The 56,049-nt window shown below is 69.2% G+C and carries 54 protein-coding genes and 3 pseudogenes; 19 read left to right on the top strand and 38 right to left on the bottom strand.

Translation table 11 applies throughout. The annotated features are described in order from the left end of the window. The first annotated feature begins 76 nt into the window (after positions 1-76). Positions 77-310, top strand: coding sequence for a hypothetical protein (locus J7E88_RS28565; RefSeq protein ID WP_215186132.1), 234 nt, complete (start codon positions 77-79; stop codon positions 308-310). 414 nt (positions 311-724) lie between these two features. Here J7E88_RS28565 and J7E88_RS28560 read toward each other — a convergent pair whose 3' ends face one another. The 3 genes from J7E88_RS28560 to J7E88_RS36340 all read right to left on the bottom strand — a co-directional run bounded on the left by J7E88_RS28560 (position 725) and on the right by J7E88_RS36340 (position 2,224). Continuing rightward, the gene (locus J7E88_RS28560; protein WP_215186130.1) at positions 725-1,201 is read right to left on the bottom strand and encodes a hypothetical protein; all 477 of its coding nucleotides are present in this window, start codon (positions 1,199-1,201) and stop codon (positions 725-727) included. 129 nt (positions 1,202-1,330) lie between these two features. Continuing rightward, positions 1,331-1,564 carry a hypothetical protein gene (locus J7E88_RS28555; RefSeq protein WP_215186128.1) on the bottom strand — a complete coding sequence of 78 codons (234 nt, stop codon included), beginning with the start codon at positions 1,562-1,564 and terminating at the stop codon, positions 1,331-1,333. Between the two features lie 333 nt (positions 1,565-1,897). Further along, complete coding sequence (locus tag J7E88_RS36340) at positions 1,898-2,224, bottom strand: hypothetical protein (protein ID WP_251023351.1); 327 nt, start codon at positions 2,222-2,224, stop codon at positions 1,898-1,900. A gap of 79 nt (positions 2,225-2,303) precedes the next feature. On the opposite strand from J7E88_RS36340, the gene J7E88_RS36855 reads away from it, so the two are divergent. After that, positions 2,304-2,426 (top strand): hypothetical protein, encoded by a 123-nt coding sequence (locus J7E88_RS36855; RefSeq protein ID WP_285427615.1) that lies wholly within the window; start codon positions 2,304-2,306, stop codon positions 2,424-2,426. Between the two features lie 111 nt (positions 2,427-2,537). Further along, on the top strand, positions 2,538-2,804 hold the full coding sequence (locus J7E88_RS28545) for a hypothetical protein (RefSeq protein WP_215186126.1): 267 nt from the start codon (positions 2,538-2,540) through the stop codon (positions 2,802-2,804). Positions 2,805-2,872: 68 nt separating this feature from the next. On the opposite strand, the pseudogene J7E88_RS36335 reads toward J7E88_RS28545, so the two are convergent. The 4 genes and pseudogenes from J7E88_RS36335 to J7E88_RS28530 all read right to left on the bottom strand — a co-directional run. Further along, positions 2,873-3,162 (bottom strand): annotated as a pseudogene (locus J7E88_RS36335) (transposase); the annotation flags it as partial. Between the two features lie 455 nt (positions 3,163-3,617). After that, positions 3,618-4,034, bottom strand: coding sequence for a DUF4259 domain-containing protein (locus J7E88_RS28540; RefSeq protein WP_215186125.1), 417 nt, complete (start codon positions 4,032-4,034; stop codon positions 3,618-3,620). Between the two features lie 61 nt (positions 4,035-4,095). Next, positions 4,096-5,622: an ISL3 family transposase gene (locus J7E88_RS28535; protein WP_374196332.1), complete on the bottom strand. Its 1,527-nt coding sequence runs from the start codon at positions 5,620-5,622 to the stop codon at positions 4,096-4,098. Between the two features lie 518 nt (positions 5,623-6,140). Then, the gene (locus J7E88_RS28530; RefSeq protein WP_251023350.1) at positions 6,141-7,268 is read right to left on the bottom strand and encodes a PP2C family protein-serine/threonine phosphatase; all 1,128 of its coding nucleotides are present in this window, start codon (positions 7,266-7,268) and stop codon (positions 6,141-6,143) included. A gap of 310 nt (positions 7,269-7,578) precedes the next feature. Between J7E88_RS28530 and J7E88_RS28525 the strand changes: the two genes are divergently transcribed. Continuing rightward, the gene (locus tag J7E88_RS28525; protein WP_215186120.1) at positions 7,579-8,598 is read left to right on the top strand and encodes a hypothetical protein; all 1,020 of its coding nucleotides are present in this window, start codon (positions 7,579-7,581) and stop codon (positions 8,596-8,598) included. Positions 8,599-8,613: 15 nt separating this feature from the next. Here J7E88_RS28525 and J7E88_RS36330 read toward each other — a convergent pair whose 3' ends face one another. Both J7E88_RS36330 and J7E88_RS28515 read right to left on the bottom strand, forming a co-directional pair. Continuing rightward, the gene (locus J7E88_RS36330; protein WP_251023349.1) at positions 8,614-9,159 is read right to left on the bottom strand and encodes a DUF6292 family protein; all 546 of its coding nucleotides are present in this window, start codon (positions 9,157-9,159) and stop codon (positions 8,614-8,616) included. A 42-nt stretch (positions 9,160-9,201) separates the two neighbouring features. Then, positions 9,202-9,516 (bottom strand): hypothetical protein, encoded by a 315-nt coding sequence (locus J7E88_RS28515; RefSeq protein WP_215186118.1) that lies wholly within the window; start codon positions 9,514-9,516, stop codon positions 9,202-9,204. A gap of 129 nt (positions 9,517-9,645) precedes the next feature. On the opposite strand from J7E88_RS28515, the gene J7E88_RS28510 reads away from it, so the two are divergent. The 3 genes from J7E88_RS28510 (at position 9,646) to J7E88_RS28500 (ending at position 11,011) form a co-directional block, all read left to right on the top strand. Continuing rightward, on the top strand, positions 9,646-10,152 hold the full coding sequence (locus J7E88_RS28510) for a hypothetical protein (protein ID WP_215186116.1): 507 nt from the start codon (positions 9,646-9,648) through the stop codon (positions 10,150-10,152). 72 nt (positions 10,153-10,224) lie between these two features. After that, entirely contained in the window at positions 10,225-10,476 is a 252-nt protein-coding gene (locus J7E88_RS28505; RefSeq protein WP_215186114.1) for a hypothetical protein, read from the top strand. Next, positions 10,469-11,011 carry an SMI1/KNR4 family protein gene (locus tag J7E88_RS28500; protein ID WP_215186112.1) on the top strand — a complete coding sequence of 181 codons (543 nt, stop codon included), beginning with the start codon at positions 10,469-10,471 and terminating at the stop codon, positions 11,009-11,011. Before J7E88_RS28505 ends, J7E88_RS28500 begins: the two co-directional genes overlap by 8 nt. Positions 11,012-11,548: 537 nt before the next feature. Here the strand turns inward: J7E88_RS28500 and J7E88_RS28495 are convergent. Next, positions 11,549-11,887, bottom strand: a complete 339-nt coding sequence (locus tag J7E88_RS28495) for a MerR family transcriptional regulator (protein WP_215186110.1) — start codon at positions 11,885-11,887, stop codon at positions 11,549-11,551. Between the two features lie 681 nt (positions 11,888-12,568). Here J7E88_RS28495 and J7E88_RS28490 point away from each other — a divergent pair. Beyond that, entirely contained in the window at positions 12,569-12,943 is a 375-nt protein-coding gene (locus J7E88_RS28490) for a hypothetical protein (protein WP_215186108.1), read from the top strand. Positions 12,944-13,081: 138 nt separating this feature from the next. Here the strand turns inward: J7E88_RS28490 and J7E88_RS28485 are convergent, their stop codons facing one another. The 10 genes from J7E88_RS28485 to J7E88_RS28440 all read right to left on the bottom strand — a co-directional run bounded on the left by J7E88_RS28485 (position 13,082) and on the right by J7E88_RS28440 (position 22,354). Continuing rightward, entirely contained in the window at positions 13,082-13,390 is a 309-nt protein-coding gene (locus J7E88_RS28485) for an SCO5918 family protein (RefSeq protein WP_215186106.1), read from the bottom strand. A 50-nt stretch (positions 13,391-13,440) separates the two neighbouring features. Continuing rightward, entirely contained in the window at positions 13,441-13,839 is a 399-nt protein-coding gene (locus J7E88_RS28480; RefSeq protein WP_215186104.1) for a CBS domain-containing protein, read from the bottom strand. A 44-nt stretch (positions 13,840-13,883) separates the two neighbouring features. Beyond that, positions 13,884-15,401, bottom strand: a complete 1,518-nt coding sequence (locus J7E88_RS28475) for a DEAD/DEAH box helicase (RefSeq protein ID WP_215186102.1) — start codon at positions 15,399-15,401, stop codon at positions 13,884-13,886. Positions 15,402-15,770: 369 nt separating this feature from the next. Beyond that, complete coding sequence (locus J7E88_RS28470) at positions 15,771-15,974, bottom strand: cold-shock protein (protein ID WP_004986771.1); 204 nt, start codon at positions 15,972-15,974, stop codon at positions 15,771-15,773. A gap of 430 nt (positions 15,975-16,404) precedes the next feature. After that, complete coding sequence (locus tag J7E88_RS28465) at positions 16,405-17,034, bottom strand: hypothetical protein (RefSeq protein ID WP_215186100.1); 630 nt, start codon at positions 17,032-17,034, stop codon at positions 16,405-16,407. 95 nt (positions 17,035-17,129) lie between these two features. Further along, the gene (locus J7E88_RS28460; RefSeq protein ID WP_215186098.1) at positions 17,130-17,549 is read right to left on the bottom strand and encodes an ATP-binding protein; all 420 of its coding nucleotides are present in this window, start codon (positions 17,547-17,549) and stop codon (positions 17,130-17,132) included. A 98-nt stretch (positions 17,550-17,647) separates the two neighbouring features. Next, on the bottom strand, positions 17,648-18,328 hold the full coding sequence (locus J7E88_RS28455) for an LUD domain-containing protein (protein ID WP_215186096.1): 681 nt from the start codon (positions 18,326-18,328) through the stop codon (positions 17,648-17,650). Further along, entirely contained in the window at positions 18,325-19,743 is a 1,419-nt protein-coding gene (locus tag J7E88_RS28450; protein ID WP_215186179.1) for a LutB/LldF family L-lactate oxidation iron-sulfur protein, read from the bottom strand. Before J7E88_RS28450 ends, J7E88_RS28455 begins: the two co-directional genes overlap by 4 nt. A gap of 20 nt (positions 19,744-19,763) precedes the next feature. Continuing rightward, positions 19,764-20,567 (bottom strand): (Fe-S)-binding protein, encoded by an 804-nt coding sequence (locus tag J7E88_RS28445; RefSeq protein WP_215186095.1) that lies wholly within the window; start codon positions 20,565-20,567, stop codon positions 19,764-19,766. Between the two features lie 35 nt (positions 20,568-20,602). Next, positions 20,603-22,354 carry an L-lactate permease gene (locus J7E88_RS28440; RefSeq protein WP_215186093.1) on the bottom strand — a complete coding sequence of 584 codons (1,752 nt, stop codon included), beginning with the start codon at positions 22,352-22,354 and terminating at the stop codon, positions 20,603-20,605. A gap of 207 nt (positions 22,355-22,561) precedes the next feature. Between J7E88_RS28440 and J7E88_RS28435 the strand changes: the two genes are divergently transcribed. Both J7E88_RS28435 and J7E88_RS28430 read left to right on the top strand, forming a co-directional pair. Then, a complete protein-coding gene (locus J7E88_RS28435; protein ID WP_215186091.1) occupies positions 22,562-23,320 on the top strand; it encodes a FadR/GntR family transcriptional regulator in 759 nt (252 codons plus the stop codon). 136 nt (positions 23,321-23,456) lie between these two features. Then, a pseudogene (locus tag J7E88_RS28430) lies at positions 23,457-23,593 on the top strand (ATP-binding protein); the annotation flags it as partial. Positions 23,594-23,712: 119 nt separating this feature from the next. Here the strand turns inward: J7E88_RS28430 and J7E88_RS28425 are convergent. The 3 genes from J7E88_RS28425 to J7E88_RS28415 all read right to left on the bottom strand — a co-directional run bounded on the left by J7E88_RS28425 (position 23,713) and on the right by J7E88_RS28415 (position 26,422). After that, a complete protein-coding gene (locus J7E88_RS28425; protein WP_215186089.1) occupies positions 23,713-24,252 on the bottom strand; it encodes a hypothetical protein in 540 nt (179 codons plus the stop codon). Between the two features lie 72 nt (positions 24,253-24,324). Next, positions 24,325-25,290, bottom strand: coding sequence for a hypothetical protein (locus tag J7E88_RS28420; RefSeq protein ID WP_215186085.1), 966 nt, complete (start codon positions 25,288-25,290; stop codon positions 24,325-24,327). A gap of 517 nt (positions 25,291-25,807) precedes the next feature. After that, entirely contained in the window at positions 25,808-26,422 is a 615-nt protein-coding gene (locus J7E88_RS28415; RefSeq protein ID WP_215186083.1) for a TetR/AcrR family transcriptional regulator, read from the bottom strand. Between the two features lie 181 nt (positions 26,423-26,603). Between J7E88_RS28415 and J7E88_RS28410 the strand changes: the two genes are divergently transcribed. Next, positions 26,604-29,390, top strand: a complete 2,787-nt coding sequence (locus J7E88_RS28410; protein ID WP_215186081.1) for a LuxR family transcriptional regulator — start codon at positions 26,604-26,606, stop codon at positions 29,388-29,390. Between the two features lie 101 nt (positions 29,391-29,491). Here the strand turns inward: J7E88_RS28410 and J7E88_RS28405 are convergent, their stop codons facing one another. From J7E88_RS28405 to J7E88_RS28395, 3 genes are all read right to left on the bottom strand, one after another. Beyond that, positions 29,492-31,084, bottom strand: a complete 1,593-nt coding sequence (locus J7E88_RS28405) for a cation acetate symporter (protein WP_308307641.1) — start codon at positions 31,082-31,084, stop codon at positions 29,492-29,494. After that, complete coding sequence (locus tag J7E88_RS28400; protein ID WP_215186079.1) at positions 31,081-31,368, bottom strand: DUF485 domain-containing protein; 288 nt, start codon at positions 31,366-31,368, stop codon at positions 31,081-31,083. The genes J7E88_RS28405 and J7E88_RS28400 overlap by 4 nt, the downstream gene beginning before the upstream one ends. Before the next feature lie 345 nt (positions 31,369-31,713). Continuing rightward, positions 31,714-32,379 carry a TetR/AcrR family transcriptional regulator gene (locus tag J7E88_RS28395; RefSeq protein WP_215186077.1) on the bottom strand — a complete coding sequence of 222 codons (666 nt, stop codon included), beginning with the start codon at positions 32,377-32,379 and terminating at the stop codon, positions 31,714-31,716. Positions 32,380-32,556: 177 nt separating this feature from the next. Here J7E88_RS28395 and J7E88_RS28390 point away from each other — a divergent pair, with 177 nt between their 5' ends. Then, positions 32,557-33,162 (top strand): carboxymuconolactone decarboxylase family protein, encoded by a 606-nt coding sequence (locus tag J7E88_RS28390; protein ID WP_215186076.1) that lies wholly within the window; start codon positions 32,557-32,559, stop codon positions 33,160-33,162. Then, on the top strand, positions 33,155-33,958 hold the full coding sequence (locus tag J7E88_RS28385; RefSeq protein ID WP_215186074.1) for an SDR family NAD(P)-dependent oxidoreductase: 804 nt from the start codon (positions 33,155-33,157) through the stop codon (positions 33,956-33,958). Before J7E88_RS28390 ends, J7E88_RS28385 begins: the two co-directional genes overlap by 8 nt. 102 nt (positions 33,959-34,060) lie before the next feature. On the opposite strand, the gene J7E88_RS28380 is transcribed toward J7E88_RS28385, so the two are convergent. From J7E88_RS28380 to J7E88_RS28340, 9 genes are all read right to left on the bottom strand, one after another. Continuing rightward, a complete protein-coding gene (locus J7E88_RS28380) occupies positions 34,061-34,672 on the bottom strand; it encodes a DUF4253 domain-containing protein (protein WP_251023347.1) in 612 nt (203 codons plus the stop codon). 335 nt (positions 34,673-35,007) lie between these two features. Next, positions 35,008-35,166 (bottom strand): hypothetical protein, encoded by a 159-nt coding sequence (locus tag J7E88_RS28375; RefSeq protein ID WP_215186190.1) that lies wholly within the window; start codon positions 35,164-35,166, stop codon positions 35,008-35,010. Positions 35,167-35,288: 122 nt separating this feature from the next. Then, the gene (locus J7E88_RS28370) at positions 35,289-35,813 is read right to left on the bottom strand and encodes a hypothetical protein (RefSeq protein ID WP_251023346.1); all 525 of its coding nucleotides are present in this window, start codon (positions 35,811-35,813) and stop codon (positions 35,289-35,291) included. 30 nt (positions 35,814-35,843) lie between these two features. Then, positions 35,844-36,503, bottom strand: coding sequence for a TetR/AcrR family transcriptional regulator (locus J7E88_RS28365; protein WP_215186072.1), 660 nt, complete (start codon positions 36,501-36,503; stop codon positions 35,844-35,846). Between the two features lie 921 nt (positions 36,504-37,424). Then, complete coding sequence (locus tag J7E88_RS28360; protein ID WP_215186070.1) at positions 37,425-38,702, bottom strand: ABC transporter substrate-binding protein; 1,278 nt, start codon at positions 38,700-38,702, stop codon at positions 37,425-37,427. A gap of 5 nt (positions 38,703-38,707) precedes the next feature. Beyond that, entirely contained in the window at positions 38,708-39,886 is a 1,179-nt protein-coding gene (locus tag J7E88_RS28355) for a branched-chain amino acid ABC transporter permease (protein ID WP_215186068.1), read from the bottom strand. Continuing rightward, the gene (locus J7E88_RS28350) at positions 39,883-40,773 is read right to left on the bottom strand and encodes a branched-chain amino acid ABC transporter permease (protein WP_308307640.1); all 891 of its coding nucleotides are present in this window, start codon (positions 40,771-40,773) and stop codon (positions 39,883-39,885) included. Before J7E88_RS28350 ends, J7E88_RS28355 begins: the two co-directional genes overlap by 4 nt. Then, positions 40,770-41,561 (bottom strand): ABC transporter ATP-binding protein, encoded by a 792-nt coding sequence (locus J7E88_RS28345; RefSeq protein WP_215186067.1) that lies wholly within the window; start codon positions 41,559-41,561, stop codon positions 40,770-40,772. The genes J7E88_RS28350 and J7E88_RS28345 overlap by 4 nt, the downstream gene beginning before the upstream one ends. Next, positions 41,558-42,316, bottom strand: coding sequence for an ABC transporter ATP-binding protein (locus J7E88_RS28340; protein WP_215186065.1), 759 nt, complete (start codon positions 42,314-42,316; stop codon positions 41,558-41,560). The genes J7E88_RS28345 and J7E88_RS28340 overlap by 4 nt, the downstream gene beginning before the upstream one ends. A 189-nt stretch (positions 42,317-42,505) precedes the next feature. On the opposite strand from J7E88_RS28340, the gene J7E88_RS28335 reads away from it, so the two are divergent. The 4 genes from J7E88_RS28335 (at position 42,506) to J7E88_RS28320 (ending at position 49,364) form a co-directional block, all read left to right on the top strand. After that, positions 42,506-43,801 carry a CdaR family transcriptional regulator gene (locus J7E88_RS28335; protein ID WP_215186063.1) on the top strand — a complete coding sequence of 432 codons (1,296 nt, stop codon included), beginning with the start codon at positions 42,506-42,508 and terminating at the stop codon, positions 43,799-43,801. Next, positions 43,798-44,463, top strand: a complete 666-nt coding sequence (locus J7E88_RS28330) for a TetR/AcrR family transcriptional regulator (RefSeq protein WP_215186061.1) — start codon at positions 43,798-43,800, stop codon at positions 44,461-44,463. Before J7E88_RS28335 ends, J7E88_RS28330 begins: the two co-directional genes overlap by 4 nt. A gap of 648 nt (positions 44,464-45,111) precedes the next feature. Then, positions 45,112-47,223, top strand: coding sequence for an NACHT domain-containing NTPase (locus J7E88_RS28325; protein ID WP_215186059.1), 2,112 nt, complete (start codon positions 45,112-45,114; stop codon positions 47,221-47,223). A gap of 857 nt (positions 47,224-48,080) precedes the next feature. Beyond that, positions 48,081-49,364, top strand: a complete 1,284-nt coding sequence (locus tag J7E88_RS28320; protein WP_251023354.1) for a phosphatase PAP2 family protein — start codon at positions 48,081-48,083, stop codon at positions 49,362-49,364. Between the two features lie 324 nt (positions 49,365-49,688). Here the strand turns inward: J7E88_RS28320 and J7E88_RS28315 are convergent, their stop codons facing one another. Beyond that, positions 49,689-50,594 carry a MerR family transcriptional regulator gene (locus J7E88_RS28315; protein ID WP_215186166.1) on the bottom strand — a complete coding sequence of 302 codons (906 nt, stop codon included), beginning with the start codon at positions 50,592-50,594 and terminating at the stop codon, positions 49,689-49,691. 126 nt (positions 50,595-50,720) lie between these two features. Between J7E88_RS28315 and J7E88_RS28310 the strand changes: the two genes are divergently transcribed. Beyond that, positions 50,721-52,226, top strand: coding sequence for an alpha/beta fold hydrolase (locus J7E88_RS28310; protein WP_215186057.1), 1,506 nt, complete (start codon positions 50,721-50,723; stop codon positions 52,224-52,226). Positions 52,227-52,280: 54 nt separating this feature from the next. On the opposite strand, the gene J7E88_RS28305 is transcribed toward J7E88_RS28310, so the two are convergent. Further along, positions 52,281-52,538, bottom strand: coding sequence for a hypothetical protein (locus J7E88_RS28305; RefSeq protein ID WP_215186055.1), 258 nt, complete (start codon positions 52,536-52,538; stop codon positions 52,281-52,283). After that, positions 52,514-53,599 (bottom strand): hypothetical protein, encoded by a 1,086-nt coding sequence (locus J7E88_RS28300; RefSeq protein WP_215186053.1) that lies wholly within the window; start codon positions 53,597-53,599, stop codon positions 52,514-52,516. Before J7E88_RS28300 ends, J7E88_RS28305 begins: the two co-directional genes overlap by 25 nt. Positions 53,600-53,729: 130 nt before the next feature. Here J7E88_RS28300 and J7E88_RS28295 point away from each other — a divergent pair. Continuing rightward, positions 53,730-54,041 (top strand): annotated as a pseudogene (locus tag J7E88_RS28295) (transposase); the annotation flags it as partial. Positions 54,042-56,049: the final 2,008 nt, after the last annotated feature.

The raw sequence follows: 56,049 nt of genomic DNA, 5'->3' as shown, positions 1-56,049 counted from the left end.
GCCCCGCACGGCCTGGGGGAGGGCTGGATTGCGCGTAACGTCTCTGAGCGTTCAGCGCTCGGAGACGGGCAAGCACGTGGTCAAGAAGTGGGAGGAGGGAGAACACGGCTGGGCCGGAGTCCGCGTGTCCTCCAAGGGGCTGGAGTCGGCGGTCGGCGAGCTGGTCAACGTGCAGTTTTCGCCAAATGGGCTTGAAGAGATGGGCCCGTACTTAGAACTCCGGTTTGAGGCGGAAATCGACGGGGTGAGCATCGGCGAAGCCTCCCAGCTCTTTCTGGTAGCAGGCACCAAACTCTTACCCGCCTGCTGACAGCGATGCTGCCCGTACAGCCAGGCGTGATGACGGGCCCCCGATCGGGCTCGGGTCCCCTCCCCCGCTCCCCTGCCTGGCTGTCCGCCCCCGCCTGCCCACCAGCGGGTGGCGTCGAGTGCGGGTCTGGTTTCCGACACAACCTCCTGCTCAGGCATGAAGGCCCCCCGCCGGTTCCGCGGGGGCCTTCGTATGAGATCAAGCAACCTGCAGTTTGGCCGGCCGGCCTCGGTGGGTGGTGCCGCTGCGTACTTCGCCAGCTTCAGGTTCGGTAGGCCTCCGGCTTGATGCTCTGGATCGTGTGCCGGAAGGCCGATTCCATCCCTGCGTGGCTCGCATACTTCGCCACCCGCACTATGCGATCAATCACCGTCGCGTCGATCCGGCTCCGGTTGCGCACCTGACGCCTCTCTCCTACTCCAGCATGCGTTCCGCGTCATCCGGGACCCAGGGAAAGGGGACGTCGGGCCACCGCGCGGCGGCCCACGTGTCGAGGTCGACAGCGAGAACGGCGTCGATGAAGACCTGAGGCGGTCGGTAAAGGTGGGCGGTGACGTAGTGCGTGATCAGGAATGGAGCGGCGTAGGCGATCCCGGGCGGGCTGGGGATCCGGACCTCCCCGTTCCCTTCCGGTGCTTCCTCCTCGGGGCACAGGTCGCACTCGTGCTGCCCGAGACACACGTTCATCCACTGGACCTTCTGGACAGCCTTCAGCTTCTCCACGAAGGCCACCGAGACCTCGCCTCTGGGGTATGGCCGGCCTGCCTCCAGCCACCCGATGTTCAGGCGGGTGTACGCAGGGCGATACCAGAGAACGCAGAACCCGGACGCCCTGTCCGTGAACGCATCCTCGTCCTGGTAGTCGTACTCGCTGAGATCTTCATAGAACACCCGCACATCATCGCCGCAGCCCCTTCGAAGCCCGCATGATGCCGCAACCATCGGCCACGCCCTGGAACCAATGCTGGTGACTCAGGCGGTTTCATGAACGAAAAAGCAGCCCAGGCGGCCTGAAGTCGGTCAGCGTTCGCGCTGGGTGGCGGCGCCGGTCCGGCCGGGGAAGTCGACGTCCGCTTCCGCTGGCGGTAGTGGCCGGTGCCCCTCGGACCAGTGGTTCACCCAGCCGCACACCCCGCACGCGTACCGGCCGTCGATTCCCGCGACCCGAGTCCCGCATCGGTCGCAGTCGGTCCGGGTGATCTTCGGACCGTCGTCTGCGGCGGCCGGCTGGGGTGCTTCCTGTGGCGCGCTCATTCTGTGGAGGGTAGTGCGCTCGCGGCTGCGGCGGGCGTACTGCCGCTGATGGGCCCACAGTTCGGACAAGACCACGACCCGTTCGGACCCTGCTGGGCTGTTCCTCCGCACCTCGGGCAGTTCACAGGCTGCTCCCTCCGCCGAGCCAGGCTTTCGTCAGGATCCCGCCCGATCAGCCGGCCTCGTAACCCCCGGGACTGGTCGTTCTGCCTTTCCGTACAGGTGCCTCGCCGCGGGCGTCCTCCTGCGCCGCCACCGCCGACCCGGGCTTCGGCCGGCGCTCCTCGCCCGCCGGAGAGCAGGCGGCCTTCAAATCGTTCAGTCTCATCTCCATCAGCCGACAGGCGACGGTCGGTTCGCCGGTTCCTGCTCGCCCTGACCGGGTGGCCTTCTAGGATCCCGTGCATGGATCCCGAGCTGCTGGAACGGATCACCGCGCGGCGCGCGGAACTGGACGAATTCGAAGAACAGCTGGCCAAGCAGCTGGCGGAGGCGCGGGCCGAGCGGGACGAACTCGCCGCCGCCGAACGGGACCTTGAGCGGATGGGCTTGCGAGCAGCTCGCCGACGAGAGCGCTTCGGCTGTGCCAGCGCCTGGGCAGGTGGGCGGGCGGGCGGTGATGCTGATCCCGCACGGCTCGTCAGTCGTGGAGGAGCCCACGCTATCGCCGGACTACCAGCGCATCATCGCCGCCGTGCGGCAGGCCGCGGGACCGGTCATGGCCCGCCAGGTCGGCTAAGTGCTGGAGGTGGACGTCAGCGCGCGGGCCAAGCTGGAGCCTCTGGGCGGGAAGCTGGTCAGACTGGTCGACCGTAGCTGGCTGCGCAAACTGCCCGACGGCCGGTTCACCACCCGCCTGTGAGCAAGGGCGCTGCCGCCCGCAGCAGTGCAGCACGGGCGTAACCAGGGTTCCTCCGGTAGCCGTTGGAAATGTGTGACCAAACCACAGAGCACGCCGAGGACACCGGCCCGCTTGTCTACCAGCCGCCTGTCGCTGTCCACGAGCACCGTCAACCACCTCGCCGGCCTGCTGCGGCGCCAACCGAAGGCGATACGGTACTGGTGGCGGATCCTCCCGCCCGGCCGGATCGCGGTGATCGTCCTGGCCGTGCTGCGCCACGACCAGCGTCTGGCCGACATGGCCGGCGGCAACAACGTGTCCGAGTCCACCGTCCGCCGGTGGCGCGACGAGCTGACCCCGCCTGAACCACCCAACTCCTGTGCGCCCTGCCCGTCTTGACGAACCTCGAAGTCGACCGCTGACGGATACTCGCCGCAGCCGGGGTGAGCATGACGATACTCATAGCTGATGGGCAGCGGCCCGTCGTGGTCGAGCCAGGCCGCCCGACGGGTCAATCTCGGGTGAAGGCGGTCCCATGCCTGGGCGGTGGCCTTGCCCTAGAGCCGGGTCTCGGTAGTGGTCACGGCCTGTTCCGTGCCCCAGCTCATCGGGTCGCCGAAGATGAACGCGCCGCCGTGCTTGGGCGGCCGCCCTTGGGGTCGTAGACCCGAGGCGGTGTCGGCCGTCGCATTACGCGGTCGGAGCGGAGCCGACCGAGGATCTCAACGGGCAGGCCGTCCAGGAGGTGGGCGATGCGCGACATCCGCGTGACTGACGGATGGAGGTCAGCGGATTGACTGCTAGAGCTTGTCCGATTGGGTCAAGAGACCCCACCCGCGTTCGCTCGCTCTGCTTGGCGCGGGAAGGAGCGATCGGTGTGACCGAGAGTGCTCCCGTGAGATGGACACTTGCCGAGGCCGGCCCGGCCGGACTGCCGCCCGAACACGGCGTGTCGAGTTCTGTCTCGTGGATAGGTCGATTGACCGATGCCACCCCGGCGGGCTCTCGCGATCATTGGTGCCGGCGGCGGCCCCATCCATGCCACAGTGTCGTGGAGCAGGCGCGAGCGGGTCACCGGCTGCGGGGTCGTCGGGATCCGGTCGCCGACGATGAGGAACAGCGATACAGCAGGTAGAGGTAGCCGCCGCGAACGGTGTGCTGGCTTCGTTCACGTGAAGTGGTTCTGGCACGACTTCCGTGAAGCGGTCACGATTAGTGATCAGCGGGTGTTTCGAGTGCTTGGAGAATCTGTTGCACTTCCTGGCGCCACTGAGCGGCGTCGGCGCTGTCCACCCAGCCGGTTGCCATTTCTGATCCGTCCCGGAGAACCCGGTCCAGTGCGAGTCTCGCCGACGCGCGAAGCGAGGCCGGCAGTTCGGGCAGCGGTTCCCTGGGGCCGTCATCGGGGTCAATCACGATGGGGCTGTCCGGGAGGGTGCTGGCGACGAGAGCGCCGGCGGCAACGGCTTCGGCCCCGTCTCCGCCATCGACGCGCTCTCCCGAGTCGGTGACTCGCTGGAATGCCCGCCCCAGCACGTCGATGACCTGGTGGTGGGTGAGTCCCTCAAGTTCATCGACGAAGTCTGCGGCGAGGTCGCTGTCGAACGGACCGGTTCCCCACGTTCCCATGCATGGCTCCTGATACAGCTGTCTCTGACGAAGGCATGGTTCCAGGAGCCACTGACATCGGTCACGGGGCGAGGAGGACCCGCTTGCGGAGCAGTGCGAAGCTGGCGCGTCCGAACATCTGGCGCTTGAGCATCTTGATCCGGTTGACGTGTCCTTCAACGACACCGGAGTTCCAGGGCAGGGTCAGGCCGGCGATGACCGCGTCGCGGTCTCGGTCGATACCGGCCGCGAGAGTGTGGAGGCTGGGAAGGTCGTCCTGGCGGACGGCGTCGAGCCACTGCGGGAGCCGTTCGCCCTGGCGCTCGGTGAGCATGTGGGCGAAGGACCGGACGTGACCGGTCAGGGCATCGAGTTCGGGGCAGTTGGCCAGGACGGCCTTGAGCCGGAGCTGTTCGGTCTCGGTCAGCGTCTCGGGTCGGCTGAGGATCCATCTCGTCACCACACGGGGTGCCGGCGGCTGCGCGGTGACCGGCCGTGGCGAGGTCCGCTTCTCCCGCAGGTAGGCGCTGACCCGGCCGTAGCTGCCTCGATACCCCAAGGGAAGGATCTCCTCCCAGAGCTTCCAGGCGTTGGTGCAGCCGTCGTCCCAACGTTCGTCCAGGTAGGGCTTGTACTCGTCGAGGAGGGAGGTCCTGTTGTGCTGCCACTGGCCGCGAAAGAGGTCTTCCGGCTTCGCAGCGTCGGCCAGGCTCTTGACCGTGCGGTGGGTCATCTGGAGCTGACGCCCGATGGAACGACGGCTGTGGCCCGCTTCCAGGAGCGCGTGAACCGTGGCGTGCCTGGCTCGGACGCGGTTGGCGAACCGCTCGCTCCGCCATGGAGAGTCCGCCTTCTCCTCGGGCGGCGCCGGTGGTTCGGCCTTCCCCTCGCGATCGGGGACCAGGACGCGAAGGCACTGGCGGTGGCGGGCGACAGCCCGCTCAGCGGCCTCCCCGAGGTTGTTCCACAAATGCCAGCGGTCGGCGACCTGTGTCGCCTGGGGTGCCCCGGCTGTGGCGCCTTCCGCGAAGAACGGCGCGCGGTCCCGGCAGACAATCTCGATCCCGGGTCGCTTCGCCAGCCATGCGGCCAGGCTGGACGCCTCCCGGTCAGGCAGCAGATCCACTGGCCGACGGGTCTCGACGTCGACGAGGACCGTGCCGTAGACCCGTCCTTTGCGTGTGGCGTACTCATCAACACCAACCACCCTTGGGGCTGGGACTTCGGGTTCGGGCAATGCATCGAGCAGTCGCAACACGGCACTGCGGCTGATGGACACCCCGAAGGCCCGGGCCATCCGGGCGCCAGCCCGGCCGGCGAGGGCGAGACCCACCGCGGCGAGAGTCGAACGCAACCGCTCCGTCCACCTGCTGTGCCGCCGGGTCAGTCCCGGCATCTGCTCAGCGAACGTCCGCCGAGCACACGAAGACTCCGGACAGAAGAACCGCCGAACTCGCAGTCGGAGGACCACCCGACGCCCCCCACTCGGCACGTCCGCAGGAAACCGCAGGTAAGAGCTGTGCACCCGGGTCGACTCGCTCCCACAGTCCGGGCATGCCGCCCCGGCCGCCGTACTGCACACGTCGATGCGTATCGCCTCGCGGCTCACGTCCAGCGACAGCACCGACACGTCCGCGATGGACGGTAACAGCAGGCCCGCCAGGGGATGCAACGTCTCTTCCACGACGCCGCACTGTCGACCACACAAGGTCGACCCTGGTTGTTTTCAGGCAACTTCCCGAAGCCTGATCGGAGTAGCAGCCGTCACTCAGCGTGCGCGCATCACGGAAAGCGAGCCAGAACCAGGACTCGTGATTAAAGCCAGGTGTGCGGAGTTCCGGCATGCCGGGCAGCAGGGATGCGAGCGCCCGATGATGGTGGTCCAGTGCGGTGTGCGAAGGGTCCCGGGGACACGAAGGGTCCGTACCTCCGCGTCATGGTCCTCGGCCCCCGGGACTGGTGAGCTCGAGTGTTCAGGAGTCGCGTAATCGCGCAGCACTTCGGTTGGCGGGTTCGCCAAGTACCGCGCTCACGTCGTGGTGACAGCTCAGCAAACCGCTGCCTCTGGGGGACGGCAGGCCACCCGACCGGAGCGGCATGAGCCCCTCACCGAGTCACGGGAGGCAGTCAACGCGTTCCGTCACTTGAGAAGGCAGCAGCCGCGTCGACTTGTGTGCCTGCTTCCTCGTCGAGCCGGTCCACAAGGAGCATCGCGGCATCGTCCGCAAGGCAACCCTGGGTGGTGTGGCGGATCAACGCCTGGTGCAGCTGCTCCAGGAACTCCGGCGGGGTGCGGGAGTGCACCGCTTCCATGGCCTGCGGCAGGGCGAAGAAGTCGTTGTCCCGATTGCGGGCTTCGATCACGCCGTCGGTGTGCAGCAGACGGTCGCCGGGTGCGAAGGTGTAGCTCTCCGGCTGAGCGGGAGGGCCGGTGATGAAGTCTTCCAGGCCGAGCGGTGGTAGTGGTGAGGTGGGCATCAGCACCTGGACCTTGCCCTGGCGCAACAACAGTGGGGGCGGATGGCCACGGTTGACCACCTGGACGACGAATGTGTCGGGTACCTGAGCCACGACCGCAGTGACGAAGTCCTCCGCTTGGTCTCCCCCCTCGTCCTGGCCGATCGCGCCCGGCACGGCGCACTCCCGCCTCAGCGCAGCCGCACAGTGATTCATCACCTCGACCAGGTCGTCCTCGTAGTGCACGGCCTCCCGGAACGCGCCCAGCACGGCTGCGGCCAAGCGCACGGCAGGAAGCCCCTTGCCGCGGACATCCCCCACGATCATCCGGACCCCGTACCGTGTTTGCAACGCCTCGTACAGGTCACCGCCGATCTGAGCTTCCGTCTCAGCCGCGAGGTACATGCTGGCCACCCCCACCGGGCCCAGCCGGGCGGGTACAGGCCGCAGGAGGACTTGTTGGGCTGCCACGGCGACCCGGCGAACCTGGTCGAGCTCGCTCTGCCTGCGTGTACGCACGGCTTTACTCATGGTGACGCTGGCTATTGACACCATGATGGCGGCCAGGAGGTTGCTGTAGACCTGGCCACCCCAGCTCTGGTGCAGGGTGGCCGTGATCACGGTGACGGCCACAGCTCCAGTCGCTGTCGAAATGATGCCCTTCGGGCCCATCGTCAGAGAAGCCAATGCCGGCATCGCGGCGAGGATAGGGCCGGTATACAGAAAGTGTGCGGGCGAGAGCTCGATCCCCAGCGCGACCAATACGATCACGAACGGCACACACTGCGCGAGTCTCATCAGGGCCCGGCTATGACCGCCCGCTACTGAGGGGCCAGATGAGCGGAAGAGCGACCGCATGGGTCCAGCCTGCCTCGCTTGAGTTGAGTGTTCCACTCATCGCTCTCGGAGCCTCCCCAATGCCGGTGACCCGTGGCCGACAGAGTCCCGGCGCTACTGCCCCCGCCGGGTGGAGCACTCAGACCGCCGTCAGCCGCTGATCCGCCAACCGAAGCGCTAAGGCACAGGGGAGCAAGCCCTGTACATGCCGTCCCGGACGATATGCGTTCGATTTATGTTCGAGTACGGTGGAATGGTGGGAGGTGTCGCCATGGACGGGGAGCACGACCAGGCCGTGGGGGCTGGTTCGACGATCCTTCATCTGCGGTGCCCGTCGGATGTCGATCCCGAGCTGTACCGTCTGCTGCTCGGCCTGGTGGCGGATGTGACGCCGGTGCTGCAGGCCTTGCCGCCATCTGCTGCTGTGGCGGACGTCTCCGGCAGCGTCCAGTTCTTCGACCACGATCCGGCCGGGCTGGCCCGGATGATCCGGGCGCGGGCCCTGGCCCTGTACGGCTTGCAGGTGGCGATCGGCGTGGGGCCGAACTGGACGGTGGCGGCGATGGCGTCCCGGGAACCAGGGCAAGACGGTGTGCGTGCGGTCGGCTCCAGCCCGGAAGCGGTGGCTGCGTTCCTGCGCCCGCGGCCGGTCGGTGAGCTCGACGGCATCGGTCGTGCCCAGGAGCGGACGCTGACGACGTACGGGGTACACACGATCAGGCTGCTGGCGGAGCTGCCGGAGGCGACGGTGCAGCGGGTGCTGGGCGGCCAGGCGGGTCGCCTGTTGCGTGAGCGGGCCCGAGGTGTCGACCGGCGCCGGGTGGTGCCGGCCGAGCTGCCGCACGGCGCGGACGCGCAGCGCCGCTTCCCGACTGACACGCTGGCGCCGGACCTGGTGCGGTCCGCGCTGTTGTCGTTGGCCGTCGAGCTCGGCGAGCGGCTGCGCGGTCGCCGGCAGGCGGCGAAGGCCGTCACGCTGACGGTGACGTTCGCCGACCGCACGCAGTTGCACCGCAGCCGCCGGCTGTCCGGCGGCCCGTCCGCGCATACCGACGATCTGCGCGACGCCGCGTACGAGATGTACCGGGCCCTGGGGTTGCAGCGGGCCCGGGTGCGGGCGGTCGCCCTGCGCTGCGAGGAGCTGGTGGACGCGGCTGCGGCCTTCGAGCAGCTCTCCTTCGACGCTAACCGGGAGCACCGGCTGCGCGCCGAGCGGGCCGTCGATGTGCTCAACGCCCGTTTCGGCTCCGGCACTGTGGGCCCTGCGGCGACCTACCGGCATGCCGGTTGAACCTCCAGCGCGGCGTCATGCCTTGGGCCGCTTGGAGCCCTTGCGGCCGTCGGCATACTGCTCAAGCAGCTCGTCCGGCTCCGGCCGGGTGCCGCTGCCGAGGTAGCGGATGCCCTCCCCGTCCGGAGCCGTGCCGGTCTCCTTGCCGATCGGGTGGCGTCGGCTGGTCGCGGTGCGCCATCCGTACCGCTCGTCCCACACCAGCGCCGGCGAGCTCTGGCCGGCGGTGAGCGGGACGGCGGCCGCCAGGTGCTCGCCGAGCCGGCGCACCTCGACCTGGACCGGCTCGGCGACGCCGGCCTCGGCAAGGGCGTCGGCGACCTGCTGCAGGTACCGGCGGGCGCGCAGCTCGGCCTCGGCGATCGCTGCGGCGCCGCGGTGGGTGACGGTCGGGTAGCGGGACCCTCGGCGGCCTCGATCGGAGTGAGCTCGGGGCTGGCCTCGACCAGGTCGGCGATGCGCCGCCCGCGGAGCTGCGCGAGGCCGGCCAGGGCGGTGGGGAACTCGGCGATGCCCAGAGTGTCGGCGACCTCGGTGAGGGTGATGGCCGGGTGTTGTCATCGAGGAGTTCCGCGATGCGGGGCAGGAGCTCGCCGCGGGGGATCATGTCGCCGCTGCCGGTGCGGCGGCCGGGCCGGCCTTGAACTCGCGGATGACACGGCACGGCCAGTGCTCCGTGCCGCCGTTGCCGGCCGGGACGAGGACGACGTGCTCGGCCAGCTTGCGGTTCGCTCCTGTACTTGTGCCAGCTGGCCGGCGAGAGGCCGAGCTCGGCGGTGGCCTCGTGGCGGTCCAGCAGATCCTCGTCGTCGTCGACCTCCGCAGGGCCACGGGCCGGCCGGCGTGGAAGGCCTTCGTCTGCTCGCTGTCCCGCAGCGGCGCCCTGGAGGTGGGCGTGCTGATCGGGGCGGGTGCCATGCCTGGGTGTGGGGCGCAGCTGCATGTCGCCGCATGCAGTCCGGTCCGGACGCCAGCTGCGGCCGAGCGCCGCGCGTGCACCTTGGTCGACCAGGGGGCGCTCAGCGGTACTGTGCGACAGTACGGCTCGTGGCGACGAAGACAGAGGCCAGAGCACTCCTGAATGAGGTCGATCGGACAACGGGCCCCGACCACTTGGAGTTTCCCCACAGCTTCGACCACCACCGGGCTCTGGCCCGCGTCGGCACCCTGATCGAGCGGCTGAACACCGGCTTCGACTGCCGCTGCTGGGCCGACACGGGAGTCCAGGACGCCAGCTTCCACGCGGACATCACCGTCCCGGCCGAGGCGACTGCCGCAATGCAGCAGATCGTGATCCGGCTGAGCAACTTCGGAGACCTGGCCGTCGTCGCCGCGGAGAACCTGGGCTGCTACGAGGACCTTGACGAGGCAGTGGCAGAAGGCGCCCTGACCCCGGCCGACCGCCTCACAGCCGAGACCGCGACCACCGCCCTCGGCTACCTCCTCGTCCCGGAATCCGCCCTGCACCGCTCCTATGACGGAGTGACGTGCCTCGCCGAGTACAGCGCCCCTCACGCCGCCACCTGGTGGATTCGGTTCTTCGACTACCTGTGATCTGCTCTCCGCCTCCCCGCCTCAACTGTGGGGCGGGAAACTCAAGTTGGACGAGACCTGTCCCGTCTCATCATGTACACCGTGTCGCCACGCTACGAGGGCAACAGAACGGTGCCGACCGGCTACGACATGTCGGCGTACGGCATCAGTCCCGACGGCTCTGTCGGGATTGACCTCCAGGTGTTCATACCGAACGAACTGAGCACGGGAGACGATCTCGGCACACAGACGGACATCGGCGGTGCGCCGACACCCACGGGGAGCACCCCCATGACGCGGACCGACGAGGATCGAATGGACACAGAGCGAGGTACCGATGAGTGAGCCGACCGACCTGGACGCCCTGCGACGGCTCATGCCGCCGCCGACGGGCGGGGGCACGACGGTCAACTGGGCCGCCCTCACGGCGTCGTGGGACAAGCCGTTCCCGCTCGACTACCGGCGCTTCATGGAAATCTACGGCGCCGGCGCGGTGCAGAACTACCTGTCGATCGGCAGGCCGGAGCCCAAGGTGCCGCTGGAGCAGGCACCGCGAAACGGCATGGTGATCGAGACGGCGAACGCCAAGGCCGACTGGGAGACGGAGGAGAAGGCACCCGAGCTGGAGGGCACTTCTCCGGTGCTGATCACCTGGGGGGTCGACGCCACCGCGGACATGTTGTGCTGGGACGCGTCGGAGGACGATCCCGCCAAGTGGCCGGTGGTGGTTTATCAGCGCAACGGCTCGCTGTGGAGCCGCTACGACTGCGGGATGGTGGAGTTTCTCGTCCGGAACTTCCGTGCCGAATGGCCGGAGAACCCGCTGGGCGGCGAGTTCCTCTGGGGCGTGAGTGAGGTGACGTTCCAGGCACGGGGCTGACGCCCGTTGATCAGGTCAATGACGTTCGTCCTACGGGCGGCTCCGGGCGAGCAAAACGGCGCAAGCAACAACAAGTCACTCGACACAGTGGCCTTCACTGGCACAGCCGCGGCGCACAGGGGCAGGGTTCCAGGGTTCCCGATCGATCCGGCGGGTCGGAGAAAGGCGGGTCCGGTGACGAGGTGCCGCGTTCGTCGGCGATCGGGCGGCCGATGGTCACGGTCATGATGGGACCCGTTTCGGGCTGTCTTCGGCATCCCGGCGCAGCTGTTCACAGAGAACGAGGCCGACACGAGAGCCGACGTGCGAGATGTTCTCCGTGGCTTCAGCCCACTCCGCTGGGCGGCCACCCAGCGCGTGCGCAGCCGACCCGACTCGGGCGCGGGATCCGGAGCCACCGCTGCCCTCGGCGCGGCCGGTGGCACCCGGGGGCACGGACAGGGCGCGACCCGACAGTGCTGTCCCCCGTCCTGGCCCTACTCGTCCCTGGGAGCGACGACCTCGTGCCTCAGCTGGGCCTCCGGAGCCCGGAACGGCTCACTGGGACTCGTCGCGTTCTGCGGCCGCGGCTCGGCGGAACTCCGCGTTGATGCGCTGGGCCTCCTCGAGTTGGTCCTCGAGGATGACGATGCGGCAGGCGGCATCGACCGGCATGCCTTCGTCGACGAGTTCGCGGGCGCGGGCGGCGATCCGAAGCTGGTAGCGGGAGTAGCGGCGGTGTCCACCCTCCGAGCGGAGGGGGGTGATGAGCCGGGCCTCACCGATGGCGCGGAGAAAGCCGGGAGTCGTGCCGAGCATCTCGGCGGCACGTCCCATGGTGTACGCGGGGTAGTCGTCATCGTCCAGGCGACCACTGAGCGGAGTGTCTGCTGTCATTCCCACCTCGTTGTGCAACGCGTCGAGGGGCCCTGGTGCCATACGGCACCAGGGCCCCGAAGGAAATTCAACACCATCGTCGGCTCTACTGCTGTCGCCGACCTGCTGTGTCCGCCACCTCGCCCTGGAGAGGGCGAGAGTGCGGGGATCGCGGATGCGTGACCGGGGACCACCTTCCGTTCCGGGGTCTTGCGGTACCCGGGCGGATTCCTCCTTGCCCGGGCGATCCTGATGGCGTCTGCTTCCTCCATTCCTCCGTCGAACCGATGACTGGCAATTGACTGGTGGTGCGAACTGCTGGTGTTGCTGTCGGCAGCCCCTCAGCCTGCGGGCCGCCCGGTGCGCCTGCCAGTCCCGTCGCCGTCCTGCGAACAACGTGGCTTCGGAACTCCGCAGTCGCACCGTCCTGCGAACTTCTGTGCTGCTACCCGCCAGTTCGTCTCTGCCGGGTCTCATTTGACTCCGTCTACGAGAGAAACGTTAGCCGGGTGGCCGCCCCATGTCTACTGTGACGAACATAGATTTTGGGTGCTCGTGGTCGAGGTAATCTGCGCGCGGCTACGGCCGATTCCCCCGGTCGCCCGGTCCGGTCCATCGCACGTGGCGGGAACCGCCACCGCGTCTGCTGCGGCCGGTGGGGGCCCCGCACGACGGGCCTGCCGATGAATAGAATCAGCTCTCATGTCGAACGCTGACGAACTCCTCGTTGACATCGCCGCCATGGTGGAGTCCGAACAGAGCAATCAGATGTCCCTGACCGTGGTCATCGGCGGTGCCGTCATCACCGGACGGCTGGCACCCGAAGCCGTGTGGCGGGAGCGTGTGTCGGAGGTCCTGAGGGACTCGGAACGCCTCCGCCCGTTCTCCGGCGTCTTCTCCGCCGAGCAGACCCAAGGTCGGCCCGAGCGCGGCGAGCCGCCCACTCATCTGCACTTCCACGTCGCCCGGATCCTCCAGGGCAGCGTCGGGATTCCCGAGACGGGCGGGATGTACCGAGTTGCGATCAAGGACGTCAGCGGCTGGACCGTCGGCGACTTCAGTTACTCCGACCACTGAGCCACGGCCACCGGCCCCCCGGGACCGGCCGGTCGGCGCTGTCATCCGACCGGACGCCGAACGCGACAAGGGCTCGACCGGCGTGTGCCGGTCGAGCCCTTGTCGCGTCCTGGTTTCGGCTTTCGCCTCTTCCGCCTGCTACACGGCTGAGGAGTTGCCGAGCAGGGCCGCCGCTTCCTCGAACGGAGTGAGGTCACGCGCGGGCGTGGCGACGGGCTGGGCCCGGCACGTGAAGCCTAGGCGGGTCACGGCCCTGGTGACCTCCCCGGCGGTGAAGTCACGACGGTCCTGCCGGGTGATGACCTCGCCCACTTGCATCACGGGATAGTGGCGGCGGCCGATGATCACGGAGTCCCCCGTGATCGGCTCGGGTCTGACGCCCTTCATCGACGCCAGCACCCCGCTCTTGGACAGGTCGAACGGGAAACGGGCGATGACGCAGCGCATGGTGCCTCACAGTTGGGGGAGAAGGGTCCGGACAGGGGAACGCCGGCAGATCAGCGCGGGAGGGTGAGAACGCCCACGGCGCGACCGTGCTCGTCGACGACGGGCAAGGATCCGAGCCGCCGGTACCGCATCGCACGCTCCGCCTCGACCATCGTGGTCACGGGCGAGGGGAACGGTCCTGCGTCGCCGAGGATGTCCCGCAGACGCACCCGGTCCGTGTAGGCGGAGCTGTCGCGGACGCCGGTGAGCTGGGCCTGAGTGATCAGGCCCGTGCACCGGCCGTCCTCGTCGCTGACGAGCAGGTGCTGCGCATGGGCACCGGCCATGACGGACAGGGCCACCTCCACCGTCATGTCGTCCCAGACCTGCGGTCCGGGCGCGCCCATGGCGTCGACCACAGTCCTGGTGGCGGAACCCGCCGGGCGCGGCTTCATCTGGACCAGCGTCAAAAGTGCCTCCTGCGGAAGTGGGTCAGGGGTCTGTCGCGGAAGTTCTAGGCAGCCGCGTCGAAGACTGACTGCCGCTGAGTCGTGCGGTGCGCCGCCTGACCGGTCCGGCCGTTCCTGGCGGTACGGCCGCGGCGACCACGCGAGGCGGAAGCGCTGCGTCCGGGGCGCTCGGTCACCGGTGCCGTGATGACGACCGGGACGCCCGACGGCGTCCGCGCGCCGGTGATGCGGCTCAGTTCGGCCTCGCCCGAGCGGACCTGGGTGGTGTGCGGGCGGATCCCGGCATCGGACATGAGACGGTTCATGCCGCGGCGCTGATCGGGCGTCACCAGGGTGACGACGAGACCGGACTCGCCGGCGCGCGCCGTGCGGCCCCCGCGGTGGATGTAGTCCTTGTGGTCGCTGGGCGGGTCCACGTTGACCACGAGGTCGAGGTTGTCGACGTGGATGCCGCGTGCCGCGACATTCGTCGCCACCAGAACCGTCACATGCCCCGTCTTGAACTGGGCCAGGGTCCGGTTGCGCTGCGGCTGCGACTTTCCGCCGTGGAGGGCGGCGGCCCGTACTCCGCTGTTCAGCAGATGGCCGGTGAGCTTGTCGACGGCATGCTTGGTGTCCAGGAACATGATCACCCGGCCCTCTCGGGCCGCGATCTCCGTCGTCGCCCGATGCTTGTCCGCACCGTGCACATGGAGCACGTGGTGCTCCATCGTGGTGACCGCACCCGCGGACGGGTCGACGGAGTGGACCACCGGGTCAGTCAGATACCGACGGACCAGAAGGTCGACGTTACGGTCCAGGGTGGCCGAGAACAGCATCCGCTGTCCCCCGGGACGCACCTGGTCCAGCAGCGCCGTGACCTGCGGCATGAAGCCCATGTCCGCCATCTGGTCGGCCTCGTCCAGGACCGTGATGTCGACCTGGCCCAGGCGGCAGTCGCCCCGCTCGATGAGGTCCTTCAGCCTGCCCGGCGTCGCGATGACGACCTCCGCCCCACCTCGCAGCGCACCGGCCTGCTTGCCGATTGACATCCCGCCGACCACCGTGGCCAGCCGCAACCGCACAGAGCGGGCGTAAGGGGTGAGCGCATCGGTGACCTGCTGCGCCAGCTCCCGGGTAGGTACCAGCACCAGGGCCAGCGGCTGCCGGGGCTCGGCCCGCCGGCCGGCCGTACGGGCCAGCAGCGCCAAGCCGAAGGCGAGGGTCTTGCCGGATCCGGTGCGCCCGCGGCCGAGTACGTCACGAACCGCGAGGGAGTTCGGCAGGGTGGCCGCCTGGATCGGGAACGGGACGGTCACGCCTTCGGCGACGAGCGCGGCCAGCAACGGCCGGGGCATGTCGAGATCAGCGAACGCCTCGACGGCGGGCAGCGCCGGGGTGACCGTCACCGGTAGGGCGAACTCGCCCTGGGGAGCAGCGGGACGGCGCACGTAGCCACCGGAACGGCCCGGAGTACGGGAGCGGTTGGAGGCCATGGCACCCGAGCGGCTGCCGCCCTTTCCGGAGTAGGAACCGGCGGTACGGGTGCGGGTGGAACGGTCGTTCGTACGTGTGCGGTTCATGCAGAACCTTCCTCGAAGCGGCACGTACCAAGGAATTTCTGCGGAATGAACGGCGCAGAGAATCGCAAGAACGGGCCAACATGCGAAAGCAGACCGACCGGCGAGGGAATTCTCGGGGTCGAGGCGCTGAAAATTTGGTGGCGCCATCCGGTGCGGAGGGACCGGGCGCCGAGTACGGGGAGCTCTGGACGGACTCGAGGCCCGGAGCCTCGAGTGGAGCATCCGCCGTACGAAGAGGCTGCGGAGCTCTCGAAATCATGCCGCCGGTGAAATCGCCACGGCGTGACAAAGGGGCTGTGCCCTGAAGTGGAACGAGCTGGGGCCCGCACCCAAGGTGCGGGCCCCAGCTACGAACTGTGCGCGTAAGCGTCAGGCGGGAACGATGTTCTCCGCCGTCGGGCCCTTCTGGCCCTGCGCGATGTCGAAGCTTACCTTCTGGCCTTCGAGCAGCTCACGGAAGCCCTGGGCGGCGATGTTCGAGTAGTGGGCGAACACGTCAGCGCCGCCACCGTCCTGCTCGATGAAGCCGAAACCCTTTTCCGCGTTGAACCACTTCACGGTGCCAGTAGCCATTTTTGAATCTCCTTCGGGGCAGTGCATCGGATTCCGCACTGTGCGGAGTCCGCGTCGCCGCGATGATTACCCTGCCCGGGAAATGACCGGAAATACAAAAGCGCACTCGTTGGCGTGTGAAGCCGGTGAGGGCGCTTGAAGTTCTGGGAACCACAACTGCAACTGTTGTCGACAGTAGCACGCCGCGATCGACTGTGCGCGGCGAATGATTTCGCTCCGCCTGTTGTGTCAGAAAACCTCATCAGGTGTTGCGTCGATTTCTCATTTCGCGGGCACAGATATTGGTTGGTCCGGAACACAGCGTCGGCTCGAGGGACGGCGCCTCAGCAGTGCGGTGAGACTCGTCCGGCAGGACCTGGACCCCCTGCCGAGGGCGGGGCAGGGCGGGGCGCCGGGCCCACAGGTCCACTGTCGACCAGGCACAAGCTCGTCAGGGAAGGCCACCCAACCAGCCGGGGGGCCGTGCCGGGAGGGAGGCGGCCGTTTGAGGGGGTTGGGGTGGCTCCTGGGCGGGCGGGGGCTGGGTGGCCTGTGGCGGTCGGGACGGGTGCAGGCCGAACAGCGAACCGGCGGCGGCCGCCAGGCCCGAGGCGCAGCGCACCGATATCCCCTCCGGGACGGCGATCCTGCGCAGCGCCCCGGCGAACGCGTCCTCCACCAGGTCAAGGCGCCAGGACAGGTGGCCCGGCCGAACCGGTGCGCCGCGTGGGCGGCTTGCCAGGGCGGTGAGCACCTCCTGCGCCTTGATCTGCACGAGAGTGCACCTCTCCCACTCCCTCGGCTGTCCAACTGGCCGGATGCTCTCGATCGCGGCGACCGGATTGCCGAAGGCGCCGCTAATCTCGTCGCGGACCCCGGCGTGCCATCCGCTCAACTGGCCCGTCAGCTCCGCATACAGCCCGTCGAGGATCGCCAGCAGACCCGCTGTGCCCGCCGAGAGGTCCGGGGCATCATGGGTACGCCTTCCGCTCGGATGGCTGGTTTCCACAAAGGCCCTGGCCGGGTCAAGGCTCTGCGCGGCGAGTGCGATGGCGGCCTGGCAGGCGTAGTCGGTGGGCATGGGCTTCGTCCCCCCTGTGTTGTGTGGAACCGCTCGTGGGCGGGGGCGGCCTCCGCTGACATGACGAGGAATGAGTCTCCTGGCCGGCGAACTGTTCAACGAGCGGGCGCTGTAGGGGACGAGGCGGAGGTCCCGGATCCGCCGGACGGGGACGAATCCGGGAGAAGTGCCCAGGCACAGGTCCCGGACGGCGTGCTGTGTACTCCACAACGCTGGGCCACTGCGTCCACCAGGTCGAATCCCCGGCCGCCCTCCGCCATGTCGCCCTCCTGGGGCGGAGGCGCGGGGGGCCGCCATCGTCCGCTGTCGAAGACCTCTATCCGCACCTGCGAACGAGAACGGGCCAGCCGCAGTCTCACCTCTGCGGAGCCGCTGTGCCGCACGGTGTTGGTGACGAGCTCGGAGACGACGAGCCGCGCCGCGTCCGCCACCTCGTCACCGATGCGCCAGGCCGCCATGTGCCCCTGCGTGAAGCTTCTGGCACGCGGGACCGCCCACTCCTCGGCAGGCAGCATGCAGAACGCGACGGTGGCGTAGGACCTCTCCGGTCGCTGAACCGGACAGGCCGGCGCCGCTGTCCGGAGACAGCCTGTCCGGCGGTGAAGGGCGGGCATCACGACTCCATGGATCGATCGGGGGGAACAAGGGGATCGCAGATGACGAGCGCCTCCAGCGTGCGCGGTCCGTGCACTCCTTCGACCCGGTCGAGTTCGATGTCACTGGTCGCCGAGGGGCCGGAGACGAAGGTCAGCGGCCGGAGAGGATCCAGCCGGGCCAGGGCCTCCGGCACGGATGCCACGATCTGGTCGGCGCGCACCACACACAGGTGGAAGTCGGGCACCAGCGTCAGGACCCGCCGCCCCTGCCCCGGACCGCCGTCGAGGACGAGCGTGCCGGTGTCGGCGATGGCGGTGGCGACGGTGGTGACCGCGCCGCCGACACGGTCGAGCTCCTCCACGGGCAGCCGCGGTTCGTCGCTCAGCACCCGCTCAGCAGCCAGCCCGGCCTGCCACTGCGGAGGAAACCCCCGAGGCACCACCACAGACCGGGCATCGCGCGCGGAGACGGCTCGCGCGACAGCGGCGGCAACCTGACCGGCCGTCACCAGGCGGACCGACGCTCCGTAGTCGGCCAGTCGTTCCACCAGAAGCCGCACCACGTCCGCGGACCCGGCGGGCGGCGTGCCGCCCGCCGAGTAGCGCCGGTCCACCGGCACGTCCTCGGGGCGTTCACCGTCCGGCACGTCCGCAAGGGCATGGCGGACGCGGGCCAGTACGTCGTCGCGTGCGTTCATCGGTTCCTCCTCCACCAGGCCCGGAAGGTCTCCGCCGGCGGGACAGGGGCGTCGCGGGCTTCGGTCCAGGCGGACAACGGACCGGGCAGGCGGCTGATGCGTCCCCGCCGGCCCGCCAGCCGACCGGCGGCGGAGCCCGCGCGCTGTGCCGCCGCCAGCCGCGACGGGTCGGACAGCATCCAGCGCGCGGCAGCCATGGCCAGCCTCTCCGGTTTCGGCACCCGTCGTCGGCGGCTCTCGTCCACCACCCTGGCGCGCAAATGCACGAGCACTTCCGGGATATTGATCTTGACGGGGCAGACCTCGTAGCAGGCTCCGCACAGCGTCGAGGCGTACGGCAGGGAGCGGTCCACCGCCGATGCAGTGCCACGCAACTGGGGGGTGAGGATGGCGCCGATCGGCCCGGGGTAGACCGATCCGTAGGCATGGCCGCCCGCTCGCTCGTAGACCGGGCAGACATTCAGGCACGCCGAGCAGCGGATGCAGTTCAGCGCCTGACGGCCGATCGGATCAGCGAGGGTGTCGGTTCGTCCGGCGTCCAGGAGCACCAGGTGAAAGGTGCTCGGTCCGTCGTCGCCGGCGGTGCCGGTCCATGTCGAGGTGTACGGGTTCATCCGCTCGCCCGTGGACGACCGCGGCAGGAGCTGCAGGAACACCTCCAGGTCCCGCCAGGTGGGTACCACCTTCTCGATGCCCACCACGGAGATGAGAGTCTCCGGAATCGTGAGGCACATTCGTCCGTTGCCCTCGGACTCCACCACCACCGCGGTGCCGGTGTCGGCGACCAGGAAGTTCGCTCCTGAGACGGCGACTTTCGCCCGCAGGAACTTCTCCCGCAGGTGCCGCCGGGCCGCTTCCGCCAGTTCGTGCGGATCGTCGCTCAGACCGGCGGGCGCCGCCGTGCCGTAGTCGGCCATCGCGCGCAGGAAGATGTCCCTGATCTCGGCCCGGTTGCGGTGGATGGCGGGCACCAGGATGTGAGAGGGGTGGTCCTGGCCGAGCTGGACGATCAGCTCGGCCAGGTCGGTTTCGTACGCGGAGATCCCGGCGTCGGCCAGGGCCTCGTTCAGGCCGATCTCCTGGGTGACCATCGACTTGACCTTGAGCACCTCCCGCTCGCCGGTTGCCCGGACGAGGTCGACGACGATACGGCCCGCCTCCTGGGCGTCGCGGGCCCAGTGCACCTGCCCGCCCGCCGCGGTGACCTGCTCTTCGACCTGCATCAGATAGCGGTCCAGGTGGCGCAGGGTGCGTTCCTTGATGGCGCGCCCTGCTTCGCGCAACTCCTCCCACTCGTCCAGCTCCCCCACGGCGGCAGCCCGCTTCCCTCGGATGGTGCCGGTGGCGTGCGCGAGGTTTCGGCGCAGCTGGGCGTCGGCCAGAGCGCTCTTCGCCGCGTTCGGGAACGTCGGCATGCCGAGGAACGTGGTGTCATTCACAGGGACTTCACCCCTTCCGCGGGGGTCGTGGTGTGCCGGGACGAGGACGACGACGGCGCGTCCGTCGCCGGGTCTTCCTCGGTCGCGGCGAGGATCTCGGCCAGGTGCAGGGTCCGGACGCCGGCGCGCAGCCGGGACAGCACCCCGCCGATGTGCATCAGGCAGGAGTTGTCACCCGCGCACAGCACCTCGGCACCGGTGTGGAGCACGTGTGCGACCTTGTCCGCGCACATCGCCACCGAGGTGTCGGCGTTCTTCAGGGCGAAGGTGCCGCCGAAGCCGCAGCACTGGTCGGCCGCGGTCAGTTCCACCAGGTCGATGCCGCGCACGGCCCGCAGCAGGGCCAGCGGCCTCTCCCCCACGCCGAGCATGCGCAGCGAATGGCATGTCGGGTGGTAGGTGACCCGGTGCGGGAAGTAGGCCCCGACGTCGGTGACGCCGAGTACGTCGACGAGGAACTCGGAGAGTTCGTACACTCTCGGTGCTGACTGAACGGCCGCTGACAGCCCCGCGTCGCCGGACAGTCGGGCCACCCGGCCGTGGTACTCGCGCACCATCGCGGCACACGATCCCGATGGCGTCACCACCGCGTCGTAACCGGCGAAGACCTCGGTGAAGCGGCGCACGAGCGGTACGCACTCACGCTGGTATCCGGTGTTGAAGTGCATCTGGCCGCAACAGCTCTGCTGTTGTGGGAATTCCACCTCGCAGCCGAGCCGCTCCAGCAGCCGCACCGTCGCCCGGCCGGTCGCCGGGAACAGGGTGTCATTGAAGCAGGTGATGAACAGAGCGATCCGCATGGTTCCTCCCGTGCGCGAGAGCGGGGCGGCGGCGGTCACGGGAGCATCCAGGCAAGGACGTTGGACTGAAGGTAGACCAGCACGCACATGACCAGCAGAAGCAGCAGGCTCCACTTGATCGCCCCTCGGAACAGCACCGACTCCCGCCCGACGAGGCCGACCGCGGTGGCGGCGATCGTGAGGTTCTGCGGGCTGATCATCTTGCCGACGACGCCGCCGGAGGTGTTGGCCGCGACGAGAAGTGTCGGGTCCAGGCCGGCCTTGGTCGCGGCGGCCTGCTGAAGGGTCGCGAACAGGGCGTTGGCCGAGGTGTCGGATCCCGTGACCGCGGTGCCCAGCCAGCCCAGGATCGGCGAGAGGAAGGCGAACGCGGCGCCCGTCCCGGCGATCCACGTGCCGATGGTGATGGTCTGGCCCGACAGGTTCATCACGTAGGCGAGCGCGAGGACGGAGGCGACGGTGAGCAGGGCCCAGCGCAGCTTGTACACCGTCGCCGCGAACTCGCGGGCCGCTGCGGCCGGACTCAGCCGGTAGACGGCGGCGACCACCAGCCCGGACAGCAGGAGAAGCGTGCCGGGGGAGGACAGCCACGGGAAGGTGTACACGGTGGTGGCCGAGACCTTGCCCGCCGCCGTGAGCACCTGCCCGTCGAGCCCCGGCCAGCTGATCTTGAGATCGGTAGCCGCGAGGAACTCCTTGAAGGGCGTCCACAGTTTCGCCGCCGAGAACACCGCGATCACGATGAGGTAGGGCAGGAACGCCATGACCACGCGGCCGCCGTTGCCCCCCTTTTCCGTTCCTGCGCGCGGGGCCGGCCGGGTCGCCGTACGCCTGCCGGCACGGCCGGATGCGCCCGAGGGCCTGCCGCTGTCCGCTGCCGCGTCCGATCCGTTGCTCCGCCCCGACCCGCCCTCACTCGACGGTCCCTGCGACTCTCTCTCGGCTCCCAAATCGGCCCTGGCCTGCTCACCACCCCGCGGCTGCCACACGCGGAGGAAGAGGACCACAGCGGCGAGGCCCGCCAGCGAGGCGATGATGTCGGTGAGCTCCACCGAGATGTAGTTGGCGCTCACGAACTGAGCGAGCGCGAACACCACACCGCAGACCAGTGCGACGGGCCAGGTCTGCCGCACGCCGCGGCGACCGTCGACGAGCGCCACCAGCAGAAGCGGCACGAAGAGGGCGAGCAGCGGGGTCTGGCGCCCCACATAGGCGCCGATCTCGGTGTACGGGATCTTGGTGAGATTGCCGGCCGTGATGATCGGGATCGCGATGGCGCCGAAGGCCACGGGTGCGGTGTTGGCGACCAGCACGGTGATCGCGGCTCGCACGGGTGCGAAGCCCAGCGCCATGAGCATGACGCCGGTGATCGCCACCGGGGCGCCGAAACCGGCCAGTGCCTCGAGCAGGCCGCCGAAACAGAAGGCGATGATCACCGCTTGGACGCGCGGGTCGTCGCTGATCAGGCCGAAGGCCCGGCGGAGATCCTCGAATCGGCCGCTGACGACCGTCAGCTGGTAGAGCCAGATGGCCGTGACAACGATCCACATGATCGGGAAGAGGCCGAATGCCGCGCCTTGGCTCGCGGACAGCAGGGCCAGGTCAGCGGGCATCGCGTAGACCGCCACAGCGACGACGATCGCCACGGCAAGGGATGCGAGGCCGGCCCAGTGGGCCTTCAGTCGCAGCCCACCGAGAAGGACGAAGAGAGTGAGCAGGGGTAGAGCGGCGACGAGCGAGGAGAGCGCGAGGCTGTCGGCGAGGGGAGAGAGATCGGGGAGATACATGCGACCCTCACATTCGGAGTTTGGTCAGACCATGCTTTGGATATCTCAAACGTTAGGCACCCCACTGGACGTCTGTCCAGGGGTACGCCGACAGAAATTGGCTTGGTCCGACCAAACGTCGGACTCCTCAAGCTATGATCGGAAAGGCAAAGCACGGGGAATCACCCCACGCAGTAATGCGACCGACACAGGGTGAGAGGGCCTTCCATGGCTGAGACGACCGCGGCCTGGGAGCCGGTGCCCCGCTCCCGGACCTTCGAGCTGGTACTCGCCCGGATCGAGGAGCAGATCCTCGCCGGCAACCTGGGCGTGGGAGACCGGCTGCCGCCCGAGCGCGAGCTGGTCGAACTCCTCGGCGTGAGCCGGGCCGCCGTCCGGGAAGCCCTGCGCGTGCTGGAAGCCCAGGGAGTCCTCAGGGCCCGCGTGGGCACCGGACCGGCATCGGGCAGCGTGATCGCCGCCATGCCCAGCGAGGGACTCACCCAGTTGCTTCGGCTGCACATGGCGCTGGCCAACTTCCCGCTCGCGGACGTCGTCGAGGCCCGAGCCACGCTGGAGCGGTCGAGCGCCCGCCTCGCGGCCGAACGCGCCACCGAAGACGATCTCGCACGGATACACGCTCCGCTCGCCCGCATGGACGAGGCAGGACTGCCCCGCGAGGAGTTCAACGACTGCGACACCGATTTCCACGTCGCCATCGCCGAGGCCGGAGGCAACCGGCTGATGGCCGACATGACCATCGCCGTCCGCAATGCCGTCCGGCACACCCTCCTCACCGCGTTCCACAAGATCTCCGACTGGGAAGCGGTCGCCGCCCGCCTGCGGGCGGAGCACCACGCCATCCACGACGCCATAGTCGAACGCGATGCCGAGCGAGCAGGCAACCTCGTGGAGGCGCACATCCGCGGCTTCCACCGCGACATCGTTCGCGCGGTCCTCGAGACCGAAGAAGCCGGGAGGCCATAGACCTGGAAGGTGTCGACGACTCCAGGCGCGAGGCTCGCCTCGTGTGCTCCACCGTGGCCGGCACGGTGGTGGTGGCGGTGACGAAGACCGCGCCGAGCGGCAGGTAACAGTCGGCTCTCGCCGTGCGGTCCCGGACCCGCTGCTCGGGGATCCAGGCACCGGCAAGTCCCACGTGCTGATCGCCTTGGGCACCGGGGCCGCGATGCAGGGCTACCGCGTCCGCTGCACACTCGCCACGAGCTGGTCAACGAGGTGGTCGAGGCAGTCGGCGAGAGCAGCTGAACAAGAACCGCATCATGCGCAGTTCGCCCCGTCGACGATGGCTCGTAGTTGCTGATCGCCGACGGGACGGTTTCGCCAGTGGTCAGAAGCGCCGATCAACCCCCGCGTCCTCACGACTGGCTGTTGAGGAATCCGATCCCCACCGCTCCCCACCACCCCAACTGCGAGAGGACGGCTGAGATCCCGAGGCGCACCAGCAGTCGCCGCGTCGCCCCCTCGTCTCCCTGCTCCTGCAGAGTCCGGTGCAGCGCCTGCGCATGCACCCCGTTGATCGCGATCAGCAGGACCAGTGCCAGTTTGACCCGAATGAGCGCGGCGGCTGGATCGGGGCCGAGGACGACGCCGCTCAGCACCATGCCGGCCAGACCCGTCCAGACGAGCAGATGCAACGGTGCGGCGAAGTCCAGTACCTGGCTCAGGGTCCGCTTGCCGCACAGCCACAACAGGCCGTAGTAGTCGATGGTCAGCACCGAGCCCATTCCCAGGACGAGTGCCCCCAGGTGCACGAAGAGCGCCGCCGTCCGCAGGCCGGGGCCGGCCTCCACCCGCGTGGCGACCCACACACTGGCCGCCCAGACCAGGAAGACCAGGACGTCGGCGGGCCAGAGCAGCCGCCGGGGAACCGAGCCGCGTGATCGACCGAGGCTCATGAGATCACCTCTTGTGGTGGCGGCGCGGTGGGGCGGGCATCAAGGCCCATCCCACCGCGCCGCGCGGCCTGTTCAGTCCTTGGCCACCCAGCCGACCATGATCCCCATGACGTCGTCGTGCACGTGCCCTTCGATCTCGTACCTGCTGGTGATCTTCAAGAGGTCACCCCGTTCGATCCTGCCGAGCGCGTTCCCGCTGCACGGTGGCATGTCGGAGATCTCGGTGTGCCCGTGGGGATCGATGAACTCGGGACTGCCGCCCTCCTCGGCCACGATCTTGCACAGGAGTTTGCCGGTCGTCAGGTTCTGGGTCCACACGGAGTGGCCTCCGTGGTGGAGGTGCCCACGCATGTGCACCAGCTTTCCGGAAATGGTGGACCGCCACTGCCGGGTTTTCTCACTGACGCCCTCGGGGGCGTCGTACACGCTGCCGAGGCAGCCGCCTGCATCCATCCAGATCGGTGTGACCGGCTTGAGTCCGGAACCCGTCGCGGACTCATGGGTGAAGGTGACGGAAATGTAGACCTCCTTGCTCTGCGGCGCGTGGTTCATGAGGTCGTACAGCATGTTCCACCGTTCACCCTTCCCGACCTTGACGCCGTAGCCAGACGGCAGGACGCTTTCCACCCGCTCGTTGCCGGTGGCGAATATCCGCTGTGGACCGTTGCATACGACGTCGCGTTTCCAGTGGTTGCCGAACACCGCGTGGTGCAGCATCGGTCCGGTGTTCACGTTGGCGTTTGATCCGTCCGCGTAGACGAGATTGGGCTTGAAACCCGTGATGAAGCAGTCGTCGCACGGCTTTGGGACGTTCAGCATGAGCCGGTTCCCGGTCTCTCCGTGGTCGTGTCCGTCCGTAGCCGGGATGGTGAACGGCCCGTACCGTACGGTCGTCGTCTGTACGCCGGTGGCTTGCTGCTGGGCCGGTGCGGCTTGCCGGGCGGCTGCGGTGGTCGTGGGGAGCGCGGTAACGGCCAGCACTGCGCCGGCTGTTAAAGCGGTGGTGACGGCTGTAAGGGCCGGCCTTGACTGAGACACGATGTCCTCCTTGTGAGGGGCCAGTCGGCGAATTTCGGCGGCGCGCGTCCGAGGACCGAAGCCGCGGCTTGCCAGGAAAAGGATCTGCAAATCGATCCGCTGTGCGATGGGAGGTCATTGCGATGGCAGCAGGACCAAGGTGGAGCTGTTGCAGAGCCTGCACCCGCTGCTTTCCGCGTTCCGGTCCGCAGACGATGGGGCGGTAGGAACGGTTTCCGGTATCACCCTCTGCGACTTGAACCGAAGAGTGATGGGCGGCCTTTCCCCTGTCAACAGGCCGGAAGAGCACCGGAAATCGGGAATTCTCCTGCCGTGTCACTGACCAGCATGTTCGGGGAGCTCTCGGCCGGTCTCACCAGTGCGACACCGGCGACTTCGCCGATTCACCCGGCGGCCCGCCGGTGACGTCCGACCTCTGCCCTGGTGCGGCCGACAGCCGTGGGCTACAGGCCCGCCGTCGTACATGAGTTGTGCCGGGGCGGGGCGCCTTCCCCCGAGAGGTGATCAGAGGAGGTGATCAGCCGGTGGGGCCGGTCGCCAGTCCGGCGAACAGGCGATGTATGGAGGCGGTCCAGGCGTCGTGGTCCGGGCCCTTGACGTCGAGTGAGGTGAGGACGTCCATCCCGAGAGACACCGACAGCACGAGGCGGGCACAGAGCGCGGGATCGATGTCGGCGGTGAGCGAGCCGTCCTGCTGGGCGAGTTCGGCCAGCTCCGTCAAGGACTTCTCGGCTCGGTACAGGGCGGCGTGGACCTTGCGGGCGACCTCCCCGTCCCGCCTGGCCGCGGCGAGCGCCTCGCTCACCAGCGGTGCCCAGGAACGCTGGTGAGGGTCGGAGTGATACGTGATGATCAGCTGGAGCACGTCGGCGGGGGCTGCCCCTTGGTTGAGTGCCCGGCCGAGTTTGCGCCCGGCGGCGGCAAGACCGTAGTCGACCGCCTCGGCGAGCAACTCCGCCTTGTTCCGGAAGTTGCCATAGATGGCGCCGGTGGAGAGCCCGGCACGACGGGCTATGTCCTGCACGCGCGCGCGATCGTAGCCCTGCTCACCGAATTCCTGGACTGCTGCCTCGATCAGTCGTTCGCGAATCACGGTGCTCGACGGCCTTGCGAGGGAATCAGGCTCTGCCACCGCCCCAGCGTAACCGGGCCGGCCCCCGGACACATGGGCCGCAGGCGTACGGGGACCGGTCGGTCCGGCGTTCGCGGGTCTGGGGGCGTGATTCGGACAATCGCCCCTCGGCCGGTTGTGTTTCAGGGAGAGAATAATCATTATTCTCGACCAGAGACAGCGAGCCGGGAGGCGTACGTTCATGACGTACGGCGCCGAGAACCCCATCGTCGGCAGGCGGAACGAGCGCCGAGAGCTTGTGGCGAGGCTCGAGGCCTGCCGCAGGGGGGACGGCGGGGCACTGCTGCTGACGGGGAATCCGGGGATCGGCAAAACCGCGTTGCTCCGCTACGCGACGCACCTGGAGCACGACATCTGGACGCTCTGCGCCGACGGTGTGCAGGCGGAACAGACCCTCGGCTACGGAGCGGTTCAACGACTCGTCCGGCCGCTGGCCGGCGACCTCCGCGGGGTGCCGCCGCCCTGCCGGCAGGTCGCTGAGCGACTGCTTCGCGGTCTGGTCCCACCCCCGGCGGAGCGGTCACTCGTCCCGGTCGCCCTGCTGGAGCTCCTGGCGACCGCAAGCGGCAGGCGTCCGGTGCTGGTCCGTGTCGACGACCTGCAGTGGGTCGACGCGGAGTCCCGGTACGCCCTCGGCTTCGTGGCCCGCAGGATCAGCACCGAACGCGTGGTGATCCTCGCCGCGACGGACGGCGACGCGGCCGCACTGATGCCAGGTGTGCCGGTGCTCCACCTCCTGGGCATGAACGACCGCGACTGCCTGCGGCTGATCGCGCGATACCAGCCCTCTCCGGTGGCGCCCGCCGTGCGCGAGGTGCTCGTCCACACGGCCGGTGGCAACCCCCTCGTCCTGCTCGAGCTGCTGCGGACACTGGACCCCGCTCAGCTCAGCCAGCTCTTCCGGCTGCCCGACCCACTGCCGTTGGGACCGTGCCTCGCGCATCTCAGACTCGGTCCGTTCCGTCGCCTTCCCGAGGACTGCCGGCGGCTGCTGGTGCTGCTCGCCGCCGAACCGCGCCTGGATCTCCCGTCCCTGTTCCGCGTGGCGCTCCAGGTGGGCATCACCCCGGCGGCCCTGAAACCCGCCGTGGCCGGGGAGCTGGTCACCGTGGACCAGGCCACCGTCTCCTTCCGTCGCGCCGACCTTCCCGACGCCATCTACCGTGGTGTGGACCTGACCGATCGGCACTGGGCGCACACGCTGCTGGCTCGCGTGTTCGCCGACACCGACGACCACCGCCGTTGGTGGCATGAGGCCGCACTGCTGCCGGGCGCCGACGCCCACCTGGCCGACGAGTTGGAGCGCCAGGCCACCCAGGCCCGCCGACGGGGCGAGTACGCCCACGCCGGGGCGCTGATGGCACGCTCGGCCGAACTGACAGTTGAGGATGCCCACCGGGGAACCCGCTTGCTCGCCGCGGCCGATGTCGGCAGGCGCTCCGGGCGGCTGCGGCACGCCGCACGCCTGCTGGAGCGGGCAAAGACCCTGGTCGGTGCGGACGCGATGTCCGTACGGGGACACATCGCCTACCTGCACGCAGTGATCTCGCAGCACTGCGCAGCGGCACCTGATGCCTGCGACCGCATGATGGACGCCGCCGACGCGCTCGCCGGCGCCGACCCCGCCCTCGCGGTCAAGGCGCTGGTGGCCGCAGGGGAGACAGGGCTGCATGCCGGAGACACGGCCTCGCTGGTGCGGGCCGGCGAACGCGTGCCGGCCGTACTCGACGCCTCTTGTGAACCAGTCCAGCCGGAGACCCGATGGTCTGCCGGCATTCTCCTGGCGGTCGCCGATTCCTTTCAGGACCGGCTTCGGGAGGCGGTGCCCCGGCTGCGCGAACACCTGGCGGCCGCCACGTCGATGGACGATCCCGTTCTCCTCGTATGGGGATCCCAGGGAGCGCTCTTCGTCGCCGACGACCTACGCGCCCGTTCGCTGGCCACCCGCGCGGTGGCCCGGGCACGCGAGGAACGGGACACACCGACCATGGCGTACGCCATGCAGTACCTCGCCTACCCCGAATGCTGGCTGAACGGGCCGGAGGCGGCGACGCTCACCGCTACCGAGGCACTGCGGCTGGCCCATGAGACGGGCCAGCTCCACTGCGTCCGCACCCTGATGGGGATGCTGATGCTCGCCGCCGGACTCGCCGGGGATGCCGAGACCTGCGAGCAGTACGCGGACCGCGTCGTCGGCGATGCGGCGGCAGGCGTCGGACTCGCCCCCGCCCTCGGCCTGTGGGGCCTGGCCCACCTCGATCTCGCCTCGGGGAACTGGAGCGAAGCCGCAGCCAGGCTGCATCGGCTGACCAGGACCAGGCAAGGACACCCGGGTATCGCGCTCGAGGCCGCGCCCACCTATGTGGAGGCCGCCGTCCGTGCCGGTCACCGTCCTCGGGCAGAGCGGGCCGCGGCGAGTTTCATCCGGTGGGCCGAGGCGATAGGCCGGGGGTGGCCGGCGGCCCTTGCGGCGCGCTGCCGTGCGCTCCTTGAAGCGGACCACGCAGAGGAGCACTTCCGGCTCGCCCTGCACCTGCACCCACCCGGTGATCGTGAGCTGGAACGGGCCCGCACAGCCCTGCTCTACGGCGAACACCTCAACCGCGAGCGCCGGCGCGCGGACGCCCGTGCCCATCTCCGGGAGGCGGCAGAAGTCTTCCGGAGACACCGGGCACGGCTGTGGCTCGACCGAACGCGCGCCGAGCTGCGGGCCGCTGGTGACGACGGGCCGACCGAGGACACGGACTCCGCCGGGCCGAGCAGCGCGACAGGAATGCTGACATCCCGTCAACACCAGATCATCCTGCTCGTGGCGAAGGGAGCGACCAACAAGGAGGTCGCCGCCCGCTTGTGCCTGAGCCCGCGCACGGTCGACTACCACCTGCGACGCATCTTCGAACGCCTGGGCGTCACTTCGCGTGCCGACCTGATCCGCCGTTTCGCGACCAAGCCGGCGCCCCGTACATGACCTGCGACGAGGACGCGGCTTGCGACCTCCTCATCGCTGCCTCGCCGACCAAGCCGTCGCCCCCCTCGCCACGGTGATGTCGCCTCGCGCCGCGCTGCGATTCACGAGGCGTCGCTGCCTACGAACATGCGGTGTTCGAAGGCGGACCGGGCGGCCCGCTGGGGCTTCTCCCTGCTGAGCACGGAGCCGAGCCATCCGAGCATGAAGGCGAGAGGGATGGAGACGATGCTCGGATACCGCAGCGGGAAAACGGCGAAGTCCAGGTCGGGGAACAACGCCGTGGGGGTTCCGGAGACGGCGGGAGACAACACGGCCAGAGACACCGAGCAGATCAAGCCGCCGTAGATGCTCCACACCGCTCCGGTGGTCGTGAAGCCCCGCCAGTACAGGCCGTACAGCAGCGCGGGGAGGACGGCTGAGGCGGCGACCGCGAAGGCCAGTCCGGCGGCGAAGGAGACGTTGATACGCGAGGCCCACAGGGCAAGGGCCGTCGCCGCGGAGCCGATCAGCACCACCGATACCCGGGCCACCAGCACTTCCTGGAACTCGGTGGCGCGCCCTTTCCTGATCACCACGCCGTAGATGTCGTGCGCCACCGAGGTCGCCGCGGCGAGGGCGACGCCCGCTACGACCGCCAGGATGGTGGCGAACGCCACGCAGGCCATCAGGGTGAGCAGCGGCGACCCGCCGAGGGCGTCGCTCAGCAGCAGTGTGGCTGTGTTCCCCGAGGAGTTCCCCGTCATGACCTCTTGCGGGCCGACCAGGGCCGCTGCGCCGAACCCCAGGACCCCGGCCGTGACACAGAAGACGCAGGTCAAAACGGCCGTCCACTGGACGGACTTCCGGGCGGCTCGTGCGGTCGGCACCGCTCCCAGGCGTAGCAGAAGGTGCGGTAGGCCTGCGGCGCCAAGCACCGCGCCCAGTTGCAGGCTCAGTCCATCCAGCGTGGCGGCGGCACCTCCCTGGGACCGTGCTCCCGGCGCCAGGAAGCGTTCGCCGACGCCGCTGCGCTCGGCCGCGGCCCCGAGCAGATCACTGGGATTCCAACCGAACTCCGCCAGCACCAACAAAGCCAGGAACGCGCTGGCGACCAGCAGAAAGGCCGCCTTGAAGCACTGCACCAGGGTCGCACCGTGCATACCGCTGAGGGCCACATAGATGATCATCAGGACGCCGAGGAACAACATCAGGAGGTTCTGGGCGGCCACTCCGGAGATGCCGAGCAACGGGGCGGCGAGGGACCCGGCCCCCACCAGCTGGGCCGTCAGATAGAAAAGGGAGATCACCAGGGTGGCGAGCCCCAGGGCCAAGTGCACGGGGCCAGGGCGCAGATGGTGCGCGAGGACGTCACCGACCGTGTAGCGGCCGGTGTTGTGAAACGGCTCGGCGATCAACAGGAGGATCACTGCCCAGGCGACGATGGGGCCCAGCAGGTAGGGGATGCCGTCGAACCCGGCCAGGGCGATCAGCCCCGGGGTGCCCAGCAACGTCGCGGCGGAGATGAAGTCGCCGAACAGGGCTATGCCGTTGCGCGAGGAGGACAGCTTGCGACCGCTGACGAAGAAGCGGCGGGGCGTGTCCGTCTCGGAGGCGTCCATCAGGGACATGAGCACGACACCGACGACGAAGACCGCGAAGACGGTGAGGACGAGTCCCGTGCGGTTCTCCTGCGCGAGTACGGAGGCCGCGTTCACCGCTCCTCCCCTCGGAATCCGAGCCCCGCACGTGCCCTCTCGACCAGCGGATCCAGGGTGGTGCCGGCGTAGCGCGCGTACCACCGGCAGGCCGCCAGCGTGGTGCCGCACTGCAGCAGCGCCAATCCGAGCCCGAGGTTCAGGTGGCCGACGAGTTTGACCGCCATCACGTCACCCGCCGTGCTCGCCAGGAGCGCATTGATCAGGTAAAGGCCGAGCACGGCGGTGGCGACGGGGAAGACCTTGGAACGGCGCGCGGCGCGCAGCTCCGCGAGGGCGGTCATCACCTCTGGCGTGACGCCCACTTCCTGGCGAGGCCCGGCGGCGTAAGTCGGCGGTCTCCTGCGTGGCTCTAGGAACTCGTAGGACGGTCCATCGAATCCAGGGGGCGGCTCATGGCTCCCGTACACGACATCAACTCCTCACTGCAAGCGGTGGCGTCAGGTCGTGGCAGGGCCAAGATCGCCTTTAACCGAACGCCGTTCGGTTCGGGGGAGCCTAGAGTGGACCACGACGCCGGACAAGGCGTCGGCGGGAAGTCGGTGTAACGGAAAGGCAGCGGGGGCCAATCGCTCGGACGAGGAGTCGGCCGCGGGGTCAGGCGCTCGGACGAGGAGTCGGCCGCGGGGTCAGGCGCTCGGACGAGGAGTCGGCCGCGGATCCTGGCGTGACACGACGCGCTCATGGAGGCGGCCGAGGCCGTCCAGGAACATCTCCAGGGCCAGTTCGAAGCTGTCCCGGTCGATCGTGTCGGCATGGTCGGGCAGACGGTGGGCATCGGTCAGCTGCGCATACCGCTCGACGTATACCTGCACGTCGTCGTCGAACCCGCGGGAGAAGGAGGTCATCGCCGATCCGATGACCAGGTACTTGGTCGAGGCTCCGATCATCGTGGCGTAGCGCGGGGGCCATCCGGCGCCGACCAGCCCGCCGTGCACGGCGTCGGCACGCCGCAGCGAGGCCTCACGGCGGGCCGGACCGTAGGCGAGGAACGGCACGATGTGGGGATGGGCGGCGATAGCCGCGCGGTAGGACCGGGCCCAGGACGCCACCCCGTGCCGCCAGTCGCCGGTTTCGAAACCGGAGACGTCCACGCCCTCCATGATGGCGTTGGCGACCTCGTGGAGGACGTCGTCCTTGGTCTTGACGTGCTCGTAGAGCGAGGAGACCTGGACGCCGAGCTCTCGGGCGAGCTTGCGCATCGACAACTCGGCGAGCCCGTCACGGTCCACGATGGCCAGCGCCGCGGCGCAGATCCGCCCCCGACTGAGGATCGGCCTGGTCGGTCGGGCCACCGCTGCACCCCCGCATCGCTCCGCGCTCCGCCCTTCGTAGCGCCGTGACTTTGCCGCTCACGGTACCCGCAGTTCGATAACCGAACATCACTCGGGGCTAAATCGACCAACCGGCAGGTTCACTTGCTAAGCGTTCAGCCAGTCTCCTATGGTGAGTACCTCATGTGGGAGGTCGCCATGTCAGAGCGCCACGAACTCGACGCGCAGACTCGCCCGCGGCTGATGCCGCTGCCCGAGGAGCACTGGGATGCAAGGGCCCGGAAGCTGCTGGCCGTCGCACCCCGCGACCCAGGGGGCCGGGTCCCCAACATCTTCACCACGCTCGTGCGCCATCCCGACCTCTACGAGCAATTCATGCCCTTCGGAGGCCAGTTGCTCCGCAGGGGCCGACTACCGGAACGACTCCGCGAGTTGCTGATCCTGCGCACGTCCCGCAACACCGGCGCCCGGTACGAGTGGGGCCGGCACCTCCCGCTGGCGAAGGCAGCGGGCGTCACGGATGCGGACATCGACCGCATCACCGAAGGAACGGAAGCGCACGGCTGGACGGACCTCGAGGAACACCTGATGCGGGCTGCGGACGAGTTGCACAGCGATGCAAGGCTGTCCGAGGCCACCTGGGAGGCCCTGGCCGGGTACTTCGACGACGCCGAGCTGATCGAGATCGTCATGCTGGTGGGGCAGTACCACATGGTGGCCTTCTTCCTGAACACCGCCGGTGTGGAACTGGACCCCGGTTTCGAGAGGATGGGCTTCACGGAAGGGGGCCGGAACCATGCGTGAAGGGCACCTCGAGCAGCCGTCCCGTCGCCTGGCCGGCCGCAAAGTGCTGGTGGTGGGCGCGGGCACCCGCCCCGACGACGACCCGCGGGCACCTGTCGGCAACGGCCGTGCGATCGCCGTCCTCGCCGCCCGGGAGGGCGCCGATGTGGCCTGCGCCGACGTGTCCGCCCCGGCGGCGGCCGCAACCGCCGAACTGGTCAGCTCCGCAGGCACCTTGAGCGTCACCGTGGTAGGTGACGCCACGGATGCCGAGCAGTCGGCCGCCATGGTCGCCGAGGCGGTCCGCGGGCTGGGGGGACTGGATGCGCTTGTGGTCAACGTGGGCGTGGGTCTCGGCACCGGCCTGAAGGGCTCGTCACCCGAAGACTGGGACCAGGTGCTCTCCCTGAATCTGCGTGCGCCCTTCCTGGCCGCCAAGCACGCCCTGCCGGCGATGGCCGACGGAGGCGCCGTCGTCTTCATCGGGTCGGTCGCAGGATTGCGCGCCGCCACGAACTCGCCGGCCTACGACAGTTCCAAGGCCGGCCTGTTCGGGCTCACCCGCCATGTCGCCAAGGAGGCAGGCGCGCGCCGGATCCGGGCCAACCTGGTCGTCCCCGGCCTGATCGACACCCCCATGGGACGGCAGGCCTCGGCCGGGCGAGCATCCCGGACGGCCTCGTTCGAGCGCATCCCGTTGGGCCGCCAGGGCACCGCCTGCGAGGTCGCGGAGGCCGTCACGTTTCTGCTCTCCGACCGCGCCTCCTACATCACAGGCCAGAGCCTGGTGGTGGACGGCGGACTCAGCGCCGTATGACGCGCGCCCGGCGCTGCGAACGCAAGCCCGAGCACTTCCTCGCCTTCGCAGGCATCGCCGCCGCACTGATCTGCCACCGCCGCCTCGTCGAGTAGAGGACCCTCAATCCCACCAGAACCGCCATTCACGACACTTCATGAGCTCCTCGTGGTACGTGGACCAGTCAAGATCGGGGTCCTCGTAGAAGACGTCCGGGCAGGCGAGGTAATGCTCCGCGGTGAGGACTCGGGCCTGATAGACCTCTGTCGGCGGAGCGGCAACCGAGAGATACACGCTTCCGTGACCAAGGCCCACGACACGGACACCAAACCGGTCCTCCCAGGAGCGCAGCACTGCCGACAACTCCTGGACGGTCATGTGATTTGTCATCCCGAGCCAGCTCAGGGCAGCGGGCGCATCGGCGCCCCGCGAGACCTGGACGAGGGCGAGACAACGGGCTCGGCCGTCGTGGACTACTGCCGTCGCCAGTGCCTCCGCGCACACGTCGATGTCAGTCACCGGCGCGGCAGGCGCCGCGAGGCCCGGCCACTCCTCGAAAGGTGGCCACGCTTCGTCCGTCCACTTGCTCGTGAAGTACGAGGCAGCGTCGGCAGCAGCCCCGTAGTCACCACCCACAGGCTCGAATGAGTCGTCGGGGTACTCAAGCAGCAGCGGGTACAGACCGGTTTCAGAGCGCCGGCGGTGCAGCCGTTTCCACCAGTCGGCCGCGCCCATGACCGGTCCGTCGCTCATCCACACCACCGGATGCGGAGTATGACACGGCCCCATCAGCCTGCCAGACGGCAGATCGTCCAGCAGTTGTTTGAGGTCTTCACTCAAAGGATCGGGCATGACCAAAATCTACGCGGCACCTGTGACTGACAATCGCTTCGAGCATGGACGAGGGAGGCCACATGAAACGGAGCTCGGCTGCGGAAGAACCGCACTCGGTGACAGCTGTGGCGGCGCGGCATCAAGCCCCTTATCGCTCACCGTCGAACGGGCGATCAGCAACCTGAAGCAGTCCCGGGCCGTAGCCACGCGCTACGACATGACGACCAGGGCAATTCTTAGGCGAAAGCGAAGACAACGACGAGCAACACGGCGAGCAGGACGAACGTCTCCCACCGGCTCGCGCGCCTGAGCGTACGCAGCGATATGGGCCTTCTGGGCCTCGAGGCCGCTGATCGGTTCGGGATGTCGTCGCCGGAAGTGGTGTTGTCGCTCATCCCGCCATGCTAGCCGCGTCGCAAGTGGTGCTGCCGTCGACGTTGATCACCACGGTGATCTGCCCCAACGAATCACATGATCGACCGGACCCTGACAGGTCAGACAAGGCAGGTGTCGAGCGTTACTGCTCACCGATTGACGGCGATCGAAAGCGGGCCACGATCTGGTGTGCGTGCTGATCCTCCGGGCCGAACTCCTGGGCCGCTCGATGGGCCTCCTGGACCCGATTCGTCTCGCACAGCAGCCGAACAAGGACGTACAGAGCGTCACGATCACGATCTTTGGCGCGGCCGCGCAGAACCGCCTCCATCCCCTGATCGCGAAGCGATCTGTTGAGTCTCCGGCGTGTATGGACATCCGTGAGAGCGAGCTCCGTAAGTTCGGAGAACCGCTCCGCGCGGGCGAGCAAATCCATGTGCCACAGACGGTTGTCGTGCATGCAGTGATCGATGGAGTAGCACTCGGCGTGGGCGCTCACCAGCGCAATGGCCGCCTCCCAATCCCGCAGCTCGTGGTGGGAGAGGTCACCGATGAAAGTCCGCGGGGCCCAAGCACCGCCCTGCCGCCCGCCGAATGCCCCCAAAACGACCTTCGTGAACACCACCCACAACTCGTCCGGCACCAGCCGCCCAAAGAGATCCGTCATGCACGGCTCAACGCCATAAGAATCGAGGTCTCAGTCGTCGCCCGGCGTCGACGTGAGCCCGAGCACCAGCGTCTCGTGGGCAGCCCGTGCGATGTCCGCCAGGCGGGTCCGGGCCGAGTCCAGTTGATACTGCAGGAGTACGCCGCGCGCGATGCTCTCCACCAGGAAAGCCTGGGCGACGACGTCGACGTCGGGGCGGATGCTCCCATCGGCGATCCCCCGCCGGATGTCCTCCTCGACACCGGTCCGCACGAGACTGAGATGCTCGGCCATCAAGACCTTCATCCCGTCGGTGCTGCCGACCGCCTCGACGAGTAGCACCAGCAACGCCCGTGCTCGCACTCCTGGTTCGGGCTCCGCCAGACGGGCGAAGAGCTGGTCGAGCTTGGCCAGGACGGCTTCGAAGCCGCTCATCCGGGCGTACCCGGGCAGCTCGCGGAGCCGGTGGACGAAGGTCTCGCGGATATCGGCGACAACGGCTTCGACGAGCCCGGCTTTGGACGTGAAGTGGTAGTTGACCATGCCTCGGCTGACTCCGGCACGGTCGCCGACCTTCTTCACCGTCAGCCCGCGGTAGCCCTCCTCCGCGAGGATCTCCAGCGCCGCGTTCAAGAGCCTGCGGCGGGAGGCCTCTCGCTGGTCATCGCGCTTGGTCGGGGGGCGTCGTGCTGCCGCGGTCGGTTCGCTCATCGGACCAGCAGTATGCCATTGGCGTTTCGGCTCACTGGCCCCTCGGCGACCGACCTGGACGCGCCGACACCTTCGCGGACCGCCACCGCCTCGGCCGCTGTCGCGACCGCCGCCGATGCCCCCCGCTCCTGCGGAAACGGGGCCGGCGGGAGTTCACCATGGACAATGTCCGACGCCGTGGACGCCGACGCGTCGGACGGCCGGTACCGCGCCGCAGCCGGCGCGTGCAGCCTGTGTACGGGCCACGGCGGTTCCGTTTCGCCGTACTCAGTGTGAAGCGCGCCCACTCGTCCGCCACCCCGGGGCGGTCACGCACAGCGAAGACGCCAGCTCACCGAATCCGGGGGCCCAGGCCACCAGCACGTCGGCCAGCTCGCCGCTTCCGGGCCCAGGCCACCAGCGCGTCGCTGTAGTGACGCACCTCGGCCACGGGCCGCCGCACGGGCATCCTGCTGCACCATGCACAGTCCCAACAGTGGGTTCAGGCTGTGCGGGTGACGCCGGCACGCGTCCTCGACCGCCGCGAGAAAGGAGTCCAGATGCCGCCCGGCGCCGGCGCCCGGCACTCCGTACGGCACTCCGTCCGGCACTCCGCCCGGGGCTGAGCCGCCGGCAGAGCGGTCATGGCCCGCTCCAGCACCGCGACGTAGATCACGTCCTTGCGGCCGGAGTGCCAGTAGATCGAACTGACCGGCAGACCGCACGGCAGAGCTCATCGAGATGGACGTGTGGCACAGCGGTGGCGCGACTTCAGTTCGCCGACGGTGTCCAGTAACAGCGTCACGCGACCGCGCACCGCCGCCCTGGGCCGGTCTGCGTCATACGGCCGACTCCAGCGGACACACAGAGCCCGCAAGGCCGCCGCCAACGGACGGGGGCGGTCCTCAGAGTCGGGCATCGACTCGGACCGCCCCCGTCGGCTCAGCTGGCCGGGGAGCCGAACTCCTTGCGGGTGTCCACCGGCTCGCCGAACAGCTGCCACCGCTCACCCTTGAACCGCATCAGCTGCATGGTCTCGATCGGGAAGGCGTCGCCGCGGCCCGTGGCCAGGGTGACCCCGGGCAGAAGCATGTCCACCTTCACGTCCTTCAGATCGCGCACCGCGTCCCGCAGCCCCTCCCTGGTCGGGCACTTCATCGCGTCCAGCGCCTTGTGCAGGCTGGAGGCGACGGCCCAGCCGTAGGCGTTGTACTGGTTGGTCGGGTCGGAGCCGGGCGCGTACTTGCGCAGCGCGTCCTTGTACGCCTTCATCTCCGCGTCGTCGGCCCACTGAGGGTCGGCGGGATCCTTGAAGTAGGTCGCCGAGACCAGACCCTGTACGTTCTCGAATCCGACGGGCTTGAGCACGGTGGCGGACGCGGACACGGCGTTGACGATGTGCAGGGGGTTCCACTTGGCGTTCTTGGCATCGGCGGCGAGGGCCTGACTGCCGAACTTGGGCGTGGTGATGTTCAGCAGCACATCGGCCTTGGAGCGGGCGAGGCTCGACATCTGCGCCGAGACGGAGGGGTCGGTGACCTCGTAGCTCTCCTTGGCGATCACCTTGATGCCGCTGCCGGCGACGGCCTCCGTGAACCCGCCGAGCAGGTTCTTGCCGAAGTCGTCGTTCTGATAGAGGACCGCGACCTTGGCCTTCGGCTTCTCGTCCTTGAGGTACTTGGCGTACACCCGCGCCTCGGACACGTAGTTGGGCTGCCAGCCGATGGTCCACGGGTGCTTGTCGTCCGTACCCCAGAGGGAGGCACCGGTGGCCACGAAGGGCTGCGGCACCTTCCGCTTGTTGAGGTAGTCCCACACGGCTGCCGTGGACGGGGTGCCCAGGGTCTGGAACACGGCGAAGACCTTCTCCTGCTCGACCAGTCTGCGGGCCTCCTCGACCGCCTTGGGTGGCTGGTAGCCGTCGTCGCGGACGACGAAGTCCACCGTGCGGCCGTCGATGCCGCCCTTGTCGTTGACGGACTTGAAGTAGGTGTCCACGCCCTTGCCGATCGTGCCGTACGCGGAGGCCGGTCCCGACAGCGGGTAGATTCCGCCCAGCTTGATGGTCTTGTCGGTGATGCCGGTGGTCTGCTGGCCCTTGCACGCGCCGTCGGCGGCGGTGCCCTCTTCGTCCTGCCCGCGCCGGCTGTTGCAGGCGGTGGCGAGGAGCAGGACGGCGGACGCGGCCGCAGCTGCCCGCAGAGCGGTCGTCTTGCGCATGTGATTCATTCCTTTTCCGTGCGGGGCGGTGCGCCCACGGGTTCGGCGTCGGCAGGTGCGGGATCCGCGGGTGCGTCGGAGGGTTGTGATTCGGATGTGGACTCTGGCGTCGCGTCGGGCGCGGACTCGGATGGGGACCGGGTGTCCGACCCGGACTCGGACTCGGACGCGGGCGTTTGGGCGGGGACAGGGGTGGCGCGGGTCAGGCGACGGGCGGCGGCTCCACGGACACGGACCGCCAGACCGGCCAGTCCCGTCGGGGCCACGAACATCACCGCGATGATCAGCAGGCCGAACACCACGCCCGGCGCCGCGTCGCTGACGTCCTGGGCCACGTTGGGCACGTACATCACGAACGCCGCGCCCAGCAGCGGTCCGTACAGCGAGGCCAGCCCCCCGACCACCAGGCCGGCCAGCAGCGTGATGGACAGGACGAAGCTGAAGGACTCGGGTGAGACGAAACCGATCACCCAGGTGTACACACACCCGGAGACACCCGCGAACATCGCGCTCCACGCGAAGGCGAGGGTCTTGTGCAGCGACAGCCGCACGCCCATGACCTCCGCCGCGCTCTCGCTGTCCCGCACGGCGAGCAGTGCCCGGCCGACCCGGGACCGCAGCAGGTTGCGGGCGAGCAGCAGAGCCGCCGCGGCGACGGCGAGGACGACGAAGTACATCCACTGGTCCTCGGCCAGTCCGCTCCAGGCCGGCGGCTGCAGCTTGTCCACGGTCAGTCCCATGGAGCCACCCGTGAGCGGTTCGAGCCGCTTGAGCAGCGGCGGCAGGAACACCGCGAACGAGAGGGTGACCAGGGCCAGGTACAGCCCGCGCAGCCGCAGGGCGGGCACCCCGAAACCGAGGCCCAGCAGGAAGCATCCGGCTGCCGCCACCGGCAGCGTGGCCAGGTGGCCGGTGTCGTACCGGTCGAGCATGACCGCCGCCGTGTAGGCACCCGCCGCGAAGAAAGCGCCGTGCCCGAGCGAGATCTGGCCGCCGAATCCGACCAGCAGGTTCAGTCCGGCCAGCGCCACGGCGTACAGCAGCACCATGGTCAGCTGGAAGACCTGGAATGGGGCGAGGTAGAACGGTGCCCCTACGGCGACCGCCGCCACGACCAGCGCGGTCAGTACGGCCCGCAGGCGCCGGGCGCGGTCGGTACCGAGTGCTTGGAAGATCGTGCTCATGCGCGCTCCACCGCCGCCCGTCCGAACAGGCCCTGGGGCCGGACCAGCAGCACCGCCAGGATGATCACCAGAGGTACACCCACCTTGAGATCGGCGCCGATCACGTCCACGTACGCCCCGGCCAGCGTCTCGGCCAGGCCCACGAACAGGCCGCCGACGACCGCGCCGACCGGGCTGTCGAAGCCTCCGAGGGTGGCCGCGGCGAACGCGTAGATCAGCACCCCGCCCATCATGTTGGGCTCCAGGAACAGCACCGGCGCGACGAGCACGCCCGACACCGCGCCGACCGTCGCGGCCAGCCCCCAGCCGAGCATCAGGACCCGGCCCACCCGGATCCCCGACAGCCGCGCGGAGGCGGGGTTGCAGGCGACCGCCCGCATCACCAGGCCGATGGAGGTGTGCTGGAACAGCAGGTACAGCAGGCCCATCAGGACGGCCACGACCGCGATGATTCCGAGGGTCGACCAGTCCAGGTGCACCCCGGCCAGGTCGACGCCGCCGTCGGGGAACTGCTGTGGGAAGTCCTTCACGGTGAACGACCAGATCAGACCGGCCATCGCGTTGACGAAGATGAACAGGCCGACCGTGACGATCACCAGTGTCAGCTCGGGCGCGCCCTGCACGGGGCGGATGACGATCCGTTCGACCAGCATGCCGCCGGCGAAGGCCACCGCCAGGGTGACCGGCAGCGCCAGCCAGAACGACATCCCGGACGCCACGAGTTGCCATGCCACGTACGTGGAGATCATGGCGAGTTCACCCTGCGCGAAGTTGACGATCCCGGTGAACCGGTGGATCAGCACCAGGGCCAGCGCCAGACTGGCGTAGACGGCGCCGGAGCCGACCCCTTCCACCACTTGCTGGAGCAGTTCGGTCACGACACTCACCCGCCCTTCCCGGAACGGACGGAGACACCGAGGTACACCTCGGCGACCTGCCCGTCCTCCCGGATCTGTTCGGCCGGTCCGGACAGCACCAGGCGGCCGGCCTCCAGTACGTGGGCCCGGTGCGCGACATCCAGTGCGAGCTGGGCGTTCTGCTCGACGACGACCACAGTGGTGCGTTCCTCCTCGTTCACGGCACGGACGATCTCGAACAGCTCCCGTGTGACCAGCGGCGCGAGCCCCAGCGAGGGTTCGTCCAGGAGCAGCAGCGAGGGCCGCAGCATCAGCGCCCTGCCGATGGCGAGCATCTGCTGCTCGCCGCCGCTGAGACTGCCCGCGGCCTGCCGGGACCGCTGGCGCAGCTTGGGGAAATAGCCGTAGATCCGTTCCAGGTGAGCGGCCACGGCCGTGCGCTCGGCGCGGCCCCTGCGCAGATGGGCGCCGATGCGCAGGTTCTCCTCGACGGTCAGATCGTTGAACGTGCCCCGGCCCTCGGGCACATGCGCCACGCCGAGCCGGGCCGCCTGTTCGGGCGCGCGGCCCAGCAGTTCCGTTCCGTTCAAGGTCACCGAACCGCGGCCGCGGACCATGCCGCACAGCGCCCGCAGCGTGGTGGTCTTGCCCGCGCCGTTGGGTCCGAGGATCGCGCACACTTCGCCGCGTGCGACGGAGAAGTCCAGGCCTTGGAGCACCTGCGCCTGGCCGTATCCGGCATGCAGACCGGACACTTTCAGGAAGTCCGGCTCCGCCGTCTCCCCGGCCTCGGTGCGGTCGGTGGTCGGCTCACTCATGCCGCCACCCCCAGGTACGCCTCGAGGACGGCCGGATCGCGCTGGATCTCCTCCGGCGGGCCCTCGGCGATCTTGCGCCCGAAGTCGAGGCACACCACTTTGTCGCACAGGCCCATCACGAACCCCATGTGGTGTTCGACCACCACGAGCGTGAGATCGAAGTCCCGGCGCACCGCCCGGACCAGATCAGCGAATTGGCCGACCTCTCCGTGGCTGAGGCCATTGACGGGTTCGTCGAGGAGCAGCAGGCGGGGCCGTACCGCGAGTGCCCGGGCGAGTTCGACGCGTTTGAGGGTGCCGAACGGCAGCCCGGAGGCGGGGTGGTCGGCGACGTCCGCCAGGTCGAGCAGTTGCAGCAGTTCGTCCGCCTGGCCACGCAGTTCCGCCTCCTCCCGCCGGACGCGGGGCAGCCGGAGCGCCGCGGCGAAGTGGCCGGTGCGTCCCCGGCTGTGGGCGCCGACCATGACGTTCTCCCGGACCGTGAGCCGCGGGAACAGCCCCAGGTTCTGGAAGGTGCGGGCGATGCCGCGCCCGGCCACGGCGTGCGGCGGGACGGCGAGAAGGTCCTCACCCTCGAACCGCACCGTCCCCGCATCGGGGGTGCAGCGCCTGGTGAGGCAGTTGAACAAAGTGGTCTTTCCGGCTCCGTTCGGCCCGATGAGCCCCACGGCGGTGCCCGGCTCGACGGTGAACGCGACACCGTCCAGTGCCGTGATCCCGCCGAAGCGCACGCTGACAGCGTCGACCGCGAGCATGAGTGACGTCCCTTCCGTGGTGCTGGGGGGTTTGGCGAGCGTCACAGTAGGTGGGGGCCTTCCGGGCGCACATTGGGTGCGAGCACCCAACTTCACGGTCACCGACTTGTGCGCCGCGCCCAGCTCCCCCGGCAAGTGGCCCGCTGAGCCTGTTGACGGGACACGAGGAGAACCGCGACGATCTGCACCATGTCTCGCGGTCCCGCCCTGGGCACCCCCGCACTCTCCGAACCGCTCATCCCGGAGCGGCACCGTGTCCTGCGCGCCGTCCAGGACCGGCTCGAGGACGTGGCGAACACCGCCGTCGCGGTGATGCGCACGGAGATCCCGTCCTACGCGCTTCAGGACGAGCGGTTCTTCGACGACGTACGGGAGCAGGTGCTCACCCACTACCGCATACAGATGGCTGCGCTGGCCGGCGACCGGGACATCGCCCCCGAAGACCTGGTCTTCAGCCGCGCGGCAGCCATGCGCAGAGCACGCGCGGGGTTCGCCCTCGAGGACTGGATCAGCGCGTTCCGGGTCGGCCGGCAGGTGTTGTGGGACGCACTGCTGGACTGCGCCGGCACGTCCGCCGAGGCACAGCAGGCCGCGCTGTCCCTCGTCACACCGCTGATGCGGTACGTCGACTATGCCAGCACCCATGCCGCACAGGCCTATGTCGAGTACCAGCAGCACGTGGTCGCGGACGCGGACCGGGAGCGCCGTGACCTGCTGGACCAGCTCCTGGCCGGCGCGGCGCCGGCGCGCGGTCCCCTGCTCGCCGCGGCGCAGGCCTACGGCATCGGGCCGCACTCGCCGATGATGGCGGTCGTGGCCGTGTGCGTCGGCGACACCCGCACCGGCGACCTCACCTCGGCCGAGCACGGATACGCCACCAGCGCGTCCATCAGCGTCGCCGGGCCCTGGGCCGGCCGGACCCTGGTCGTCGTACGCCACGGCGAGGTGGTGGCCGTGCCCGTGGTCCGCACCGGCATGGACGCAGAGGACGTCTGTGCCCACTTCGAGGCCGTGCAACGGCGGCTGGCGCGGGAGGGAACCATGCTCTCCATGGGCATCAGCACCGTCGCCCATGGCGCCCGCGAACTTCCGCGCGCTTACGAGGAGGCACGGGCCGCCCTCGACCTGGTACCGAGCGCGGGCGGGGTGGCGGCGCTGCCGCGCCTGTCTCCCTTCGACTACCTGGCGCTGCGAGCCGACGACCTCGCCCGCCAGTTGGTCGATCCCCGCGTGCGTGCGCTGCTGGAGGAGGACCGCCGACGTGGCGACACGCTGGCGACCACCATACGGGCCTTCGCGGAGGCGGATCTCAACCTGCGGCAGGCCGCCGACCGGCTGCGGGTGCACCACAACACGGCGCACTACCGGTTGCGCCGGATCGAGGAACGCACCGGGCGCAATCCGCGCCGGATCGCCGACCTCCTGGAACTGCTGGTCGCCCTCGCCATCCGCGAGGGGGCCGGGGAAGGTGAGGATCGACAGTGAGCGGCATCGTGCAGTCAACCGGGACGGAAGCGGCCCGTCAGCGGCCGGACGGGCAGGCACGTAAGGGTCTGCCGGAAGGACGCGCCGAGCGCGACGGCTCGGTTCGCCACGCCCTGCTGAACACCGCGCTGGAGGTCTTCACCGAGCGCGGTTACACCGACGCAGGCCTCGCCGAGATCGCGGCACGCTCCAGCCTCCCGCTGGGCAACCTCTTCCAGCACTACGGCGGAAAGCGAGGGCTCTACCTCGCCCTGTGGGAGGAGTTCCAAGAGGAGCAGGAACGCCGGACCGCGGCCACGCTGGCCGCCGAGCGTGACCGTGGCGTGGACGATCCCATCGCCCTCTTCGTGGCGGGAGCCAGGGCGTATCTGGAGGGCGCCTGGGACAACCGGCGGTTCGCCAGGCTCCTCGCGGAGGACGACGGTCCGGTCGGCTTCGACACGCTGCGCCGCCGCTGGGACCGCGCGTGGGTACGGCGCAACGCCCGGCTCCTGGAGGTCGACGAGAAGCGACGTGCCGGCCGGGTCCGGGTGAGCGTGCTGACCACCGTCATCGGAGGGGCGTCGCGCGAGCTGGGCGACTGCACGGACGAGGCGGAGGCCCAGGAGATCGTGGACGAGGTGTGCGGCATCCTCACCCACCTGTCGACGCCACCCGGCTGACCGGCCGGCGCAGGCGGCGGTCATTCCCGTGGATCCTCTCGTGCAGGCGCGCACAGCCGCCGGCTGTCGGTCTCCTCGACGGCCCGCAATCAGACCGGGTGACCGTCCGCCAAGGGGGACTGTGCCATCACGATGACGCCGGCGAGTTCGGCCTCACGGTGGTCGACGGCCTTTTGCATACGGGCGTGTTCATCGATGCGACTCTGCCTGTCTACTTGGTACCGCGCACTCCGAAAAGCAATCAGTGCCGCACCCCCAGGCGCCGGCAGCTCCCAGGGCTCGACCACCGAGTGCGTCGATGAGTCCAGCGATTGCGGCGTCCACCACACAGAACTATGGAAGCGGGGACTGAATGACCGCCCGCGAACGCTGGTTGATACCTCTCTGCTGCGGCAGGGGCGGGGCGGTGAGCCCCAGGTGACGCGCAGGCCTCGGGCGTGGGCGTACTCGGCCAGCCCGCGCAACGCCTGAAGCCGCGTCTGCGGGTAGCCCTCAACGGCAGGGCGCCCCGTCCCCAGGGGCGAGGGCGAGCGCGAGCAGCGCGGAGAGGCGATGGGGGTCGTTGATTCCTGGGCCGGTGTCCACTGCTGGGCTCACGATTTGCGGTTACCTGTGTCCTGTGCGCAGGTGCGGGCCATGATGTCTGCCATGGGGAAGGGCAAGGGGCAGCGGTGGATTGCTGTCGCGGCGGCGGCGCTTGGGGCAGCAGTCGCGTTGGGTGCGCTCACGCTGCAGGGCGGCGTCAAGGTAGACGACAAATTCGATGTCGTCGGAGCAATGGTTGGCCTGTCGTCACTGGCGGTCGCTGTCTACGCCACCCGGCAGAGTGCACGAGCTCTGCGGTGGCAGGAGACCGTTCTTGACGAACTGACCGATCGGCTGGCGGCAGTCGTGCTTGATCAAGAGCGTGGGGCTCGGCAGAAGCTGCTTGGGGAAAAGGACGAAGCTCTCGATGTTCAGTTTCTTCGGTGTCCCGCTCGGGACGAAGCCGACGGTGCCCTACCTGAGGGACAGCTGAGCGAGGTGCTGGTCTACTACCGGCACCTGCGTCCTGGGCGGTTGGTCATCACGGGAGCTCCAGGATCGGGCAAGACCGTGCTTGCCCTACAGCTCATGGTGCGCATGCTTGACCCCCACAGCAGGGGTGCTCCGGTGCCGGTTCGGATGTCGCTCGCTTCATGGCTCATCGACGAGGAGCCCGAGGACTCAGCGGACGCTGACCACAACCCTGATATCGCGGACTGGATTACCTCGCACCTGGTTGCCAACTACGGGCTGTCCGAGCCATCGGCACGCACGTTGGTAAGGGCTCGTCGGGTGGTGCCGGTGCTGGACGGCTTGGACGAGATGGTCGCCGATTCCCGACCCGCTTACAGCTCCCGGGCAAGCCGTGCGGTGCGTGCCTTGAACAGATATCAGCTTTCCGACGAAAAGGCGGACCTGGTCTTGACCTGCCGCACCGAGACATACGTGGCACTGGGGGAAGGTGAATGGAGCGTGTGGGTCCGACGCGCGGCACGTGTTGACATCTGCCCCGTCAACGCCGCCACGGCAAAAGACTTCCTCCTTGACCGGGCCGACGATCCGCATCGCTGGGAACCGGTGACCTCCGCGCTGGAACATGAGCCGAACAGCGCACTGGCTCAGGCTTTGTCCACCCCGTGGCAGCTCACCCTGGCTTCCATCGTCTATGAATCACGCAACAAGGCCACAGGGACCTATCTACGCGACCCTCGGGAACTGGTAAATGCCCCCACGAACCTGAACTTGGGCAGTGTCGAAGCAGTGAGGAATCATCTTCTCAAGTCGCTCATCCCTGCGCTTACAGCGCGGAACAAACCACGGCGCGGTATTCCCTACAGCCCAGACCAGGTCCACGCCTGGCTGACGACCCTTGCGGCCTACCTTCATCACAACGCCGTCACTGGGCGGACTCTTGGTGGGCAGTCGCTGTCGGGCACCACCATGATCCTTCACCAGCTGTGGCCGCTGGGCGGCACGAGCTTCCCCCGAGTCGTACACACAGGTCTCATCTCCGTCCTTTGGCTCGTCAGCGCGATCACGATGCTCCCCGAGCATCCTCTTCGGCATTCCCACCCTGCCCTGGTGGCCGCAGACGTCATGGTCCATGCGGTTGTAGCGGGTGGCTTCCTGCTGGCAGCGCGCATGGCTTGGAGAACGGTGAGGCCCGAGCCGACCCGAGGCAATCTGCAACAGCTCCGCACCTCTAGCGGCCGCCGGTTGGCTGCAAAGGCGTTCGTCCTCGCTTTCACAGCCTTCCTCACCATCGGACTGCTGGCGGGGCTTCTCTTCGGCGTCCTGGGCGGGCCGGGGCCCGCGGAAGGACTCATCTCCGGACTCGTTCCCGCGCTCGCTGCCGGGCTCTGCTTCGCGTTCGTCATGGGACTCTTCTCCGGGACGCTGCGCAGCGTCGACCCCCGTGACGTCGTGAGGAACGACCTCGTTCTCGCCGTACCATTCGCTCTTGTGGTGGGGCTGGCGGCGGGGTACGGCGTTGGACCTGCCTATGGGCTCGCGTGCGGGGTTGCGTTGGCGCTCAACTTCACGATGCCAGGCCAACGGTATGTGGCACTGCTCCTGAGCACGCGCCGCTGGAACCGCCGCTGGCTGCCGTGGCGGCTTGGCCGCTTCCTTCACTGGTGCTGCGACGCTGGGCTGCTCAGGATTGCCGATACCGGCTATCAGTTCCGGCACCAGGAAATTCAGGACTACCTAGCAGGCGCAGGCACCGCACAGTAGGCAGAGTCCGTCTCTCGCCGGGCTGTCCGATCCGGTACGGCCAAGATCCGGCCTCGCAGACCCTGTGCAGGTGCCCCTCAGGCCGGCTCCCCCGGCCCCCGGTTGGAGGCGGGGCGTCAGCCCCAAGTGACGCACCAGCCCCTGGCCTGGCGTACTCGGCCGGCTCGCGCAGCTCCTACAGCCGCCATTGGGCGTAGCCCCGGGAGCGGCCGCAGTCGATGAGACGGCCGTCCATGGCGGCGGGACGCCCGGCGTCCCCCAGAGTCGAAGGCGAGCGCGAGCAGCGGCTGCGGCCGGGTGGCCACTCCCCCGCCGCCGGGGGCCGGAGCAGCGCGGCGGCTGCTCCGGCCGGAGCTGCCACCATCTATGAACTCGGCGACAGCAGCATCTCAGCACGCTCTGACACTCCGGAGCAGTGGCCATCCGGCGACGCCCGCCGTCTGGGACTGTCCTGCGGACGTCGCAACGGCGGTCAGAAACCCGTAGTTGGCCAGCCTGAGCACTCTCGTCGGTGACCGTGCGCTGTCGGCGTCGCTCACGCTGCCCTCGACATCACCACCGTCGCCGGCAAGCCCGCCCGGCACCGGCCTTCCCGTCCACCGGGCCGCCCGCGCCGCCCCAATCCGGGGCCGCGCGGCGTTTCATGTCCGCCGTGGCCGCGGGCAAAGGGGAGCCGATCGCCGAATTCGACGTACCCGTGATACGCGAAACCCACCTGCTCCGCTAGCATGTTCGAGCTCGCAATGATCATGTTGAAATATGACAAATCGGCTGAAAAATTGACATCTACGGTAGCGCGATTGTTTTCGCGAATAGGCGGCAGCCTTCGGTCGGCTGCATGGCGTCAACCACGCGTCATGCTGTGGGTCGCGGTGAGTGCGGTGGCCCTCGGATTCCTCATTGCACTGGAGATCGCCGCGCGTCGGTACGGCGTGCCGGGGCCGATGACCAACCAGGTGCGAGAGGTGATATTCGCCCCCAAATCAGGGCCGCTGTTGTACACCGGTATGGCGTTGATGATGGTGGTGCTCACCTGGCGGCAGCGGTTTGTCGCGGTCGGTGCCGCGATCGGCATCGACGTCGTCTTCTGGCTCGTGCGGTGGGCGGTCGATGCCCAGATGATGGCCGGCAACGGCGCGTTGTGGGTGGTCCTGGCCCATGGCGTCATCGCTGTCACGCGCCGCACCGGCCGGGACCGTGTCCTGCTGCTGAAAGGCGTCGGACTGGGCCTGCTCCTGGTCGCCGGTCGCAAGACCGGCGACATCTGGCTGCTGATCACGTCGAAGACCCGTCCGGTGGTGCTCGACCAGTACGTGGCAGCCGCCGATCACGCGTTGGGCAGCCCGTCGTTGCTGGTGGGCCGGATCGTCGAGGCCACCGGCACGGTCGGCTTCCACGTCCTCGACTGGGTCTACGTTCAGCTCGGGGTGGCCGCGGTCGTCGTCGCGCTGTACCAGCTGCGCAACGTGGCGGTCGAGCGCCGCTTCCCGGGCCACCATCTGGTGCGCACGTTTCTGGTCATCGGTCTGCTCGGGCCGGCCATCTACATGATCTTCCCGGTGGTCGGACCGATCTACGCCTACGGCGCCGACGGGGGGCACTGGGCGGTGGCCAACCTGTGGCCGGACACGCCGCCGCCGGTCAATACCCCGCACCCCATGCCCTTCGACGGGATCACCCCGCGCAACTGCATGCCCAGCCTGCACACGGCGTGGGCCACCGCGATCTTCATTCATTCCCGCAAGGGACCGCGGACTCTGCAATGCCTGGGCGCGTTCTGGCTGATCGCCACGCTCGGCGCAACGCTGGGCTTCGGCTACCACTACGGCGCGGACATCGTCGCCGGTGTGGTGTTCACGCTCACGATCGAGACGGCGCTGCGCGCGCTCGACCGCGGCTGGGACCGGCCCGGAATCCGGCTGGTCGTCTACGGCGCCGCGGTCTTCGCTGCGCTCTTGGCGTCGTATCGCTATCTGTCGATGGAGATGGCCGGACATCCGTGGGTGTTCGGTCCGCTGCTCATTCTGGCGATGACCTCAGTGGTCTACGGCTTCGTACGGACCACCACGCGGTGGGAACGGAAGGCTGCGTCGGCGCATGTGCCGCAACCCCGACGCGAACCGCAGCCCGAACTGGTGTGAGTGATGTTGCGGCGGGTCGTGGCTGAACGCCTCGCGGGCGGAGCCGGGAGTGTGGTTGGTTCTGACCGCGCTTCCGTGAAGGCTCCGCCTACCGCCGACTCCTCGTCTCTTTCACCGACAGAGACCCGCGCCGCTTGGACCGTCTCTTCGGTCCGGACGATGCCGTGTCCTCGCGGCAGGGCACCGGATGCAGCAAGCAACTGCCCGACCGAGCAGTGCGGTTGGACCGGTGAACACGGAGCACTCGGCTCCACCCCCGTAGATCCTTGCCCGGGGTCGCCGCCCAGGTGATGCGACGCCGGCCGGGGCGCGCGGTGGCGGGGGTCAGGCCGCGGGACGGGCCGTCCGGGAGTCGAGGGCGGCGCAGAGCCAGTCGTGGGCGGCCCCCGCGGTGGGTTCCGAGGGGCCTCGGAGTTCGGCGGTCAGCTGCCAGTAGCCGTCGATACGGGGATCGGCGGCAAGCCGGCCGGCGAGCCCGTGGCGGAACGCGGGAGTGTCGCGGGCGCCGCACGCGTGGGCATAGGCGGAGACGAAGCAGTCGAGTGCTTCGCCCTGGTGCGGTGGTCGCTGCGCCAGCATCTGCGCCGACGCCAGCGCGTAGGCCTCGACGAGCCCGTCGTAGAGCACGGCCGCGCGGAAGCCCGTCTCCGGCCGGTGCGCCGCGGGCTGGCAGGGGCCGGTGCCCGAGCAGTCTGCGGAGGTGAGGGCGTGCAGCCGGGCGAAGGCCAGTACCTGTTCGGGGGCGGGGTCGTCGGGCGGCTGCGGGACCGCCTCGTCGACGATCGCGGAGACCAACCGGGCCGGGAGCCGCGCGGGCAGCAGCCAGCGCCGCCAGAATCGGGCCATCGGCGCGGTGCTCGGCGGAACGGCCACCGCCCCGATCAGGCGGAGCCGGTCTGCGCGTTCCCCCGGGGTGCAGTCCCGGAGCAGTTGGAGGGCGGCCTCACGCCAGCGCAGTGCGGCCAGTTGCGAGCCGACATCCCGCAACTGCCTCGCGACGACGTCCTCCAGCTCATCCTCCTGGTCGATGATCCGGCCGACGTCCGGGACGGGCAGGTCGAGGGTGCGCAGCGAGCGGATCAGCCGGAGGCGGTCGACCGCCTCCGGGCCGTACCGGCGGTGGCCGCCGCTGCTGCGGGTCGCTTCGGGCAGCAGGCCGCGGTCGGAGTAGAAGCGGACGGTCTTGACGGTGACGCCGGCGCGCTCGGCCAGTTCTCCGATGCTCCACATGCCGTCGCGGGGTATGCCGTCGTCGGACAAGGCTTGAACCTCCCTCAGGGGGAGTTCCTACCGTACCGGCGACGGCGGTCGGCCAGTGGGGCCGGTCGTGCGACCGAGGTATGCGAGGAGACGTTCATGACGGCATTCGTCCTGGTGTCGGGCACCTTCACCGGCGGCTGGGTCTGGCAGGAAGTGGCTGCGCGGCTCCGGGAGTCCGGGGCGGAGGTCCATCCGGTGACGCTCACGGGGATGGGCGACCGCCGGCACCTTGCGGGCCCCGACACGGACCTGGAGACGCATGTCGACGACGTGGTGCGGCTGATCGACGAGGTGGACGCACCCCAGGTGGTGATCGTCGGCCACGACTACGGCATCCACCCGGTGCTCGGTGCCGCCGACCGGCGTCCGGAGCGGATCACCCGGGTCGTCCATCTGGACGCGGGCATCCCCCAGGACGGCGAATCCGCCGCCCAGTTGGTGACCGACCAGACGGTGCGCGACCGCCTGTCCCGGCCGGCCGGCTCCGACGACGACTGGCGGATCCCGCCTCCGACGGCCGACGGATGGCAGCGCTGGGGCAGCACCGCCGGTGTCCACGAAGAGACACTGACCCTGCTTTCGAACCGTGCCGCACCGCAGCCGCGGGCCACGCTCACCCAGCCGCTGCGACTGTCCGGAGCGGCGTCCGAGCTGCCGACGACCGGCGTCCTGTGCACGGCGAACGGGTCGAGCATCGCCATCGTCCAGGCCATGGTGGGACTGGGTGACGCCCGTCTGAAGGCGCTCACCGACCCACGGGTGACGTTCTTCGAACTCGCCACCGGTCACTGGCCGATGCTCTCCGCCCCCGGTGAAACGGCCGAGGTGCTGCTCCGGGCCGCCGCGGGCGAAGGACACCGACTGACCGATGCCGCCGGCGAACAGCCCCCGCATCTGCAGCCCTTCATCCTGGACGTACCAGAGCAGCACCGCGATCGGGTGGGCCGTGTCGACCTCCATCTGCCGGACGCCGACGGCCCGCGGCCGGCGGTGGTGTTCGTCCACGGCGGCCCGGTGCCCGCCGAGACGCGGCCGACACCACGTGACTGGCCCGGCTTCGTAGGCTACGCCCAGTACGTGGCGAGCCTGGGAGCGGTCGGCGTGACGCTGGACCACCGGCTGCACGGCCTCGGCGACTACGGGCGGGCCGCCGAGGACGTCGCCGCAGCGGTCGATCTCGTACGAGCGGATCCTCGCGTCGACGGGGAACGCGTCGCACTCTGGTTCTTCTCCGGCGGCGGACCGCTCTCCGCCGACTGGCTGGCATCGCCTCATCCCTGGCTGCGGTGTGTGGCGGCGACCTATCCCGTACTCGCGCCCCTGCCGAGCTGGGGGCTCACCGATGCGCGTTTCCGGCCGGCGACCGCGGTACGGGAGGCGGGGCGCCTGCCCATCGTGCTGACGCGGGTGGAGCTGGAGGTCGCGGAGATCGCGGTGACGGTCGCGGAGTTCCTGGCCGCCGCCGAAGACTGCGACGCGGCTGTCGAGATCGTCGACGTACCGGGCGGCCACCACGGGTTCGAGACGATCGACCACACGGAGCAGGCACGCGATGCGGTGACCCGAGCGGTGCGGTCCGTACTGGGACACCTGCGGAGCTGAGGCGTCCGCAGGGGCCGGCGGTGGGCCGCGATCCGCCGCCGCCCACCGCCGCCGTCAGCCGCGCAGGCCGGTCGCCTCCACGAAGTCGTCGCGCGCCTCCGCATACCGCTTGGCCGCGACAAACAGCGTGGACCTGTCCGTCAGCGCCCTGGCGAGCACGGCCCGGCCCTTGTCCTCGTCCGCCGCGGCCAGTCGGCGTGCGAGAGCGACTCCTTCGTCGAACAGGGGCCGGAGCGGCTCCAGAATGCGGTGGGTGCGGCGCTCCCAGTAGAACGCCGAACGGATCGTCAGCCGCCGATGCACGATGACCAACTGCGCCAGGCGGTTACCCGGATCGGTGCCGGCCGGTGGCGCGAGCGAGGCGGCGACCGCCTCGAGGTCCGCCCGGCCGTCGACGTACGCCGCCCAGAGGCCCGGAGACCAGTGGAGCGTGTCGGATCCGAACGGCAGCTCCGTTTCGCCCGGCTGCGCCTGCTCGTGTACGCGTCCCGACAGTCCCAGCAGGTTCGCCACCACGCGAGGATGCAGCTCCAGCTCTTGCGCTCGCCGCTCGCCGCCAGTTCGGTGAACAGCTCTCCGGCCTCCCGCCGTGCGGCACGGGCATCGTCGAACCGCCCGTGGGAGTCGAGCATTTCCGCGAAGCGGACCAGTTTCCACAGCAGGTTCGCGAGCGACGTGCGTCCGTCCTCGACTTCGCGGCGACTGGTCGAGACCAGCTCTCCGAAGGCGTCGAGGGCCTCCTCGTGCAAGCCGGCCGCGTCCAGCTCGGCCGCCCACGCGACCATGTCCCAGAACGACGGGCCCCTGCCCGAGCCCTCCCGACGCGCGGCGGCCACGATCCTGCCGCACAACTCCGCCGCCTCCCGGTGTCGCCCCTCCTCGGCCAAGGCGGTGGCCAGGGGGCCGAGACCGTACACGGGGCTTTCCACCTGTCCCGTTTGAAACGCCCGGCGGCCGGCCCGCGCCATCTCCTCCCGTACCGAGAGGCCCTCCGCCCGCCGGCCGAGCACGTACAGCTGCCGCTCGTACGCGCCCAGCGCGTCGACGAGCAGTTCGGCCCGTCCTCCCGGCTCCATTGCGTCCAGCCGCCGGGCCGCCTCGGCCGCCTCGGCGCACACGCTCAGGCACGTCTGTGGATGAGCGCCGAGTTCGTAGCTGAGGCTCAGCAGAGCCCTTACGAGGCGCGGCAGATACGCCAACGGGCTCACCACCGAAAGTGTCCGGCAGGCGTCCGCCTCCTGGCGAAGACTGAGCCTGCCGGAGCCGAGCAGCGCCGTGCGCGCTCGCAGTACCGCGTCGTGATCGATGTTCTCGGCATGGCCGGTCCGCCCCGCGTGACCGGACTGCCCTGCATTCTTCGTCGCGGAATTCATGACGGTGATTCTGCGAGTCGCGGACATTGGCCAACAAGGTTTCCCGGCTGTGCCGTTCGTCCTACGAAAACCCCTGCTGACCTGTCATGATGGATACGTCATCATCCCCTTGGCAGGCGTCCGAGCCCCGCGGACGATTGATCCCGCCGACGAGGCTGTCGCCGAGCTCGCGATGATGGCGCGTTTCGACGAGGACCTGCCGGGCGAGTCCACGCGGATCGCCAACCGGCTCCGCGGCCTGCTGACGCAGATCCACCCGTCCCTGGTGGTCCCGGGCCCGCGCATCCAGCAACCGGCTGTGCTCAGACTGCTGGACCAGTTCGGCTCCCCGGCCGAGATCCGCAAAGCCGGAAGGCGACGGCTGATCACACTGATACGGCTGAGGGCACCGCGGATGGCCGGACGGCTGGTCGAGGACATCTTCACCACCCTCGACGAACAGCATGCGCGATGCAGACCGGGTCCGGCCGTCCCTGGCGAGTGCGAGGCCGACCGGCGGCTCGGACATCGCAGCGGGCGTCGGCGTGACCAGCCAAGAACCTCAAGGGAGTTGCGTATCCCACGTTTCGGTCAACGCTTGAACGGCGTTACACCCCGCCCCGTTTTCCTCGGTAACCGGTGACCCACCTTCACCGGTGAGTAAGTGAGGTTGGCACATGCCGAGGATTCTTTCGAAAGACACCAGGCGTCGCTTTCCGGCCGCCGATGGCTGCTGTCCGGCCGGGTCGGCGGCGGACGGTTCCTTCCAGCGACTCACGCACTGATCGGTCGAGCGCATGGAATACTGCATTCCCTGCCGCCGCACCCTGAATGGCACCGTGACGTGCCCGGAGTGCGGGGCGTACGAGTCCGACACGGCGCCGACGAGCGATCGGAGCGGCGGTGCTCCGGCAGCCGACCCGGCGGTGTGGGATGTCCTCTTCAGCGAGGGACCGGGATCCTTCGAGTCCCCCGACGTTTCCTGGTCCCCCAGCTCCTCGGCCGATGCGCCCGTAGCCCGGCGCCGCTGCCCACCGCGACTGAAGAAGTACGGTGGTCGGACTCTTGCCGCGGCCACCTTCGCCATGCTCGGCGGCCTGGCCGCTGCATCGCTGCTGCCCCAGCACTCCCCCGGCCCCGCACGAGCAGTGCCGAGCCCGGAACAGGCGTCTCCCGACGAGCCTGACGTCCACGTCACCGAATCGTCGCCGACGGCCTCACGTTCACCGGAACGTCCGGAAACACGCCCGGCCAGAGGAGGAGAGGCAAGGGACCGGAGCGGTGCCGGGACTCGGCGTCCTCGCGCGACGCCCACTCCCCGGGAATCACCGGTTCGCCAAACTCCCGCTGCCACCAGCCCGCCCCCACCCGTGAAGGCCCGGCCGACCCCCCGTCCTTCCAACGTCCGCCCCAGCCACTCGGCCACCTCCCCCACGGCCACCCCTCCCCCAAGTCCCTCCGCCAGTGTCACCGCCTCTCCTACGACGAGTCCCACGCCGAGCACCACGGGTGTCCCGGTACCCGATGCGCGGCCGAGAGGGTGACACCGTGATCGCCTCCGGCCGGCAGTGCAACGCCGCCGAGGAGCGCCGGATCGCGACGGATTCGGTGGAGTGGCCGCGGTAGGTCTTCATGAACGTCGACGGCGTGCACGCCTTGGACGCCGGCACATCGCGCCGGCTCGGGCAGGGTCGTCCTCGTCCGTGTGTATCGAAACCGGTCGGCCGGAATGCCCCCGAGAGAGGATCCAGCACTCACCGACGTTGGGAAGGCAGAAGCGAAACGCCGAACAGCGGGGTGCGCCGCCATCGCCGCTCTGGGGGCTGCGGGCGTCTCGGTTGCGCGGGCCGTGGCCGTCGCAATCCAACGCGACCCCGACCCCGCGGCCCGACATCGCCTCGTGCCAGAACCCCAGGGCGACGAGGCGCTCATATGCCGCCCGGACGGGACACGTGCTGCGTGCCACCGTGCCCGCACCGGCTGCACCCCCGGCCAGCCCGATCTGGCGGTGTTCCCCCGAGCGGCCTCTGAGGGCGGAACGAACCGTGCTCACCGCCGTCACCGGCAGCGTCGCGACGCGATGATCGAAGCCATCGCCGAGCACCTGCCGGGCGCGGTGGTCCACCGCGCAGCAGCCGGTCCGCGCCTGACCTTCACCTATAGGGCAGAAGTACCCGACACCGAGCTTGCCACCGCAGCGCTCGCCCGGGGTGTGAAGTGCCAGCCTTTGTCGTGGCACCGGCAGCTGCCTGGGCACCCGGCATCGTACTCGGCTATGCGGCCACCCCGGCCGGCGCCATCGCCGAAGGAGTGGCGATGCTCGGCGAGGCACTGCTTGAACTGGCCTGATGCAATCACCGGGGGCGTGTCGGCAGTGGAGGTACCGGCCGGCTGGTTCGGGGTGGACATCCGGTCCTCCTGGCACGGCGGTGCGAGCGGACCCGGGAGGCTCAGCCCTTGCGGGACTTGAC

This window comes from Streptomyces sp. ISL-10, assembly GCF_018614575.1.
GTDB lineage: Bacteria > Actinomycetota > Actinomycetes > Streptomycetales > Streptomycetaceae > Streptomyces.
The sequence above is the reverse complement of the archived record's forward strand: the minus strand, read 5'-3'. Positions and strand labels throughout refer to the sequence as shown.

Excerpts from the sequence above, each read along its gene's own strand:
- J7E88_RS28555 (WP_215186128.1), bottom strand. The coding sequence starts at position 1,564 with ATGAGCGCGCCACAGGAAGCACCCCAGCCGGCCGCCGCAGACGACGGT.
- J7E88_RS28540 (WP_215186125.1), bottom strand. The coding sequence starts at position 4,034 with ATGGGAACGTGGGGAACCGGTCCGTTCGACAGCGACCTCGCCGCAGAC.
- J7E88_RS28530 (WP_251023350.1), bottom strand. The coding sequence starts at position 7,268 with ATGAGACTCGCGCAGTGTGTGCCGTTCGTGATCGTATTGGTCGCGCTG.
- J7E88_RS28525 (WP_215186120.1), top strand. The coding sequence starts at position 7,579 with ATGGACGGGGAGCACGACCAGGCCGTGGGGGCTGGTTCGACGATCCTT.
- J7E88_RS36330 (WP_251023349.1), bottom strand. The coding sequence starts at position 9,159 with ATGACAACACCCGGCCATCACCCTCACCGAGGTCGCCGACACTCTGGG.
- J7E88_RS28515 (WP_215186118.1), bottom strand. The coding sequence starts at position 9,516 with ATGGCACCCGCCCCGATCAGCACGCCCACCTCCAGGGCGCCGCTGCGG.
- J7E88_RS28505 (WP_215186114.1), top strand. The coding sequence starts at position 10,225 with ATGTACACCGTGTCGCCACGCTACGAGGGCAACAGAACGGTGCCGACC.
- J7E88_RS28500 (WP_215186112.1), top strand. The coding sequence starts at position 10,469 with ATGAGTGAGCCGACCGACCTGGACGCCCTGCGACGGCTCATGCCGCCG.
- J7E88_RS28495 (WP_215186110.1), bottom strand. The coding sequence starts at position 11,887 with ATGACAGCAGACACTCCGCTCAGTGGTCGCCTGGACGATGACGACTAC.
- J7E88_RS28490 (WP_215186108.1), top strand. The coding sequence starts at position 12,569 with ATGTCGAACGCTGACGAACTCCTCGTTGACATCGCCGCCATGGTGGAG.
- J7E88_RS28485 (WP_215186106.1), bottom strand. The coding sequence starts at position 13,390 with ATGCGCTGCGTCATCGCCCGTTTCCCGTTCGACCTGTCCAAGAGCGGG.
- J7E88_RS28475 (WP_215186102.1), bottom strand. The coding sequence starts at position 15,401 with ATGAACCGCACACGTACGAACGACCGTTCCACCCGCACCCGTACCGCC.
- J7E88_RS28470 (WP_004986771.1), bottom strand. The coding sequence starts at position 15,974 with ATGGCTACTGGCACCGTGAAGTGGTTCAACGCGGAAAAGGGTTTCGGC.
- J7E88_RS28465 (WP_215186100.1), bottom strand. The coding sequence starts at position 17,034 with ATGCCCACCGACTACGCCTGCCAGGCCGCCATCGCACTCGCCGCGCAG.
- J7E88_RS28460 (WP_215186098.1), bottom strand. The coding sequence starts at position 17,549 with ATGCTGCCTGCCGAGGAGTGGGCGGTCCCGCGTGCCAGAAGCTTCACG.
- J7E88_RS28455 (WP_215186096.1), bottom strand. The coding sequence starts at position 18,328 with ATGAACGCACGCGACGACGTACTGGCCCGCGTCCGCCATGCCCTTGCG.
- J7E88_RS28450 (WP_215186179.1), bottom strand. The coding sequence starts at position 19,743 with ATGCCGACGTTCCCGAACGCGGCGAAGAGCGCTCTGGCCGACGCCCAG.
- J7E88_RS28445 (WP_215186095.1), bottom strand. The coding sequence starts at position 20,567 with ATGCGGATCGCTCTGTTCATCACCTGCTTCAATGACACCCTGTTCCCG.
- J7E88_RS28440 (WP_215186093.1), bottom strand. The coding sequence starts at position 22,354 with ATGTATCTCCCCGATCTCTCTCCCCTCGCCGACAGCCTCGCGCTCTCC.
- J7E88_RS28435 (WP_215186091.1), top strand. The coding sequence starts at position 22,562 with ATGGCTGAGACGACCGCGGCCTGGGAGCCGGTGCCCCGCTCCCGGACC.
- J7E88_RS28425 (WP_215186089.1), bottom strand. The coding sequence starts at position 24,252 with ATGAGCCTCGGTCGATCACGCGGCTCGGTTCCCCGGCGGCTGCTCTGG.
- J7E88_RS28410 (WP_215186081.1), top strand. The coding sequence starts at position 26,604 with ATGACGTACGGCGCCGAGAACCCCATCGTCGGCAGGCGGAACGAGCGC.
- J7E88_RS28400 (WP_215186079.1), bottom strand. The coding sequence starts at position 31,368 with ATGACCGCCCTCGCGGAGCTGCGCGCCGCGCGCCGTTCCAAGGTCTTC.
- J7E88_RS28390 (WP_215186076.1), top strand. The coding sequence starts at position 32,557 with ATGTCAGAGCGCCACGAACTCGACGCGCAGACTCGCCCGCGGCTGATG.
- J7E88_RS28385 (WP_215186074.1), top strand. The coding sequence starts at position 33,155 with ATGCGTGAAGGGCACCTCGAGCAGCCGTCCCGTCGCCTGGCCGGCCGC.
- J7E88_RS28380 (WP_251023347.1), bottom strand. The coding sequence starts at position 34,672 with ATGGGCGCGGCCGACTGGTGGAAACGGCTGCACCGCCGGCGCTCTGAA.
- J7E88_RS28375 (WP_215186190.1), bottom strand. The coding sequence starts at position 35,166 with ATGAGCGACAACACCACTTCCGGCGACGACATCCCGAACCGATCAGCG.
- J7E88_RS28370 (WP_251023346.1), bottom strand. The coding sequence starts at position 35,813 with ATGACGGATCTCTTTGGGCGGCTGGTGCCGGACGAGTTGTGGGTGGTG.
- J7E88_RS28365 (WP_215186072.1), bottom strand. The coding sequence starts at position 36,503 with ATGAGCGAACCGACCGCGGCAGCACGACGCCCCCCGACCAAGCGCGAT.
- J7E88_RS28360 (WP_215186070.1), bottom strand. The coding sequence starts at position 38,702 with ATGCGCAAGACGACCGCTCTGCGGGCAGCTGCGGCCGCGTCCGCCGTC.
- J7E88_RS28355 (WP_215186068.1), bottom strand. The coding sequence starts at position 39,886 with ATGAGCACGATCTTCCAAGCACTCGGTACCGACCGCGCCCGGCGCCTG.
- J7E88_RS28345 (WP_215186067.1), bottom strand. The coding sequence starts at position 41,561 with ATGAGTGAGCCGACCACCGACCGCACCGAGGCCGGGGAGACGGCGGAG.
- J7E88_RS28340 (WP_215186065.1), bottom strand. The coding sequence starts at position 42,316 with ATGCTCGCGGTCGACGCTGTCAGCGTGCGCTTCGGCGGGATCACGGCA.
- J7E88_RS28335 (WP_215186063.1), top strand. The coding sequence starts at position 42,506 with ATGTCTCGCGGTCCCGCCCTGGGCACCCCCGCACTCTCCGAACCGCTC.
- J7E88_RS28325 (WP_215186059.1), top strand. The coding sequence starts at position 45,112 with ATGGGGAAGGGCAAGGGGCAGCGGTGGATTGCTGTCGCGGCGGCGGCG.
- J7E88_RS28320 (WP_251023354.1), top strand. The coding sequence starts at position 48,081 with ATGCTGTGGGTCGCGGTGAGTGCGGTGGCCCTCGGATTCCTCATTGCA.
- J7E88_RS28315 (WP_215186166.1), bottom strand. The coding sequence starts at position 50,594 with ATGTGGAGCATCGGAGAACTGGCCGAGCGCGCCGGCGTCACCGTCAAG.
- J7E88_RS28310 (WP_215186057.1), top strand. The coding sequence starts at position 50,721 with ATGACGGCATTCGTCCTGGTGTCGGGCACCTTCACCGGCGGCTGGGTC.
- J7E88_RS28300 (WP_215186053.1), bottom strand. The coding sequence starts at position 53,599 with ATGAATTCCGCGACGAAGAATGCAGGGCAGTCCGGTCACGCGGGGCGG.